General features: G+C 67.2%; 42 protein-coding genes (1 of these 42 cut by a window edge). 28 read left to right on the top strand and 14 right to left on the bottom strand.

What is annotated here, in order from left to right; genetic code table 11:
* Window positions 1–143: 143 nt before the first annotated feature.
* Window positions 144–1,703 (bottom strand): AMP-binding protein, encoded by a 1,560-nt coding sequence (locus DAT37_RS19225; protein ID WP_109526186.1) that lies wholly within the window; start codon window positions 1,701–1,703, stop codon window positions 144–146.
* 80 nt (window positions 1,704–1,783) lie between these two features.
* Between DAT37_RS19225 and DAT37_RS19220 the strand changes: the two genes are divergently transcribed.
* Both DAT37_RS19220 and DAT37_RS19215 read left to right on the top strand, forming a co-directional pair.
* Window positions 1,784–2,500 (top strand): enoyl-CoA hydratase/isomerase family protein, encoded by a 717-nt coding sequence (locus tag DAT37_RS19220; RefSeq protein WP_109526185.1) that lies wholly within the window; start codon window positions 1,784–1,786, stop codon window positions 2,498–2,500.
* Window positions 2,501–2,866: 366 nt separating this feature from the next.
* A complete protein-coding gene (locus tag DAT37_RS19215) occupies window positions 2,867–3,379 on the top strand; it encodes a hypothetical protein (protein ID WP_109526197.1) in 513 nt (170 codons plus the stop codon).
* A gap of 22 nt (window positions 3,380–3,401) precedes the next feature.
* On the opposite strand, the gene DAT37_RS19210 is transcribed toward DAT37_RS19215, so the two are convergent.
* Window positions 3,402–4,010, bottom strand: coding sequence for a TetR/AcrR family transcriptional regulator (locus tag DAT37_RS19210; protein ID WP_109526184.1), 609 nt, complete (start codon window positions 4,008–4,010; stop codon window positions 3,402–3,404).
* 821 nt (window positions 4,011–4,831) lie between these two features.
* Between DAT37_RS19210 and DAT37_RS19205 the strand changes: the two genes are divergently transcribed.
* From DAT37_RS19205 to DAT37_RS19140, 14 genes are all read left to right on the top strand, one after another.
* Complete coding sequence (locus DAT37_RS19205) at window positions 4,832–5,734, top strand: MlaE family ABC transporter permease (protein WP_109526183.1); 903 nt, start codon at window positions 4,832–4,834, stop codon at window positions 5,732–5,734.
* Entirely contained in the window at window positions 5,734–6,588 is an 855-nt protein-coding gene (locus tag DAT37_RS19200) for an ABC transporter permease (protein WP_109526182.1), read from the top strand. The genes DAT37_RS19205 and DAT37_RS19200 overlap by 1 nt, the downstream gene beginning before the upstream one ends.
* 6 nt (window positions 6,589–6,594) lie before the next feature.
* On the top strand, window positions 6,595–7,860 hold the full coding sequence (locus tag DAT37_RS19195; RefSeq protein WP_109526181.1) for an MlaD family protein: 1,266 nt from the start codon (window positions 6,595–6,597) through the stop codon (window positions 7,858–7,860).
* Window positions 7,857–8,900 (top strand): MCE family protein, encoded by a 1,044-nt coding sequence (locus DAT37_RS19190; protein WP_109526180.1) that lies wholly within the window; start codon window positions 7,857–7,859, stop codon window positions 8,898–8,900. Before DAT37_RS19195 ends, DAT37_RS19190 begins: the two co-directional genes overlap by 4 nt.
* Window positions 8,900–9,955, top strand: a complete 1,056-nt coding sequence (locus DAT37_RS19185; protein ID WP_109526179.1) for an MCE family protein — start codon at window positions 8,900–8,902, stop codon at window positions 9,953–9,955. The genes DAT37_RS19190 and DAT37_RS19185 overlap by 1 nt, the downstream gene beginning before the upstream one ends.
* Entirely contained in the window at window positions 9,952–11,058 is a 1,107-nt protein-coding gene (locus DAT37_RS19180) for an MCE family protein (protein ID WP_109526178.1), read from the top strand. Before DAT37_RS19185 ends, DAT37_RS19180 begins: the two co-directional genes overlap by 4 nt.
* Window positions 11,055–12,155, top strand: coding sequence for an MlaD family protein (locus DAT37_RS19175; RefSeq protein WP_109526177.1), 1,101 nt, complete (start codon window positions 11,055–11,057; stop codon window positions 12,153–12,155). The genes DAT37_RS19180 and DAT37_RS19175 overlap by 4 nt, the downstream gene beginning before the upstream one ends.
* Window positions 12,155–13,462 (top strand): MlaD family protein, encoded by a 1,308-nt coding sequence (locus DAT37_RS19170; protein ID WP_109526176.1) that lies wholly within the window; start codon window positions 12,155–12,157, stop codon window positions 13,460–13,462. The genes DAT37_RS19175 and DAT37_RS19170 overlap by 1 nt, the downstream gene beginning before the upstream one ends.
* Window positions 13,463–13,508: 46 nt before the next feature.
* Entirely contained in the window at window positions 13,509–14,204 is a 696-nt protein-coding gene (locus DAT37_RS19165; RefSeq protein ID WP_232839854.1) for a hypothetical protein, read from the top strand.
* Between the two features lie 114 nt (window positions 14,205–14,318).
* Window positions 14,319–15,596, top strand: coding sequence for a cytochrome P450 (locus DAT37_RS19160; protein ID WP_109526175.1), 1,278 nt, complete (start codon window positions 14,319–14,321; stop codon window positions 15,594–15,596).
* A gap of 71 nt (window positions 15,597–15,667) precedes the next feature.
* Entirely contained in the window at window positions 15,668–16,507 is an 840-nt protein-coding gene (locus DAT37_RS19155; protein ID WP_109526174.1) for a mycofactocin-coupled SDR family oxidoreductase, read from the top strand.
* A gap of 136 nt (window positions 16,508–16,643) precedes the next feature.
* A complete protein-coding gene (locus DAT37_RS19150; protein ID WP_109526173.1) occupies window positions 16,644–17,528 on the top strand; it encodes an LLM class flavin-dependent oxidoreductase in 885 nt (294 codons plus the stop codon).
* Window positions 17,525–18,427, top strand: coding sequence for an acyl-CoA thioesterase (locus DAT37_RS19145; protein WP_109526172.1), 903 nt, complete (start codon window positions 17,525–17,527; stop codon window positions 18,425–18,427). Before DAT37_RS19150 ends, DAT37_RS19145 begins: the two co-directional genes overlap by 4 nt.
* 24 nt (window positions 18,428–18,451) lie before the next feature.
* Window positions 18,452–18,868 (top strand): DUF427 domain-containing protein, encoded by a 417-nt coding sequence (locus DAT37_RS19140; RefSeq protein ID WP_109526171.1) that lies wholly within the window; start codon window positions 18,452–18,454, stop codon window positions 18,866–18,868.
* Between the two features lie 91 nt (window positions 18,869–18,959).
* Here the strand turns inward: DAT37_RS19140 and katG are convergent, their stop codons facing one another.
* Both katG and DAT37_RS19130 read right to left on the bottom strand, forming a co-directional pair.
* Window positions 18,960–21,188 (bottom strand): catalase/peroxidase HPI, encoded by a 2,229-nt coding sequence (katG, locus tag DAT37_RS19135; protein WP_109526170.1) that lies wholly within the window; start codon window positions 21,186–21,188, stop codon window positions 18,960–18,962.
* A 38-nt stretch (window positions 21,189–21,226) separates the two neighbouring features.
* On the bottom strand, window positions 21,227–21,664 hold the full coding sequence (locus tag DAT37_RS19130; protein ID WP_109526169.1) for a Fur family transcriptional regulator: 438 nt from the start codon (window positions 21,662–21,664) through the stop codon (window positions 21,227–21,229).
* 288 nt (window positions 21,665–21,952) lie between these two features.
* Here DAT37_RS19130 and DAT37_RS19125 point away from each other — a divergent pair, with 288 nt between their 5' ends.
* Complete coding sequence (locus DAT37_RS19125; protein WP_109526168.1) at window positions 21,953–22,810, top strand: DUF1206 domain-containing protein; 858 nt, start codon at window positions 21,953–21,955, stop codon at window positions 22,808–22,810.
* 35 nt (window positions 22,811–22,845) lie between these two features.
* On the opposite strand, the gene DAT37_RS19120 is transcribed toward DAT37_RS19125, so the two are convergent.
* From DAT37_RS19120 to DAT37_RS19110, 3 genes are all read right to left on the bottom strand, one after another.
* Window positions 22,846–23,754 carry an alpha/beta fold hydrolase gene (locus DAT37_RS19120; RefSeq protein ID WP_157978553.1) on the bottom strand — a complete coding sequence of 303 codons (909 nt, stop codon included), beginning with the start codon at window positions 23,752–23,754 and terminating at the stop codon, window positions 22,846–22,848.
* A 119-nt stretch (window positions 23,755–23,873) separates the two neighbouring features.
* Window positions 23,874–25,241, bottom strand: a complete 1,368-nt coding sequence (locus tag DAT37_RS19115) for an NtaA/DmoA family FMN-dependent monooxygenase (protein WP_109526166.1) — start codon at window positions 25,239–25,241, stop codon at window positions 23,874–23,876.
* Between the two features lie 11 nt (window positions 25,242–25,252).
* Window positions 25,253–26,467 (bottom strand): LLM class flavin-dependent oxidoreductase, encoded by a 1,215-nt coding sequence (locus DAT37_RS19110; RefSeq protein ID WP_109526165.1) that lies wholly within the window; start codon window positions 26,465–26,467, stop codon window positions 25,253–25,255.
* Window positions 26,468–26,832: 365 nt separating this feature from the next.
* On the opposite strand from DAT37_RS19110, the gene DAT37_RS19105 reads away from it, so the two are divergent.
* Together DAT37_RS19105 and DAT37_RS19100 are read left to right on the top strand one after the other, a co-directional pair.
* Complete coding sequence (locus DAT37_RS19105) at window positions 26,833–27,561, top strand: GNAT family N-acetyltransferase (protein WP_109526164.1); 729 nt, start codon at window positions 26,833–26,835, stop codon at window positions 27,559–27,561.
* 235 nt (window positions 27,562–27,796) lie between these two features.
* A complete protein-coding gene (locus tag DAT37_RS19100; protein WP_198654344.1) occupies window positions 27,797–29,587 on the top strand; it encodes an alpha/beta fold hydrolase in 1,791 nt (596 codons plus the stop codon).
* 51 nt (window positions 29,588–29,638) lie between these two features.
* On the opposite strand, the gene DAT37_RS19095 is transcribed toward DAT37_RS19100, so the two are convergent.
* Together DAT37_RS19095 and DAT37_RS19090 are read right to left on the bottom strand one after the other, a co-directional pair.
* The gene (locus tag DAT37_RS19095; protein ID WP_109526195.1) at window positions 29,639–31,462 is read right to left on the bottom strand and encodes an alkyl/aryl-sulfatase; all 1,824 of its coding nucleotides are present in this window, start codon (window positions 31,460–31,462) and stop codon (window positions 29,639–29,641) included.
* A gap of 133 nt (window positions 31,463–31,595) precedes the next feature.
* Window positions 31,596–32,147 carry a DUF7144 family membrane protein gene (locus tag DAT37_RS19090; protein WP_109526162.1) on the bottom strand — a complete coding sequence of 184 codons (552 nt, stop codon included), beginning with the start codon at window positions 32,145–32,147 and terminating at the stop codon, window positions 31,596–31,598.
* 150 nt (window positions 32,148–32,297) lie between these two features.
* On the opposite strand from DAT37_RS19090, the gene DAT37_RS19085 reads away from it, so the two are divergent.
* Together DAT37_RS19085 and DAT37_RS19080 are read left to right on the top strand one after the other, a co-directional pair.
* A complete protein-coding gene (locus DAT37_RS19085) occupies window positions 32,298–32,720 on the top strand; it encodes a DUF7144 family membrane protein (RefSeq protein WP_109526161.1) in 423 nt (140 codons plus the stop codon).
* Window positions 32,721–32,747: 27 nt separating this feature from the next.
* Entirely contained in the window at window positions 32,748–34,445 is a 1,698-nt protein-coding gene (locus DAT37_RS19080; protein WP_109526160.1) for a SulP family inorganic anion transporter, read from the top strand.
* Between the two features lie 22 nt (window positions 34,446–34,467).
* On the opposite strand, the gene DAT37_RS19075 is transcribed toward DAT37_RS19080, so the two are convergent.
* Window positions 34,468–34,800, bottom strand: a complete 333-nt coding sequence (locus DAT37_RS19075; RefSeq protein ID WP_109526159.1) for a histone-like nucleoid-structuring protein Lsr2 — start codon at window positions 34,798–34,800, stop codon at window positions 34,468–34,470.
* A gap of 175 nt (window positions 34,801–34,975) precedes the next feature.
* On the opposite strand from DAT37_RS19075, the gene DAT37_RS19070 reads away from it, so the two are divergent.
* On the top strand, window positions 34,976–35,644 hold the full coding sequence (locus DAT37_RS19070) for an isochorismatase family protein (RefSeq protein WP_109526158.1): 669 nt from the start codon (window positions 34,976–34,978) through the stop codon (window positions 35,642–35,644).
* 18 nt (window positions 35,645–35,662) lie between these two features.
* On the opposite strand, the gene DAT37_RS19065 is transcribed toward DAT37_RS19070, so the two are convergent.
* On the bottom strand, window positions 35,663–36,382 hold the full coding sequence (locus DAT37_RS19065) for a hypothetical protein (protein WP_109526194.1): 720 nt from the start codon (window positions 36,380–36,382) through the stop codon (window positions 35,663–35,665).
* A gap of 27 nt (window positions 36,383–36,409) precedes the next feature.
* Here DAT37_RS19065 and DAT37_RS19060 point away from each other — a divergent pair, with 27 nt between their 5' ends.
* Entirely contained in the window at window positions 36,410–39,637 is a 3,228-nt protein-coding gene (locus DAT37_RS19060; RefSeq protein WP_198654343.1) for a BTAD domain-containing putative transcriptional regulator, read from the top strand.
* A 163-nt stretch (window positions 39,638–39,800) separates the two neighbouring features.
* Entirely contained in the window at window positions 39,801–40,817 is a 1,017-nt protein-coding gene (locus DAT37_RS19055) for an ABC transporter substrate-binding protein (RefSeq protein ID WP_232839853.1), read from the top strand.
* Between the two features lie 57 nt (window positions 40,818–40,874).
* Here the strand turns inward: DAT37_RS19055 and DAT37_RS19050 are convergent, their stop codons facing one another.
* The 3 genes from DAT37_RS19050 to DAT37_RS19040 all read right to left on the bottom strand — a co-directional run bounded on the left by DAT37_RS19050 (window position 40,875) and on the right by DAT37_RS19040 (window position 42,807).
* Window positions 40,875–41,411 carry a hypothetical protein gene (locus DAT37_RS19050; RefSeq protein WP_109526156.1) on the bottom strand — a complete coding sequence of 179 codons (537 nt, stop codon included), beginning with the start codon at window positions 41,409–41,411 and terminating at the stop codon, window positions 40,875–40,877.
* A 68-nt stretch (window positions 41,412–41,479) separates the two neighbouring features.
* Window positions 41,480–42,226 carry a maleate cis-trans isomerase family protein gene (locus DAT37_RS19045; RefSeq protein WP_109526155.1) on the bottom strand — a complete coding sequence of 249 codons (747 nt, stop codon included), beginning with the start codon at window positions 42,224–42,226 and terminating at the stop codon, window positions 41,480–41,482.
* Window positions 42,223–42,807: a TetR-like C-terminal domain-containing protein gene (locus DAT37_RS19040; protein WP_109526154.1), complete on the bottom strand. Its 585-nt coding sequence runs from the start codon at window positions 42,805–42,807 to the stop codon at window positions 42,223–42,225. Before DAT37_RS19040 ends, DAT37_RS19045 begins: the two co-directional genes overlap by 4 nt.
* 85 nt (window positions 42,808–42,892) lie before the next feature.
* Here DAT37_RS19040 and DAT37_RS19035 point away from each other — a divergent pair, with 85 nt between their 5' ends.
* From DAT37_RS19035 to DAT37_RS19020, 4 genes are all read left to right on the top strand, one after another.
* Window positions 42,893–43,786, top strand: coding sequence for a DUF4437 domain-containing protein (locus DAT37_RS19035; RefSeq protein ID WP_109526153.1), 894 nt, complete (start codon window positions 42,893–42,895; stop codon window positions 43,784–43,786).
* 174 nt (window positions 43,787–43,960) lie between these two features.
* The gene (locus DAT37_RS19030) at window positions 43,961–45,424 is read left to right on the top strand and encodes a dihydroorotase (protein WP_109526152.1); all 1,464 of its coding nucleotides are present in this window, start codon (window positions 43,961–43,963) and stop codon (window positions 45,422–45,424) included.
* Between the two features lie 57 nt (window positions 45,425–45,481).
* The gene (locus DAT37_RS19025) at window positions 45,482–46,948 is read left to right on the top strand and encodes an MFS transporter (RefSeq protein ID WP_232839852.1); all 1,467 of its coding nucleotides are present in this window, start codon (window positions 45,482–45,484) and stop codon (window positions 46,946–46,948) included.
* A gap of 201 nt (window positions 46,949–47,149) precedes the next feature.
* A protein-coding gene (locus tag DAT37_RS19020) for a YfbM family protein (RefSeq protein WP_109526150.1) crosses the window boundary here: on the top strand, window positions 47,150–47,384 show its start. It continues 236 nt past the right edge of the window; the window shows 235 of its 471 coding nt (coding positions 1–235); the start codon lies at window positions 47,150–47,152; the stop codon falls past the right edge of the window.

The raw sequence follows: 47,384 nt of genomic DNA, 5'->3' as shown, positions 1-47,384 counted from the left end.
CGCACCCTCGTACTGCTTGGGCAGATGCCTGGTCAACGCGTCCTTGGTCTCGTAGAGATGGTTGTCCGCGTCGAACAGTTGATACGGCAGATCGACCTTGCTCATGGAATCCTCCTTGTCACTTTATGAGAATCGTATTCTCTTCATGAATGTATAGCAATGCCCGCGGCCCGGGTCTGCGCCAGATCCCGGCGGACGATGAACTTCTGGACCTTGCCGCTGGGGGTGCGGGGGAAATCGGCGACGACGTGCACTTCCTCCGGCCACTTCTGTTTGGCCATTCCGGCGTCGGCGAAGCACTCCCGTACCTGGTCCAGGCCGGGCGCCTGGACTCCGGGGTGCAAGCGCAGCACCGCCGCGGTGCGCTCGCCGAGGCGGTCGTCGGGAACCGCGACGGCGACCGCCTCGGCGACTCCCGGCAGTGTGAGCAAGACCTCTTCGACCTCGAGGGCGCTGACGTTCTCGCCGCCGCGGATGATCACATCGGATTTGCGATCGGTGATGGTCAGGTAGCCGTCCTCGTCGAGTACGCCGATATCGCCGGTGTGGTACCAGCCGTCCTCGTCGAACATCTTCGCGGTGAGCTCGGGATCGGTGTACCCCAGGCACAGATCCGGTCCGCGGCTGAGGATCTCGCCGTCCTCGGCCAGTCGCATCTCCACACCGGGCATGGTGTTGCCGTCGGTGAACAGGCGTTTGTGCTCGGGTGCGGTGTAGAGCGAACCGGTGATCGACGGATGTTCGGTGCTGCCGTAGGACCGGTAGACGGTGATGCCGATACCGGCCAAGCGGGTGGTGAGGGCAGCGGGCACCGACGCGCCGCCCATTCCGGCGTAGCGCATGAAGGGCAGATGCGCGTCGGTGTAGTCCGGATGGTCGAGCAGGCTGGTGACGTAGTAGGGCACGCCGCCGCCCACCGTCAGTCCGTCGGAGAGCATGAGCTCGAGCACCTTGCCCGGATCCCACACATCGGTGAGGTTGATCGCGATGTTGTTCAGTACCGGGATGAGCAGCGCGTTGACCATGCCGATGAAATGGCCGACCGGCGCCGCGGTGATCTGATTGCCGAGCTCGGGGGGATACCACGCCGCCAGTTGGCGGGTCTCGCAACCGAGGGTGCGATGACTGTGCACGACCCCCTTCGGTGAGCTGGTGGTGCCGGAGGTGAACGCGATCAGCGCCGGGCTGTCGGGGTCGACCGCCAGCGTTCCCGCCATCGGCTCGGGGTCGAGCAGTTCCTCGAAATTTCCGCCGACGACACCGACGATCGGAATGTCCTCGCGCAGATCCGCGCAGGTGTCGGGAAGACCCAGCAGTTCGGTGACGACGAAGACCTTGGGGCGCACCGATTCCAGGATGTAGGTGAGTTCTTTTCGTCCGTAGAAGTGCACGATCGGTACCACCGTGGCGCCGAGGAAGGCCGACGCCCAGAACACTGTCGCGGCCTCGACCCAGTTCGGCAGCTGGAACGCGACGACGTCACCCGGTTCGACTCCGCGCTTGCGCAGGCCTGCCGCGAGCCTGCGGGCGTCGTGCTCGACCTCGCCGTAGGTGCCCGACCACGGCCGCTTCGCCGAATGGATCCGGAACTGGGTGTCCGGTGCGGCGGCCAGGCCCGCCGCGAGTAGATCGCCGAGCGACTCGGAGGTCCACCAACCCTCTTCCTGGTAACGAGTGACCAGGTCGACGGGGATCTTGCGCATCGTCGAGCTCCTCGGAATCGCCTGTACGTATATTGTTCTCCTGACAAGAGAATCATATTTCCTCATAGGAGAACAAGAAGATGGTCGAGCTAGAGCTGGACGAGGGATTGGCGGTCATCACCATCAATCGCCCCGAGGCCCGCAACGCGATCGCGCCCGCCACGATGGACGAGCTGGAGAAGGCGATCGACGCCGCAGGTGAGGCTCGCGCTCTGGTGCTCACGGGTGGGGGAGACAAGGCCTTCGTCTCCGGCGGCGACCTCAAGGAACTCGCCAAGTTGCGGACCGAGGAACAGGCCGCCGAGATGGCGTGGCGCATGCGCGGGATCTGCGATCGGCTCGCGGCCTTCCCCGGCCCGGTGATCGCGGCGCTCAACGGGCACGCGCTCGGTGGTGGCGCCGAGGTCTCGGTCGCCGCCGACATCCGCATCGCCGCGCACGACATCAAGATCGGCTTCAACCAGGTCTCGCTGGCGATCATGCCCGCGTGGGGCGGCGCGGAACGGCTGTCGCGGCTGGTCGGACCGGGCCGGGCGATCATGCTCGCCGGTTCCGGAGAGATCCTCGATGCCGCCTCGGCCGAGCGTCTCGGGCTGATCGACCGTGTTCTTCCGCGTCAGGAGTTCGACAAGGGGTGGCGCGCCCTGGCGAAGTCGCTCGCGACCATTCCGGCGGGTGAAGTCAAACGGGTGGTCAGAGGTGTTTCCGAACAGGAAGCTGTACAGGCGTTCGCACGGTTGTGGGTGTCGGATGAGCACTGGGCGGCAGCGGATCGAGTAATGAACCGCGCCAAGTGATTTCGGTGCCCCGCAACGGAGGAACTACGTAGTTGGGCGTGGGTCGCAATAGGGCGTTTGCGCAGGAAGTGAGGGTCTTCCGCAACCGGACATGTGATATAGATCACATATTCTCTAGGTGTGAGGCCGGTATCACATTTCGGAGAACCGCCTTACTGTGTGAGCGGTAGATCTCCCTGTGGGAAGCCCGATGATTGTCATTCAGCCCAGACGCATCGGCCCTGACCCGGGGAGATCCGCCGCGATCTTCACGTTCGACAAGCGGGATGGGAAACCATGGCTGTACGATCCGTCGACTCCGTCAACCAGGGCGTTCGGGACCTTCATTCGGTGGCTCGCTGGCGCGCGCACGCGCGCCGACACCCACTGCGTTATCGCTTGGCGGTTGTCGCGCCCAGCGCCGTCGACGTGATCCGTCACGCCGGCGGCTGGCTGTTCGACCGCACGACCGCGGGCTGGGAGGTGACGGTACTGGTGACCGATCACAGCGATGTGCGCCCGCTGCGGATTCTGGGTGCCACCGTCCTGGATCTGGAACAGTCACTGGCCACCTCGGTGCACGACACGTGGCCCAACGCGGTCGCGGTGGCGTCGGAGACCTACATGTCGGACAGTCGGGTTCGTGAAGGCGTGCTGGACTGTTTCGACCGCGGCCTCATGGAGGTCGCGATGTGGGGCGATGTGATCCCGCCCGAACTGGAACATCGCGCGGGCACCGCGCACCATCGCGTGAGCGTGGCCGCGCGTGCCTTCAAGGCGTGTGCGTTGAACGCGGCGGGCCACCCCGCCGAATCGGTCGAGTCGACCGAGGCCTTCCGGGTCGGCGAGATCCCGCCGCCCATCTACCGCTCGGACGCCGATCTGGTTCCCGCCACCTGATCTTCGATCGTGCGAAAGCCGGTCAGGATATCTCCTGGCCGGCCTTCGCGTGCCCGCCCTCGAGTCTGTCGATCTCCCTCTCGACGAGCGCGAGGGCTTCGGCATGTCCGCCCGACATCCCGAGCGCGCGTTCGATCACCACGACCCGCGAAATGCTCGTGATCAGGACCGCCATGGCCGCGGCCGGGAATCTCTCGGTATCGAATCCGTATTCGCCCAACAGTTCCTCCAGCGCGTTCGCCTGGATGGTGCGGAATTTCTCCGCGTATTCGGCGACGGCCGCTCGGATGGCTGGGCGATGGTTGGACAGTCCGACGAATTCCATCGTTAATCGGACTGCGGTCGGGTCGGTGCTGAATTCCCATAGTGCGTGGAGCGGTTTGTCCGTTTTCATCATCTCGGCCTGCAGTTCGAGACCTTCATCCGCATTTCTTCGGAAAATATCCAGCAACAGCTCGTCCATCGAGCGGAAGTAATAATGCACCAACTGCGGTTTGAGGCCCGCCCGCTCGGCGACCTTACGCGAGGTCACCGCCGCCCATCCTTCCTCGAGGAGAAGTTGCTGGGCCGCCTCGATGAGGACCTGGCGATTCTTGGCATCGGGTGCACCGATCCTTCGGGGCGATGGCATTCGCCGTCCTCCTTATTCGAAAACCCGTGGTGGGGTCAATTCATAGCCCAGTGCGAGCCTCGTCGTCTATTGACTGACTGAGTCACCTCATGCTATGCATATGCACAGCATCGATGCTGAGCAGTCGCTCGGCATCCGGTGGCCGATCGTAGCCCGGATCGTCCGCCGGTGGGTGTCGAATACTTCACTAGCACATATCTTGTGGTCAGGAGGGGCATTATGGGTCACGACGGTGTGGTCCGCCCGTGGATGGCCGTGCGCCGATCGGCTGATCCCAGGCTGGACGCGCGCGCGATATCCGGCCGGGGGCGGCACGTACCGACGGGGAGGCGGTCCGTTCCGGTGTGACGGCGGGAGTCCTCCCGACGGCGCCCGGCCGAGCGAAGCGGCGGCGGAATCGATAGCGCCCAGGCGTCGATCCGTCGTCGGATCCGGCGGTCGTCGCGTGTGCTGGATGCCCTATATCCACCTATCTCCTTTTTATTACGACTTAATTCGGACCGGCGGGAAAACGTCAGCTGATTCCGTGTTCCGCTATTGACTCGCGATGTGACTGCAAGCACAATGTCTTATCGACGACGCACGCCGACGAGTTTTATCGGAGAAATCCAGGAGTCGGGTCGAGAAGTGGACTCGGCAACGATTCGAGGAAATCCGGCAAGGGGATTTCCCTCGCCCCGAGGCGTGCGCGTCGCAGAGTTGCCCGAATAATCGGGCGACTTCGTTCAGAAGGCGAACCATCGCCTGAAACACATGTTCTTACAGATCGTTCGTCGGCGGTGGGATGCTGCCCGCCGGACCTGAGAGTTTCGAGATCGAAGATGACTCACCAAGAATCCGATGTGCGCGAGAGCGCCGTCGGCGTGGACGGTGGCGTCGACCAGGATCCACCGCCCAGGCGGGCGACTCGGGAAATCACCGGATGGTCGCGCGGATACCTCCGGCGTCACCCCGTCACCGCACTGGAAACGGTGGGTGGACAGTTCGTTCTCGGCGTGCGCGCCGTCCAGTACCTGTGCGTCGACATCGTCACCGGGCGCTTCGCCTTCGCCGAATTCATCAGGCAGTCGGCGTTCATGGCCTCGGCCGCGGTGCTGCCGACGATCTTCGTCGCGCTGCCGATCGGTGTCACCCTGTCCATCCAGTTCGGCCTGCTGGCCGGACAGGTCGGCGCGACCTCGCTGGCGGGCGCCGCGAGTGGCCTCGCGGTGATCCGCCAGGGCGCGCCGATGGTCGCCGCGCTGCTGATGGCCTCCGCCGTCGGCTCGGCGGTGTGCGCGGACCTCGGGTCGCGCAAGATCCGCGACGAGATCGACGCACTGGAGGTCATGGGGGTATCGGTGGTGCGGCGCCTGGTCGTGCCGCGCCTGGCCGCCGCCATCCTGGTCGGTGTCTCGCTGACCGGCATCGTCTGCTTCGTCGGCTTCCTCGCCGGTTATCTGTTCAACGTGTTCGTCCAGAACGGCGCGCCCGGCAGTTTCGTGGCGACCTTCGCGTCGTTCGCGACGGTGACCGATCTCTGGCTGACGCTGTTCAAGGCCGTCATCTACGGCGCCATCGTCGCCGTCGTCGCCTGTGAGAAGGGGTTGTCCACCAAGGGCGGCCCGGCAGGCGTGGCGAATTCGGTCAACTCGACCGTGGTCTCCTCGATCCTGCTGTTGATGACGATCAACGTGGTCGTCACCCAACTGGCGATGATCCTGCTCCCGAGGCAGGGCCTCTGATGGCCGCGACCTACTACCCGCCCGGGACTTATGCGCTTATGCGCACCGCCCGGAATCTGGGCACCGCGATCATGCGTCTCGGGCACATGCTGACCTTCCTGATACGCGCGGTGGCCTCGATTCCGGTGATGCTGCGCCAGTACCGCAAGGAATTCCTGCGCATCCTGTCCGATGTGACCTGGGGCAACGGCTCGATCGTCGTCGGCGGCGGCACCGCGGGTGTCATCATCGTGCTCGGCGCGGCGGGCGGGGCGATCGTCGGGCTGGAGGGGTACAACGCACTGCATCTGCTCGGGATGGAACCGACCATCGGATTGATCGCCTCGACGGCGTCCACCCGTGAACTGGCCCCGATCATGGCGTCGCTGGCGTTCGCGGCACAGGCGGGTTGCCGCTTCACCGCGCAGCTGGGCGCGATGGGCATCGCCGAGGAGATCGACGCGATGGAATCGATGGGTATCCGCTCGATCCCGTATCTGGTCTCGACCAGATTGCTCGCCTCGGTGCTGGCGATGGTTCCGCTGTACCTGGTGTGCCTGGCGGTGAACTACATCGCGGTGCAGGTGGTCGTGAACGTGTCGGGTGGACTGTCCGCCGGTACCTACCAGCACTATTTCCAGTTGGTTCTCAACGGTCCCGACATCGTGTACTCGCTGATCAAGGCGATCGTCTTCGTCGTTCTCACCACCACGATCCAGTGCTACTACGGCTTCTACGCCGCCGGTGGCCCCCAGGGGGTCGGCATCGCCGCCGGGCGCGCCATGCGCGCCGCGATCTCGCTGATGATCGTGGTCAATCTACTGCTGACCATCGCCCTGTGGGGTATCGGCGCCAGCGCACGGCTGGGGGGATAGGAACCGATGTCGGTACTGTTCGAAAAAGACGGGCGCGGACCTTCGCCGCTGGCTTTGTTGCTGCGCGGCGTGGTGCTCCTGGTCGCCGCCGTGCTGGTGGTGTCGTTGCTGCTGATCAAATCGACGGGCGCCTTCGACGACAAGGTCGAGGTCACCGCGATGCTCGATCAACTCGGTGACGGCCTGCCCCCGCGTTCGGATGTCAAGTTCCGCGGCCTACTGGTCGGCACCGTCGCATCGGTCGAACCGGCGACCAACGGCGGCCGCAATCGGGTTCTGTTGCAGATGGATCCGGCGTCGCTGGGCAGAATTCCGCGTTCGGTCACCGCGCGGGTCGTGCCGAGCAACGTGTTCGCGGTGTCCTCGATCCAACTGGTGGACAACGGTCCCGCCCCCGCGCTCACCGCGAGCGCCGAAATCGCCCAGGACAAGAGCCTTTCCACGATCCAACTCCAGACCGCGCTGACCAAACTGCGCGAGATCATCGCCAGTACCGCGCGTCTCGGCACGAGCAATACCGTCGGCGTACTCGCCGCGGTCGCCGAGGCCACCGACCGGCGCGGCGCCGATATCGTGGCCGCGGGCACTCAACTGGACCGCATCACCAAGGAATTCGACGCACTGCTCACACCCGACGGCAGTACTCCGACGCTGACCCTCATGGCCGACGCGGTGCGCGGCCTGAACGCCTCCGCGCCCGATCTGCTCGACGCGCTGCACCACGCGGTGACACCGATGCGAGTACTCGCCGAACAGGACGAACAGCTCGTCTCGCTGATCTCCGCGGGGAACAACACCCTGGCGTCGGTCAACGGAACCCTGGACCGGAGAACCGACCAGATCGTCACTGTGACAGAGCAGATGGGGCCGGTCCTCGACGTGTTCGCCAAGGGTTCGCCGTCCTTCACGCCGATCGTGACGACGATCAGGAAGATGTCGGACAAGTGGTACCAGGAGTTCTGGAACTCCGACAGCCCGCGCGGCCGTGGCAAGTTCCAGTTCCGCTTCACCCCGCACACCCTCTACACCCGTGCGGATTGTCCGCGGTACGGCGATATGGCCGGTCCGAGTTGCGCGACCGCGCCCGACGTCATTCCACAACAGGAGTTGCCGGCGACCATGGACCCGAGGAACTTCACGGCGCCGCCCGATCTGCCCGCCGACCTCCAGGAATTCCTGCGCCGCGCGCTCACCGGTGAGGCGAACGGAGCCGAGTCGATTCTCGGCTCGCTGCTGGCCGACGGTCCGCTGTTCACCGGGGGTGCGCGATGAACCTGCGCAAACCGCTGATCGGGGTCAGCCTGTTCGTCGTTGTCTCCTTCCTGCTGATCTGGATCACCTACGTCACCCTCGACCGCGGCATCAACAGCGAAACCCATTCCTATTCGGCGGTTTTCACCGATGTGACCGGTTTGCGGGCCGGTGACGACGTGCGGATGGCCGGCGTGCGGGTCGGGCGCGTCGACAAGATCGAGTTGGACGGCGACAAGGCGAAGGTGAGTTTCCGCGTCGAGGTCGATCAGAAGCTCTACGGCAATACCAAGGCGTCGGTGACGTACCAGAACGTCATCGGTCAGCGGTATCTCGGATTGTCGCTGGCCGACTACCACGCGCCGCAGCAGTTGCGCCCCGGCGACCAGATCGGGTTGGACCACACCGAACCGTCGTTCGATATCTCCGCGCTGCTCAACGGTTTCGAGCCGCTGTTCGGTGGGCTCGATCCCAAACAGGTCGACAATGTCACCGAGGCGTTGATCCGGGCGCTGCAGGGCGACAACACCTCCCTGGTACTGCTCATCGAACAGGTGTCCTCGCTGGCCCAATCGCTGGCGGGACCGGATCAGGTACTCGGTTCGGTGATCACCAATCTCAACCATGTGGTCGGGGATCTCGCGGTGCACAGCGACGAGGTGAGTTCGCTCATCACCAGCTCCCGCTCGATCGTCGAGGGGTTGTCGAAACATCGCGAGGAACTGATGGGAACGCTCACCGATGTGAGCGGTATGACCACCCGCATGGCCGAGGTAGTCGGCGGCATTCAACCCGATCTCGACGAATTGCTCTACCGTGAACCGGGTTTCACCCGCCATTTCATGGAGAACAAGAGCGAGTTCGCCTACCTCGGGTTCAATCTGCCCGCCCTGATGAAGGGGCTGGCACGGGTCAGCCAGCAGGGCGCGTTCCTCGACACCTACCTGTGCGATATCAACGCCACGTTCCTGCCTTCGCTGTCCGAACTCGTTCCCACCATCGTCGGCATGGCATCGGCCACCGGCAAACCGCAATATTCTCCGACCTGTCAGGTGAATTGATGAGTCCGAAAGATCTCGCGCGTCGATCCGCCGTGGTGCTGCGTCGACCACTGGAAGAACATCGCAAGGTGGTGCTGGGCTCGGTGGCGCTGGTGTTGCTGGCCGCGATGCTCTTCGGCGCGGTGGGATTCACCCGACTCGGTGTGGGCACCGAGGAATACGAGGTGGAATTCGCCCAGGCCGCCGGGCTCAGCCCCGGTGACTCCGTCACGGTCGCGGGCGTTCCGGTCGGCACCGTCACATCCCAGCGGCTGGCGGGCGACCACGTCGTCGTGCGGCTGACGGTCGAGAATTCGGTCGCGCTCGGCGCGGAGACCAGGGCGTCGATCAAACTCACCACCCTGCTGGGCGCGCGCTACGTCGAATTGCGTCCCGGTGGCACCGGATCGGTTCCGGATCGTCGGATCACGTTGAGCCACAGCGCCGTTCCCTACGACCTCCAGGAAGCGCTGGACAACGCGACCGTCACCTTCGACCAGATCGACGCGGGCCAGATCGGCCGATCGCTCGACACCCTCGCGACCCAGCTCGAGGGCGTGCCGTCGGTACTGCCCGGTCTGCTCGGCAATATGCGGTCGCTGGCCACGATCGTCGGCGACCGGCGCGGCGAACTGACCGCGCTGCTCGCGGGCACGGAACGTCTGACCACGGTGGTCTCCGAACAGCAGTCCGATCTCGGGCAGATCATGACCCAGGGGCGCGACCTGCTCACCGAGGTCGTCGCCCGGCGCGACGCGATCCTGCGGCTGATGGAGGGCACCCGGCAGCTCACCGGCCAGATCCGCGACCTGGTCGGCACCGACAGGGCCCAGGTCGACGAACTCCTCACCGGGTTGAACGGCCTGCTCGACACCCTGTCGCGCAACGACGAACTGCTGCGCAACCTGCTCGAGGTCCTGCCGGTTCCGATCCGCAATTTCACCAATGCCTCCGGTACCGGCAAAGAGGTCGACTTCACCTCGTTGGCGGGGCCGATGATCGACAGCTGGATGTGCGCGATCAGCAGCCGCGCCACGCAGGCCAACCTCCAGCCCTATCGCGAGGACTGCCGATGAACGTCAGAAGTGTGCTGAGTCGGGTCGCGGTCGTCGCGGCGATCGGCGCGATCGCCGGTTGCTCCGGCAGTGTCGCCGGACTCGGCGATTCCACGAAAACCGTTGTCGCCGACTTCGACAACGCCGCGGGACTCTATGTCGGCAATTCGGTGGCCGTCCTCGGCATGCCGGTGGGCAAGGTCACCGCGATCGAGCCGCACGGTCCCGTCGTCGAGGTCACGATGGAGATCGACGACGACATCGCCATTCCCGCGGGCGCCCGGGCGGTCACGGTGTCCACCTCGGTGCTGACCGACCGGCACGTCGAATTCACTCCGGCCTACCAGGGCGGTCCCGCGCTGGCCGACGGGGCCCGAATCGGGGTCGACCGGACGAAGACACCGGTCGAATTCGATCGCCTGCTCGGCGCGGGGGAGCGGATGGCCGGTGAGCTGTCCGCCGAGAATCCCTCCGACGGCCCGATCGCGCAGTTGCTCGCGGTATCGGCGACCATCGCCAGCGGCAGCGGCCCGCAGATGCGCGAGACGATGGACGAACTGGCCACGGCGTTGCGGATGGGCGACGACGGTGGCGCACAGGTGCGCGAATCGATCACCCGCATCGTCGAACAGCTGTCGGTGCTGGTCCGCGCGGCCTCCGACAACGACGCGGTGATCCGGGAATTCGGTACCGCCACCGGCCAATTGGGTGATGTGCTGGCCCAGCTCGATATCGGTTCGGGTTCGACCGGCGCGCAGATCAACGACATCATGGCGCAGACGACGGCCCTGCTTACCGACAACGCCGACGAACTGCGCGCGACGCTGTCCAACGCGAGCACGGTGACCAAGGCGCTGGCCGACTACCGGACCCAGCTGGCCGAATTCATCGACGTGACGCCACTGCTGCTGAACAACGCCTACAACGCGATCGACTTCGAGCATCGAGGGGTGCGGGTGCACGCGATGCTGGACAAGGTCTTCTTCGACGGCCAGCTCATCAAAGAGGTCTGCAACATCCTGGGATTGCGCCAACTCGGCTGTGCCACGGGAACTCTCCAGGATTTCGGGCCGGACTTCGGTCTCACCGACATGCTGACCGCGATGTCGAGGATGGGGCAATGAGCACACGCGACAGACGCGCTCGCGTGATCGCCCTGGCGGCGCTGGCGCTGGCCACGAGCACGGCCTGTTCGGTGGGTCTGGGTGATCTGCCGCTGCCGGCGCCGGGCGGCGGCAGCAACAGCTACACGATTCACGCCGACTTCGCCAACGCGCTGAATCTGCCCGCCAAGGCGAAGGTTCGGCTGTCGGGAGCCGAGGTCGGCGAGGTCTCGGCGATGGCGGTGCGCGACTACAACGCGATCGTCACGATGAGTATCGAGAAGGGGGTCCGGTTGCCGCTGGGCACCCGCGCCGAACTGCGGACCGCGACCCCGCTGGGTGATGTGTTCGTCTCGCTCACCGCACCCACCGACGCCACCGACGCGACCCCGATCCTGCGCGACGGCGACAGTATCGCGCGCGACGCGACCGCCGCGGCCGCGACCATCGAGGAGCTGCTCACGACTGCGTCACTGCTGGTCAACGGCGGAGCCATTCGCAACCTGACCAATATCGTCAACGGCCTGGGGCGCGCGGTCGGGGATCGAGGCGATCACGTCGCAGCCCTGATCGAACAATCCACCCGGGTGGTGCAGGCGCTGGCCGCCCGTTCGGAGGACATCCGCACGACCTTGGCCGAGATCGACCGGCTCACGGCCCGATTGCACGAACAGGCGGGCACCATCGACGATCTGGTCTTCGCGACCGGTCCGGCCTTGGCGGTGGTCAAGGACAACGCGGATCAGGCGCTGGCCCTGGTGCGGCGGGTGGACGAGATCAGCGGTCAGCTGATGCGGTTCCCCGGCTTGAACGGCAGCGAGGGCATGGTCGCCGATATCAACCGGATCGCGGCCGAACTCAACGCCGCCGCGACCGATCCCCACGCGAGCGTGGCCGCCATGAACGCGATGCTGGGTCCGGTCATCGCGATCACCAACGGCACCGCCGCCAGTGTGGACGCCGACGGACAGGATCTGGCGATCGGCGCGCTCCCGGATGTGAACCACAGCGGCGATCCGCTCAGCCGGATTCCCGACGGCTCGGACTGGCAGGCGTTCGTCGGCACCTTGACCTACACCCTGCTCAAGTTGCAGGCACAGATCACCGGGGGCCGATGATGAGTACCTCCACTCGCTCGGGCGGGTCCGGCGTGAACGCTGTCGAACTGCTCGCCCGCGCCACGGTGACGACCGTTCGCGTGGCCAGGCAACGGCGCAACGCGCTGTCGGCCGTCGCGCTGGTTCTGCTGATCGTGGTCGGCAGCGGCTACCTCGTCTTCGGGGCGCTCGGCGCCGATCCGACGGCGACGACGATGAAGGTCCGCGTCCATCTGGCCGATTCCGGCGGTCTGCTGTCCGGGCGCGAAGTCAGCCTGCGCGGTGTCCCGATCGGCAAGGTCGAATCGGTGGAATTGAGCGATACCGGGATCGTCGCGGTCGCGGAGGTGGACGCCGACACTCGCGTGCCCGCCGACAGCGAGGTCCGGGTCGCGGGCCTGTCGATGGCGGGCGAGCAGTATCTCGACTTCCGCCCGACCCACGACAACGCCCCGTACCTGAGCGACGGCGCCGAGATCGCGGTGGGACAGACCTCGACGCCGACACCGATGTGGAAGACGCTCTCGTCGCTGGATACCGCTCTGGCGCAGGTGAATCCGGCCGATCTGGAAGCCATCGTCGAGGAACTGGGCGTGAGCCCGGAGGGACCGGGCAAACTCGCCGATATCGTCGACGGCGGCGTCTTCCTCATCTCGACCCTGGATTCGGTGCTCCCGCAGACGGTGAGCCTGCTGAAGGACAGCAAAACGCTGCTGGCCACCATCGATGACTTCGGGCCCGGCCTGCGCACCTTCGCTCAGAACGCCGAGAGCGTCATGAGCGGAGTCGAGGCGAAGACCGGCGGATACGTCGAACTGCTCGGGGCGGCCCCCGGCACCCTGCGCGCGTTCGACGCGGTGCTGGCGCAGAACTCCGGGACCGGCGCCGACCTGCTGGCGAATCTGGCGGTGGTCGCCGATGTCACCGGTAAACGCGTTCCCGCCTTCCAGGAGTTCTTCTTCCCCACCGAGCGCGCCGGTTCCACGTTGGACGGAATCATGGTGGCGTTCCACGACGGCGGGATCTGGGGTCTGGTGAACCTCTACCCGCGCTACGTCTGCGATTACGACCTGCCCCGGCAGGCCCCGTCGCGGCCGGATTTCCCGGAGCCGTACCTGTACACGTACTGCCCGAACAACGACCCCTCGGTGCTGATCCGTGGCGCGCGCAACGCGCCGCGTCCGCCGGGGGAGGAGATTCCCGGCGCTCCGCCGCCGGGAGAGCCCGCCGACAAGCGGACGGCGCCGTCGCCGACCGGTCCGGAATCACTTCCGCTGACCTTCGGCGGTCCATCACTGCCGCCCGCCCCACCCGCGCCGAAGCGATGAGGCGAAGGCAGTCCATGCAAGGAATAACCACACGCGAGGAAACACTATGAGCGACAACGACACCGGCAGCTCCGTCGCGACGAAGGAGAAGTCCGAGGGCGCGGCTGCCGAGACCGAGGCGACCGTTCAGGACAGCGAGGCGGCCGCCGCCACGGTGGTGCTGGACAAGCCCGCCGCCGCGAAGGTTCAGGCCGCCGAGCCCGCCGAGCCGCCGACCGAGGCCGATGCGTTGCCGCCCACAGCCGGTAAGTTCTCACGGCTGCCCCTCGTGATTCGTATCCTGGTTCCGCTCGTCTCCCTGATCGCCATCGTGGCGCTGGTCGCGGCCGGTGTGCTCGGCTGGAAACTGAAGCAGGAGCGCGATATCGACGCGGCGGGGGAGGCGGGACTGGCTGCGGCTCGCACCTACGCTGTCACCCTGACCAGCGTCGACTCGAGCAAACTCGACGGTGATTTCGCGGCGGTCCTGGACGGATCGACCGGCGAGTTCCGGGATATGTACACCCGTTCCAGCGGACAGCTGCGCCAGCTGCTGCTGGAGAACAAGGCGACCGGCAAAGGCACTGTGCTGGACGCCGCCATCAAGTCGGCGACCGAGACCAAGGTCGAGGTTCTGCTGTTCATCGATCAGACGGTCACCAATTCCGCGTCGGCCGATCCGCGAGTGGATCGCAGCCGCGTCGTGATGACGATGGAACTGGTCGACGGCCGCTGGCTGGCCAGTCGCGTCTACCTGCCCTGATTCGCACCGAATCGGCTGGTAGCGCGGTTGCGCACTCATGAGAATGAGATTCCCACAACTGAATAATGATGTTATCCTTCCACTGGTTGCTTCGATGTTTCAGGAGTTCCGCACATGACTGATTTCGATACGGTCGATTACTTCACCGACCAATCCCTGGTCCCGGATCCGCACCCGTATTTCGATCACATGCGGGCGAAGTGCCCCGTCACGCAGGAGCCGACATTCGGCGTGTACGCCGTGACGGGTTACGAGGAAGCGGCCGAAGTCCTGAAGAACTCCGCCGAGTTCTCCTCGGCGATCGCGGTGGGCGGTCCGTTCCCGCCCCTGCCGTTCGCGATCGAGGGTGAGGACATCACCGACCTGATCGAGCAGCATCGCAGTCAGCTGCCGATGTACGAGCACATGGTCACGATGGACCCACCGAATCACACCTATGCGCGCTCCCTACTCAACCGGCTACTGACTCCGGCCCGGTTGAAGGAGAACGAGGACTTCATGTGGCGGTTGGCCGACCGCCAGATCGATGAATTCATCGCGCAGGGGAAGTGCGAATTCCTCGCCTCCTACGCCAAGCCGTTCTCCCTGCTCGTCGTCGCCGATATGCTCGGCGTCCCGGAGGAGGACCACGAGGCGTTCCGCATCGTGCTCGGCGCCCCGCGCCCGGGCGCCCAGGTCGGCGCGCTGGACAACGAGATCGTGGCGAGCAACCCGCTGGAGTGGCTCGACGAGAAGTTCAGCGCCTACATCAGTGACCGGCGCGAGAACCCGCGCGACGACGTGCTCACCTCGCTGGCGCTGGCGAAATATCCGGACGGCTCCACCCCCGAGGTCATCGACGTCGTGCGCTCGGCGACGTTCTTGTTCGCCGCCGGTCAGGAGACCACGGCGAAACTGCTGAGCGCGTCGCTGCGGGTACTGGGCGACCACCCCGAGGTGCAGGCGCAGTTGCGTGCCGACCGCACCTTGATCCCCGCCTTCATCGAAGAGACCCTGCGCATGGATTCGCCGGTCAAGAGTGGTTTCCGGCTCGCCAAGCGGGCGACGTCCATCGGTGAGACCGAGATTCCGGTCGGCGCGACCGTCATGGTCTGCCCCGGTGCGGCCAACCGTGATCCGCGCCGGTTCGACAACCCGCACGAATTCCGTCTCGACCGGGCGAACTTCCGTGAGCACATGGCCTTCGGACGTGGCGTGCACTCCTGCCCCGGCGGCCCGCTGGCCCGCGTGGAAGGCCGGGTCTCCATCGAGCGGATCCTGGATCGGCTCGGCGACATCGGCATCGACGAGGAGAAGCACGGTCCCGCCGGTGCGCGCGACTACACCTACGAGCCCACGTTCATCCTGCGTGGACTCAGCGACCTGAACATCACATTCACCGCCAATTCCTGACATCACCAACGAATTTCCCGTAGCGGTTCACGTGAACCGCTACGAACACGACGACGAATAGAGGTAGAGATATGAGCGGACGCGTAGAGGGCAAGGTCGCCTTCATCACGGGTGCGGCGCGTGGTCAGGGTCGTAGTCATGCGGTGCGTCTGGCGCAGGAGGGCGCGGACATCATCGCGGTGGATGTGTGTGCCTCGGTCAGCGGTACGGATTTGATTCCGGCGTCGACGCCGGAGGATCTGGCCGAGACCGCCGAACTGGTGAAGGCGCAGGGCCGCCGGATCGTGACCGCCGAGGTCGACGTACGTGATTTCGACGCGCTGTCGGCGGCTGTCGCCGGTGGTGTCGAAGAGCTGGGTGGGCTCGACGTCATCGTGGCCAATGCCGGTATCGGTAATGGCGGTCAGACGCTGGATCAGTTGAGTGAGGCCGATTGGTCCTCGATGATCGATATCAATCTGGCCGGTGTGTGGAAGTCGGTGAAGGCCGGTGTGCCGCATCTGCTGTCGGCGGGTAAGGGTGGTTCGATCATCCTGACCAGCTCGGTGGGCGGGATCAAGGCCTACCCGAACACGGGTCATTACATCGCGGCCAAGCACGGTGTGGTGGGTTTGATGAAGACCTTCGCGGTCGAACTGGGTCAGCATTCGATCCGGGTGAACTCGGTGCATCCGACCAACGTGAACACCCCCATGTTCATGAACGAGGGCACCATGAAGTTGTTCCGTCCTGATCTGGAGAGCCCAGGTCCGGAGGACATGTTGCCGGTGGCGCAGTTCATGCATGTGTTGCCGATCGGGTGGGTGGAGCCGGTCGATATCAGCAACGCGGTGCTGTTCCTGGCGTCGGACGAGGCTCGTTACATCACGGGTTTGCAGATGACGGTGGACGCGGGCAGCACCCTCAAGTAAGAGCAGTACGCACTATCTCGACGTTTTCCGGGGCGCGCAGCGCGTCCCGGAATTCGTTCGTTCACAGGCATATTCGTGAAACGGTCGGCCGGATGCCCGGTCACGCCGCTTCTCCGGAAGGGAATGGAGGCACACTGTGCGATTCGGACTGTGTGTGCCGTGTCTCGGTGAATTCGCCGATCCGCGGCGGGTCGCCGAATTGGCCCGGCGCGCCGAGGAATCGGGCTGGGACGGCCTCTACGTGTGGGACCACGTCGTCTTCCCGTTCGGAGCCGTCGAAGTGGCCGACCCGTGGGTGCTGCTGACCCTGGTCGCCGCCGCTACCGAGCGAATCTCCTTCGGCCCGTTGGTGACTCCGATCGCGCGGCGCCGGGCCGGGACGCTGGCCCGGCAGACGACCTCGCTGGATCGACTCTCGAACGGCCGCCTCGTCCTCGGTGCGGGACTCGGGTTCCCGCTGGAGGCCGAATACGGCACCTGGGGTGAATCGATCGAGCCCCGCGAAGTCGCGGCCCGCCTCGACGAGGGCCTGGATCTGCTCGCCGCGCTGTGGTCCGGCGAGCGGGTCGATTTCACCGGCCGGCACCTCACCGCCACCGATGTCACCTTCCTGCCGACTCCGGTCCAGCGGCCCCGCCCACCGATCTGGATCGGCGGCAACTGGCCCAGCCGCGCGCCCCTGCGCCGGGCGGCGCGCTGGGACGGTTTCGCCCCGATGATCATCGGACCCGACGGTTCGTTCGCGCCGACCCCCGAGATCGTCGGCGAGATGACGCGGATCATCGGCGCGCATCGGGAGAGTTCGACACCGTTCGATATGGTCGTGACAGGCCGGACTCCGGCCGACCGGTCCGCGGAAACCGTCGACAGGGTCGCCGCGGTCGCCGCGGCGGGCGCCACCTGGTGGCTGGAGGGTTTCCATCCCGGACCGGGCGAGTACGAGCAGGCGTTACGCCGAGTGGAGTCCGGCCCGCCGCGCGAGTTCGCGGCCACCGGGCCCAGTGAGGAGCAGTCAGCATGACCGAAACGGCGCGAGAGCACGCAATCGTGACCGACGACGGTCCCGACCTCGAATCGTCGGTCCAGCGCATGCTCGATATCTTCGACGTGCGGCCCGCGGGCGAGAACAGCTTCACCGGCACCAGCGACGGCGGTTCCCGCAAAGTGGTCGACGGCACCCAACTGCTGGCCCAATCGATCGTGGCCGCCGCGAAACTGCTGCCGGGCAAGTCGATTCGCTCGGCGCACGTCGTCTTCGCGCGTGCCGCCGACGCCGATCTGCCCGTCGAATTCGCCGTCGACATCACCCACGAGGGCCGATCCATCGCCTGCGCGGAAGTGGTGGTGCACCAGGGTGCGCGCCGCTGCGCGTCGGTGACGATCCTGGCCGACGTTCCGTCGGCGGATGTGATCCGCCACCACGTGCCGCGTCCCGCCGTCGCCGGTCCCGCGGAAGCGATCGAGGCGTGGATGCCGATGACGGGGCGTCAACTGCGCATCGTCGATGTCGCCGACGTGAACGATCCGGACGAGGTCGGCCCGCCCGAGCTGCACGCCTGGCTGCATTACGACCCGATCCCCGACCGCGACGATCTCGCCAAGGCTCTGCTCGCGCATTTCACCGGCCACCTGTCGGTGTCGACGACCATGCGCGCGCACGCCGGGGTCGGCACCAGCCAAGCCCACCACACCATCTCGACCGCCGTGATGAGCGTGACGGTCAGCTTCCACGAACCACTCGGGTGGGACGGCTGGTTGCTCTACTCCCACGAGAGCACCCAGGTGGGTTCGGGAATGTCCTACGTCCGCGGCCTCGTGCACACCGAGGACGGCAGGCTGATCGCCTCGTTCACCCAGGAGGCGCTCATCCGCCCGCTCGCCGGTGACGTCTCCGCCATTCCCGCCTCGGCGCGGCTCTGAGCACCGTACGGAAAGGACCATCCGATGAGTTCGCCATCGCTACAGCCCTCCGCCTTCGATGAGCGACCGGACTACCGCGTCGACATCCATCGACGCCGCAACCTGGTCACCGCCCACCTCGGCGACCGGCTCATCGCCGAGACCACCCGCCCGCTGCTCGTCGACGAACAGGACCACGGCCTGGTCTTCTACTTCCCCCGCGAGGACGTGAGAGTCGAACTGCGCCGGGACGAGTCGGTATCGACGCGCTGTCCCTTCAAGGGTCAGGCCAGCTACTGGCGTTTCGACGGCGACGGTGAAACCCCGCTGTGCTGGAGCTACGACGACCCCATCCTCCAGGTCGCGCGCCTACAGAACCACGTCGCCTTCTACCAGGACACCCTCCACATCCGCCTCGGCGTCGCCACCCCCGCCGTCGTCGGCTATCCCCCCAAGAGCTGACCCGGCGGGCGGGTACTCCCGCGCCACGCGTTCGCGCCGAAGAACCACGACAACCCGTGCGCACCACGCGCACGGGTTGTCGTGTGTCGGATCAGGCCAGGTCGTACCGGTCGAGTTCGGAGACCTTCACCCACGCGCTGACGAAGTCGCGGACGAACTTCTCCTTCGCGTCGTCGGTGGCGTAGACCTCGGCCAGCGCACGCAGTTGCGAGTTGGAGCCGAAGACCAGGTCGGCTCGGCTGCCGGTCCACTTGACCGTGCCGGAGGCGTCACGGGCCTCGAAGGTTTCGGCGTCCTCGGAACTGCCCGAGACCGGCGACCAGGTGATGTCGAGATCGAGCAGGTTGACGAAGAAGTCGTTGGTCAACGTCTCCGGGGTGTCGGTGAGAACGCCCAGCGTGGACTGCTGGTAGTTCGCGCCCAGCACCCGCAGGCCGCCGATCAGGACCGTCAGCTCGGGCCCGCTCAGGGTGAGCAGGTTCGCCTTGTCGACCAGCAGGTATTCGGCGGGCAGCCGGTTACCCTTGCCGAGGTAGTTGCGGAAACCGTCGGCGGCGGGCTCGAGCGCGGAGAACGACTCCACGTCGGTCTGCTCCTGGGTGGCATCGGCGCGGCCCGGGGTGAACGGCACCTCGATCTCGAATCCCGCACTCGCGGCGGCCTTCTCGACCGCGGCCGCGCCACCGAGGACGACGATGTCGGCGAAGGAGATCCTGGTGCCGCCCGACTGCGCGGCGTTGAACGCCTCCTGGACGCCCTCGAGCGTGCGGATCACCTGGGCGAGCTCGTCGGGTTCGTTGACCTCCCAGCCGATCTGCGGCTGCAACCGGATCCGGCCGCCGTTCGCGCCGCCGCGCTTGTCGCTGCCGCGGAACGACGACGCCGCGGCCCACGCGGTCGAGACCAGTTGCGACACGGTCAGACCGGAGGACAGGATCTGGTTCTTGAGTGCCGCGATGTCATCGGCCCCGACGAGGTCGTGGGTCACCGCGGGGATCGGATCCTGCCACAGCAGGGTCTCCTGCGGGACGAGCGGGCCGAGGTAACGCACCACCGGACCCATATCGCGGTGGGTGAGCTTGTACCAGGCCTTGGCGAACTCGTCGGCGAACTCCTGCGGATGGTCGAGCCACCGGCGGGTGATCCGCTCGTAGATCGGGTCGAAACGCAACGCGAGGTCGGTGGTCAGCATGACCGGCGTGTGGGTCTGGGTCGCATCGTGGGCGTCGGGCACGGTGCCCGCTCCCGCGCCGTCCTTGGGGATCCACTGCCACGCGCCCGCGGGGCTCTTGGTCTTCTCCCACTCGTAGCCGTAGAGCGTCTCGATGAAACTGTTGTCCCAGGCCTTCGGGGTGGGCGTCCACGCGCCCTCCAGACCACTGGTGATGGCGTCCTTGCCGACGCCGGTGCCGAAACCGCTGCGCCAGCCCAGCCCCTGCTCCTCGAGCGGCGCGGCCTCGGGCTCGGGACCGACCAGGTCGGCCGGACCGGCGCCGTGGGTCTTGCCGAAGGTGTGCCCGCCCGCGATCAGCGCGGCGGTCTCGACGTCGTTCATCGCCATCCGGTGGAACGTCTCGCGGATGTCGATCGCGGCGGCGAGCGGATCCGGATTGCCGTTGGGCCCTTCGGGATTGACGTAGATCAGGCCCATCTGGACCGCGGCGAGCGGTGCTTCGAGATCGCGGTCGCCGGAGTAGCGTTCGTCACCGAGCCAGGTGTGCTCGGGACCCCAGTAGACATCTTCCTCGGGCTCCCACTGGTCGACCCGGCCGCCACCGAAACCGAAGGTCGTGAAACCCATGTCCTCGAGCGCGACATTGCCCGAGTAGACGAACAGGTCGGCCCACGACAGTTTGCTGCCGTACTTCTTCTTGACCGGCCACAGCAGACGCCGTGCCTTGTCCAGGCTGGCGTTGTCCGGCCAGCTGTTCAGCGGCGCGAACCGCTGCATGCCCGCGCCCGCGCCGCCCCTGCCGTCCTTGATGCGGTAGGTGCCTGCCGCGTGCCAGGCCAACCGGATGAACAACGGACCGTAGTGGCCGTAGTCGGCGGGCCACCACGGCTGCGAGGTGGTCATGACATCGATGATGTCCTGCTTCACCGCGGCGAGATCGAGGGTCTTGAACGCGGCGGCGTAGTCGAAATCCTCGCCCATCGGATTCGCGACGGCCGGATTCTTCTGCAGGATCTTGAGGTTGAGCTGGTTGGGCCACCAGTCGCGATTTCCGCCGCCCTCGGTGGGGTGCGCGCGCAGGCCGGAGATCACCGGGCAGCCGGGCTCGGTGTTGGCTTCCGCTATCGGCGGATGTTCCTCGGGCATGGCAATTCCTTCCGAAAAAGGGTGTGATCAGGCTGTGATCACATCCGTGATGTGGTGCAGCCGGGGCACAGGCCCCAGTAGATGACTTCGGCCTCGTCGAGCTGGAAACCCTCGAAGCTGTTGTCGTCGGCGGCGTTCAGGCAGGGTGTGTCGCCGACGGCGCGGTCGACGTCGACGATGAGCCCGCAGGAACGACAGATCAGGTGGTGGTGGTTGTCGCCGACCCGCGACTCGTAGCGGGCCGATGAGCCGGACGGCTGTATCCGTCGCACGAGTCCGGCGGCGGTCAGGGCGTGCAGCACGTCGTACACGGCTTGCCGGGACACCCCGGTCAGCGCCGTGCGGACGACTCCGTAGATCGTGTCCGTATCCGCGTGCGGGTGCGTGCGCACCGCGTCCAGCACCGCGATCCTCGGCTGGGTCACACGCAGGGCAGCCGCTCGCAACTGCTCTGGGTAATCCGGCGTCGTGGACACCCTGACACTATGACTCGCTTTTCTGGAATGAGTCAAGAGTTTGTCCGATTCAATTTTCGGAGAGAAGGGGATACCCGGTCCTCGCCGGTTCATCCATCGGTGCGACGCCCGATCGGATCGTATCGAAACACCGCGTGCCTGTTCGGGTTTCGAGGTGAGGTTCCCGGGTATTCGCCGATCGTTCACGTCGATGGGACCGGAGCGAGCGGAGAGACCGCTGTCTCATCGACAGCCCCACGTGGGGTGTGGTGTGCCTCCCGGCACCGCTACCTGTCAGAGGAAAGCGATATGAGTCGAATCACAGCATCCACGGCACCGTCGACGGCGTCGTCATCGCGAGCCGGTGTGTCCGCGACGGCCGGACGGTTGACCCGCAACAGCGCCTTCGAACGCTTCGCCCGCGCGGGGTTCATCATGACCGGGATCGTCCACCTTCTCGTGGGCTACATCGCCATCAGGCTCGCGTTCGGCGGCGAGGGCAATTCCGCGGACCAGTCCGGCGCCATGGCCGAACTCGCGGAGAAGCCGGGCGGTGGGGTCGTGCTGTGGGTGGGAGCTGTCGCGTTCGCGGCGCTCGGGCTGTGGCGACTGATCGAATCGGTCGTCGGCAGCTCGTCGAAGCCTCGTCCCGACAGCACGAAATCGCTGGTCTTCCACCGCGGCAAGGCGTTCGGCGAGGCGGTGCTGTACTTCGTCTTCACCGTCTCCGCGATCTCGTTCGCGCGTGGCAGCGGTAAATCCAGCGGCGAGCAGAACTCCGGGCTCACCGCCCGGATGATGCAGAGCACCTCCGGCACGATCGCCCTCGTCCTGATCGCCTTGGCCATCATCGCGATCGGCGGCTACTACCTGTACAAGGGCGCCACCCAGCGCTTCGTGAAGGATCTCGAGGGAAGCGTCGGCTCGGTGACGCGCAAACTCGGCACCGTCGGATATATCGCGAAGGGCACCGCGATCGCCGGCATCGGTGTGCTCGTGATCGTCGCCACCACCCGATCGGAGCCGGACGAGGCGTCGGGGCTCGACGGGGCGTTGAAAACCCTGGGCGCGCAGCCCTACGGTGTCTTCCTGCTCGTCGTCGCGGGCCTGGGCATCATCACCTATGGCGTCTACAACTTCGTCAGGGCCCGGCACGCGAAGATGTGAGTGTTCCGTTCCAGCACGACAGCGGCGATGGCGCGTCACCGAACCGGTGGCGCGCCTCGCGTCGTCGGCATCGCCTGTTCTCCGGTCGTCGGCCCGCTGCGAGCACCATCGATACGAGAGAGGATCATCGACGCCAGCGCTTCGGCGGCCTGCTCCGGAATCCAGTGCCCGATGCCGGTGAGCGGCACGAATTCATAGTGACCGGTGAGGAAGTCGCCACATCGTTGCGCGGCCTCCCTCGTGACCGCCATATCCTCCTCGCCCCACACGAAGGTCGTGGGCACCGAGACCGCGGGCACCCGTTCCCAATCCGACCCCTTCGCGCGATACCAGTTCAGCGCCGCCGTCATCGCTCCCGGCTCCGACAGCACCGCGATGTGCCGATCCGCGAGCGCGGCGGGCACCGCGTCGCCGAAAGCCAGCCGCAATGCCGCCCCGCCCTCGGCGAGCAGGAGTGCCGCGTCGATGCTGCCGTCGTCTATCGAGGTCATGTACTGCGACAGTTCGCGTTGTCGCGGGTCGTGTTCCATCGAATGGGCGAACGCCGCGGGATGCGGGACCGAGACCGCGGTCAGCGACGCGACGAGTTCGGGATACTCGGCCGCGACGGCCCAGGCCACGACGGCGCCCCAATCGTGTCCGACCAGGTGTACCCGCTCGGCGGGCAGCGTCGCGCACAGTCCGAGCACGTCGTCGACCAATTCGCCGAGGCGGTACGCGTCCACCTCGGAAGGACGCGCGGTCGGCGAATACCCCCGTTGATCCGGGGCAGCCGAAGCGACGCCCCCCGCCGCGAGCCGTCGCGCCACGTCGGTCCACGAGGCCGCGCTCTGCGGGAACCCGTGGAGCAACAGGGCGTAGGCCGACGCGTTGTCCGCGGGTGTCTCGTAGACGGTGAATCGGTGCTTCCCGGCCTGCCGCAGTGTCGGCGTCGTCGCTGTCACGCCCACAGGTTAATGTCACCCGGGCCGAAATGTATACACCTGTCCGGATAACTGTATGGCTAATGGTCGGTCGCGGCTCCGTGCGTCGGAGAATTCGATACCCGGAGCCGCCGCCGAACTCAGGCGTCGGACGAGACGGTGACCGTCGAGCCGACCCGGGGGAGTCCGAGGTTGTCGCGCAGGGTTGTCCCTTCGTAGTCGGCGCGCAGGACGCCACGATCCTGGAGCAGCGGCACCACCTGGTCGACGAATTCGTCCAATCCGGTGGGCACCAGATGCGATCCGAGAATGAAACCGTCGGAACCGTCGTTCTGGACGAACGCGTCGATCTTCTCGGCCACCTGGGCCGCGGTGCCGACCAGCGGACCGCGCTCGAACTGGTCGATGACCACCTCGCGCAGGGTGAGCTTCTTCGTCTCGGCGACCTGGCGCAGTCGCTCGACCGTCGCGAATCGGTCCTGGTGGACGAAGGCGCGACCCCGGATGATCGGCGGGGCTTCGGGATCGGGGTCGATATCGGGGACCGGGCCCTCCGGGTCGTAGCCGGACAGGTCGCGATTCCAGATCTGTTCCAGCAGGATCAGCGCGGTCTGGCCGGTGACCTGCTCGTTGCGGACGGCGTGGTACTTCTCGACGGCGTCGGCCTCGGTGTCGCCGAGGACGAAACTGGCCGAGGGCAGGATCTTGATGTCGTCGGCGGCGCGTCCGGCGGCGACGGCGCGCGCCTTGATGTCGCGGTAGAAGTCCGCGGCCTCGGGCAGCTTGCCGTACGGGGAGAAGATGGCGTCGGCGTTGGCCGCGGCGAAATCGCGCCCCTGCGGCGAGACGCCGGCCTGCAGGATCACCGGCCTGCCCTGCGGACTGCGCGGCACCGTGAACCGGCCGGAGATGTCGAACTGGCTGCCGCGGAAGGCGAATGCCCCGGCATCGGCGCGGGCCAGGAACCGGCCCGAATCCTTGTCGGCGACGATATCGTCGGCGTCCCACGAATCCCACAGGGCGCGAACAGCCTCGAGCGTCTCCTCGGCGCGCACGTAGCGGTCGGCCGGATCGAGGAAGCCGCCGCGACGGAAGTTCTGGCCGGTGAACGCGTCGAAGGAGGTCACCACGTTCCAGGCGGCCCGCCCGCCGGACAGGTGGTCCAGGCTCGCGAGCTGGCGGGCCAGCTCGTACGGCTCGTTGAAGGTGGCGTTGATGGTGCCCGCGAGTCCGAGATGTTCGGTGACCGCGGCGATCGAGGCGAGCACCGTGAAGGTGTCGGGCCTGCCGATGATGTCCTGGTCGAAGATCTCGCCCGCGCGTTCGCGCAGGATGAGTCCCTCGGCCAGGAAGAAGAAATCGAATTTGCCGCGTTCGGCGGTCTTGGCGGTGTGTTCGAAACTGCTGAAATCGATCTGGCTGCCCGCCTCGGGATGCCACCAGGCGGTGTGATGGTTGACGCCGCCGAGGTAGGCGCCGAGGATGACCTGCTTACGTGGGGTGCTCACGGTGACCTCGCTCAGACAGTCGTGTAACGGTTGGGGGCGGTGGCGGACAGGCCGAGCAGCGAACGCAGCGACCCGTCCGGGTAGTCGGCGCGGAACGCGCCGCGCCGCTGGAGGACGGGGACGAGTCGGTCGGTGATGGCGGTCAGGTCGTCGACGGCGACGCCGGGGCGCAACCGGAATCCGTCCGCGCCCTGTGCGCTCCACTCGAGCAGGAGGTCGGCGAGATCGTCCGCGCTTCCGGTGAAAATCGCGGCGTCGGAGGAGAACTCACCTCCGGAGAGTTCGTCCAGACGAGCCAGGCGCTGTGCTCCCGATTCGTCGTCGGTGTCGAGGAAGACGACCAGATCGGGGTAGACCCGCAGCGGTTCGCCGCCGCGTTCGGCCCGCGCCGAGGCCGCCGCGACCTGTTCCAGGATGTGGCCGGGCCCGGCCGCGCGTCCCGGGGTCACGAACACCACATCCGCGACGCGCGCGGCGAATTCGTAGACCAGCGGGGAATGGGCCAACGCCGTCACCACCGGCTGCCCCTGGGGCGGACGCGGGGTGATGGAGGGGCCGCGCACGCTGAAGAAGCGGCCTTCGAAGTCGATGTAGTGCAATTTGTCGCGGTCGATGAAGCGCCGGGTCGACACCTCGCGGATCTCGGCGTCGTCCTCCCAGCTGTCCCACAGCCGGCGCACCACCTCGACGGCGTCCACGGCTTCATCGAACAGATCGTGCACGTGGGCCGGATAGACACCCGAACGCAGCGCTTCGCCCAGTTCGGCGGCGCTGAGATCGGGCACGGTACGTCGCCCGAAATGCGCGGCCTCCTGCGCGGTACCCGACACCCGTACCTGCCAGCCCGCTCGGCCGAGCGAGGTGTAGTCGAGCGTGGCCAGCGCTGTGGAGACGTGGAACGGTTCGGTGTGGGTGGTGGTCACCGTGGGTATCAGGCCGATCCGGCGCGTGACCGGCGCGACGCGCGCCGCGATCAGGTGGGCGTCGATCCTGGCCCGTACACGGTCGACGGCATCGTCGGCCGGGGTGTGCGGTGGTCCGGGAATCGTCAGTGTGTCCTCGATGGTCACGAAGTCGAGCAGTCCGCGTTCGGCGGTGGTGACCAGATCGGTCCAATAGCCGGGACCGAACAATTCGGCGGGACGTGAGTTCGGCGCTCGCCAGGCGGCCGGATGCCAGCCTGCTCCGTCGAGCGCGACGCCGATATGGAGTGGGTTCGGTGCCATCGTCTCCCGTTTCTGTGCTGCGTGAAGGCTGTGTCACTCAACGCGCGAATCCGCGCCTCCCGGGATCCGCTCTCGCGGCCGCTGCCGGGCGGTCCGCGTCATCGCACGCGTCGTCGTGTCGCGCCGACCCGTTCCGCCTGGCCTTTTGTCGGACGAAGACACCGGCGCGGTTCTCGTCGACGAGGCTGTCAACCGTTGAAATCAGGTCGATCGCGGGGAAATACGTTGTCCCCGAGCAGAATCGGATCGTAGCCTCCTGAGATGGGTGCTCGCCGCTGCCACGGATCGCGATGAGCGCAACCGGTGCCCCGTGTTCCTCCGGTCGACTAGCTTCGTAGGTTCGGGCGACGACGTGGAGGAGTGCGGTGACCACTGAGCGGACCATCCACCTCGAGACCACCGGGCACCCGCTCGACGATCCCGTCGGGGCTTCGCTCCGCGGCGCGCACCGCCGATTCGCCGAGCGAGCGGGCCGGATCATCCGCTACGACCCGCAGGTCGCCGGATTCATCGCCCATCCGCCGGCGCCCGAGGCTGAGGACTGGGCCGATCTGGCCGGATTCCTCGGACCGGACGGCACCGCGGGCCTGCGCGGCGAGAGCTACGCGCTGCCGTCGGATTGGACCGTCCTCCAGGAACTCGACTCGCTACAGATGGACGGCACCGCCCTGCGCGTAGCCCACGATCCCGAACTCGAGGTGCTCACCGCCGACGACGTTCCGGCGATGCTCGAATTGATCGCCCGTACCGAACCGGGTCCGTTCTTCCCACGGACGATAGAGATGGGCGTTTACCTGGGCCTGCGGATCGACGGCAGGCTGGTGGCGATGGCGGGAGAACGACTGCGCCCACCGGGCTGGACCGAGATCAGCGCTGTGTGCACCCTCGCCGAATTCCGCGGCAGGGGTTTCGCCTCGCGCCTGATCCGTGCCGTGGGCGCGGGCATCGGGGAACGCGGCGAGCGGCCGTTCCTGCACACCCTCGCCTCGAATGTCACCGCGATACGCCTGTACGAGAGCCTGGGATTCAAGGTGCGCGCCCGCGCGAAACTGACGATCGTCCGGCCGCCGGTGCCCGCGCCCGGCGTGAATTGATCCACCGCGGATCACGCGCGCGCCGTCGGTTTCATATCCCCCGATTTCCGTAATTCGAGTCGGTTCGGCAATTCTCCGGAATCATCGAAATTGTTCTGGCGAAAGCCATTCGAGATCGTTATACGCCCACGATCGAAACAGCGGGCGGTCCTTTCTCGACCATGTCAGGCTTTCGAGTGGCGCACGTTGACGAAGACCGAAAAAAAACATTGGCACGTCACGGAAGGAGATAGTTTTGGCACAAGAGGATTCCCGCATCGGAATCACCGCCGAACAGGTCGCTCGTATCTCCGAACACGGCATGTGGGACCCCGACGGTTCGGTCCGGCCCGAGGCGGTGCGCATGGCCGCGACCCTGGTCGACGCGGTCCGGGCGCGCAGTGCCGAAGGGCGGGTGCCCGACGAACTCGGCGACGTCGTGGAGCGGGCACTGAACATGGTCGTCCCGACATTCCACCGCATTCCCGGCGCGAACGGTGTCGGGCTCTCGGCGCACATGTTGCAGCAGATCACCACCCGGCCGTGTCCGCTGGTCGTCATCCCCGCCGGATGGACGCCGGTCGGCTGGCCGCTGTTCGAGTACGGCTACCTCACCCTCGCGCTGAAGGGCTACCACGTGGTGGCCTACACCCCGCGCGGCATCGGCTGGACCACCTTCCCCGGGACGAACAAGCCGTGGATCGGCACCTCGGAGGGCACGGTCGACGTCGCGGGTCCGCTGGACCGCGAAGACGGACGCAAGGTGCTCGATTTCGCGATCGAGGCCCTCGCGCCCAGCCGGGTCGCGTTCTTCGGCGAGTCCTACGGTTCCGGCATCAGCCAGCTGGTCGCCGCCGAGGACGACCGGGTCGACGCGGTCGTCGCGTTGAGCACCTGGGGCAATCTGGCGACCAGCCTCTACGACAACGGAACCCGTCACACCAGGACCGTCGCCGCGCTGCTCGATCTCACCGGTGGCGACCGCGCGGACAAATTCGACGCCGACACCCTCGAGATCCTCACCAGGTTCGAAGAGGGCGGCGATATGGATCCCGTCGTCGAATGGGGCGAGGAACGCTCGCCGGAGAACTACGTCGGCGGCGCGGGTCCGGTGCCGACCTTCTTCTGCAACACCTGGCACGAGGGCCTCTTCCCGCCGAATCAGATGCTGCGAACCTTCCAGAAGTTGACCGGCCCCAAGCATCTGAGCATGTGGATCGGCGATCACGCGGTGCCGGAGGGGCCGGGCCTGATCGCTCCCTCCCTCACCCCGAACGTGGCCCTGCGTGAGGCCTACGCCTGGCTCGACCACTACCTCATGGACGAGGACAACGGCGTCGACACCTGGCCGGAGGTCACCAACCAGGTCATGTTCACCTACGTGACGACTCCGGCGGGCGACAACGGCGACCACGTCATCATCGAACCGGCCCGCCGCGAACAGAAGCGGTCCTGGTCGGCGGTCACCACCGATACCGAGACGCTGATCCTGACCGGTGCGCACGGCAGCGGTGACGGCGCGCTGCTCCCCGAGGCCACCGCCGACACCACCGGGTGGCGGCGCAGTTTCTCGGTGGGCAAGGAACCCGAGATCGTCGCCATGGACGCGATTCTCAGCACCGGGCAGCGGGAGTGGGAGGGCAATCCTAAGGCCTACCGGGTCGACGAGATCGACCGCGGTCACGCCCTGGTGTGGTCGACCGAACCGTTCGCCTCCTCCCGGCGCATCCGGGGTATCCCGAGGGTTCGGCTCGGCATCGACAGCACCGAATCCGCGGCGACGGTGATCGTGTATCTGCTCGATGTCGACGCCGACGGGGTGGGCCGGATGATCACCCACGAACCGATGACGGTCTCCTCGGGGCTGCCCGCCACCCCCGTGTGGGAAATGCAGGCCGCGGCCTACGACATGTCTCCGGGTCACCGCCTGATGGCGGTCGTGGACAGCATGGACCCGCACTACTCGACCGACAACATCCTCGACGCGACGATCACCGTCGGATCCTTCGACGGCGCAGCGTGTTTCGTGGAGATTCCGCTCGGCTGACACGCTCGTGGCCCGGATCCGTCGAGGATCCGGGCCACGGTGCGTTTGTTGTCAGGGAACGACGATCGGGAACTGCGGGTCGGGTGTATCCAGCAGGTCCACCAGCGTTTTCAACACCGCCGGATCACCGTCGACGCCGATGCCGTCGAGTCCCTTGCCCACCAGCAGTTCGAGTAGTTGCTCCTTGGTGAGGTGCAGCGTCAGATCGGCCGCGCCCCGCAGCGGAGCCGCGGTGGTGTGCGCGCGGTGGGTGAGCGCGCCGTTGGACAGGGTGAGCCGGATGACCTTGCCCTCGTCGAGGAGATCCCAATCCATGGTCAGCGGCGAATCCGCCGCGCGCGGACCGTCGATGCGGACGGCGAGGGAATCGATGATCATGTCGACGGGCAGGGCCGCCATCATCTCGGGGCCGGTGGTGTTGATATCGGTCGGTGTCGTGCCGTGGCGCAGTTCGTGGGCGCCGACCAGGTAGAAGTTCCGCCACGTCCCGTTCTCGGCCCCGCTGCCGAGGCGCTGGTACACATCGGCCAGTGCGCGCTTGGCGTCGTCGTTGCCGGGTTCGGCGAAAACCGCGTGGTTGAGCAGCGTCGCGGCGAACCGCAGATCACCGTCGTCGGCGTAGGCGCGGCCCTTGGCGACGATGGCGTCGATCCCGCCGTAGTCGGCGACGTAGCGCTGCGCCTGCGGAACCGGGGGATGCTCCCACAGATGCGCGGGATTGCCGTCGAACCACCCCATGTAGCGCTGATAGATGGCCTTGATGTTGTGGCTGGCCGATCCGTAGTACCCGCGGTTGGCCCACAGGCTCTCCAGCGCGGACGGGAAGGTGAGTTCCTCGGCGATCTCCGAACCCGTCAGGCCCCTGTTGGTCAGGCGCAGCGTCTGATCGTGCATGTAGGCGTACATGTCGCGCTGTCCGGCGAGCCATGCCGTCCAGTTGTCCCGCCCCCAGGTCGGCCAGTGGTGCGAGGCGAACGCGACATCGGCCTCGTCCGCGAACATTCCGATCGTCTCGTCGAGATACTCCGCCCACACGCGTGAATCACGCACGAGCGCGCCGCGCAGCGTGACGATGTTGTGCATGTTGTGGGTGGCGTTCTCGGCCATGCACAGCGCGCGGCGATCGGGGAAGAGGAAGTTCATCTCGGCGGGCGCTTCGGTGCCGGGGGTCAACTGGAAGACGATGCGGACCCCGTCGATCACTTCCTCCTGCCCGGTGTGGGTGATGTCCACGGTCGGCGGGACCAGGCCGACGGATCCCAGGGAGGTGGTCATGCCGAGACCACAGCCGATCTGTCCGTCGGGACCCTTCCCCAGCCCGGCTCCGTACATGAACACCGCGCGCCGGGTCATCGCGTTGCCCGCGTAGACGTTCTCGCTCACGGCGTGTTCGAGGAATCCCTCGGGGGCGAGGACCGGCACCGCGACGTGTCCCGGTGGGATGACACCGCGGACGCCGCCGAAATGGTCGGCGTGCGAGTGGGTGTAGATGACGCCGGTCACCGGCCGGTCGCCGCGATTCTCCCGGTACAGGGCCAGCGCCGCGGCCGCGGTCTCCGCCGAGATCAGCGGATCGATGACGATGACGCCTTTGTCGCCCTCGATCACCGTCATATTGGACAGATCCAGGTTGCGCACCTGATAGATACCTTCGGCGACCTCGAACAGACCCTGTTTGTTGCACAATTGGCCCTGCCGCCAGAGGCTGGGATTCGCGGTCGGGGGGCATTCACCGTCGAGGAAATCGTAGGCCTGTCCGTCCCAGATAACCCGGCCGTCGGCGGCCTTGATCACCGCCGGTTCCAGTGCCGCGATCAATCCGCGCGTGGCGTTGTCGAAATCGGTCGTATCGTCGAAGTTCAGCGATGTGCTCATATATTTCCTCGTTTCCGAATATGTCGACTTCTCGCGGACGAATACGCCGATGTCGGCCACGGTAGGGAATCGGCGGGTCCGGCGTATCACCCCCGGTGGGTGATACGCCGGACGGCGGAATTCGAGGAGCGGTTCACATATCTGCCGGATGCCAGACGGCCATGGCCCAGATGGCGGCCACCTTCACCGTGATCACCACGGCCGCCCAGCCGGGATAGTGCGGCAGCCACGCGAAATCGGCGACGATCGACGCCATCGCGCAGATCACCGCGCCGATCCGCGCCCAGGTCCGCCCGACGACCGAGCCCACACCACAGATGATCAGCGCGAGACCGAGACCGAGGTGGATCCACCCCATCGCGCCCGCGCCGAGTCGGTAGACGGCGGCGATATCGGCGAGCACCACGTGGTTGCCCGCGAAGCAGATCACGCCGAGCAGGATCGACATCGTGCCCGCCGCGATCAGGAACACCGCCCACGCGATGGCCGCGACCGAGGCCGCGGCCTGCCGCGAGGACAGCCCGGCCTCCTCGACGTAGGTCACCGGCGGCACCGAGGCCACGGACGGGCGCGGCGTGCTCGGCATGGCGTGGTGGCCGCGGTAAATTCGCTGTCGCGGAGGCGAATTCATCCCCGAATAGCGCACCGGGCTCATACATCCCGGGCACAGTTTCTCGTTGACCATTACGGCATCGTCGGGCTTCCCCGCGCGCGGCGCCTCATCCGATTCGGGTGAGCGCCGTCGCCACCGATCGCTCACCCCGAGCGGGTGAGGCGCCCCCGTGGGTGTCGCGGGCATAGTCGCCGTCGAACCCGTGCTCGGAAGGAGTCGGAGATGACCGCACCGGACAATCACCACGGACGGCAGGGCCTCGCCGCCGGTACCTCCATCGGCGCCGCGATCCTGCTGATGGTGCTCGGCATCGTGTCACTGCTGCAAGGTATTTCGGCCGTCGCCGAGGACGAGGTGTTCGTCACGGGCATCGACTACATCTACGAATTCGACCTCACCACGTGGGGCTGGATCCACATCGTGCTCGGCGTGCTCATCATCGTCTGCGCGTTGGCGCTGGTCACGGGCACCGCCTGGGGTCGCGGCGCGGCGATCGGATTCGCGTCGCTGTCGATCCTGGCCAACTTCCTGTGGCTGCCGTACTACCCGCTGTGGTCGGTGCTGCTCATCGTGCTCGACGTCGTCGTCATCTGGGCCGTGGTCACCTGGCATCCCCGGCGCCGAGGTGACGTGCGCGGTCGGTGACCGAACCAGCGAACGGGCGGTGTGAGGATGGCACGCTGGACGGTGTTCGAATCGCTCGCCGGATACCGCAGGCAGTGGCTGCGCCCCGATATTCTCGCGGGCCTGACGGTATGGGCCGTTCTCGTTCCCGAAGGACTCGCCTACGCCTCGATCGCCGGGGTGCCGCCGGTCGTCGGTCTCTACGCCGCGGTTCCGTCGCTGGTGCTGTACGCGCTCGCCGGCAGTTCACGTCACCTCGTCGTCGGCCCGATGTCGGCGACCGCCGCGCTGTCGGCCGCCATCATCACCCCGATCGCCGGGGCAGACGGCGGCCGCTACATCGCCCTGTCGGCCGGACTGGCCATCGCCACCGGTCTGCTCGGTCTGGTGGCGGGCGCGATCCGATTGGGTTTCGTCGCCGCCTTCATCTCCGAACCGGTTCTCGAGGGTTTCATCGTCGGTCTGGCGCTGACCATCATCATCGGCCAGGTGCCGAAACTGCTCGGCATCGACAAGACCGCCGGTGATTTCTTCGACCAGCTGTGGGGGGTGCTGACCGGGCTCGGCGACCTGCACTGGCAGACCGCCCTCGTCGGATTCCTGAGTCTCGCCGTGGTCATCGGCCTGAAACGCTGGCTGCCGCTGGTACCGGGATCGCTGCTCGCGGTGCTGCTCGGCATCGCGGCGGTGTCGGTTCTCGGTCTGGACGACCGGGGCGTCGACATCGTCGGCCACATCGATGCCGGGCTGCCCTCGGTCGGATTGCCCGACGGTGTGGCCTTCGGCGACTACCTCGATCTGCTCGGGCCCGCGGCGGGGGTGCTGCTGATCGGTTTCGCCGAGGGCCTGGGAGCCGCGAAGACCTATGCGGCCAAACAGGGTTACCAGGTCGACCCCAACCGGGAACTCGTCGGGCTCGGCGCGGCCGATCTGGGCGCGGGACTCGCTTCGGGCATGGTCGTCAACGGCAGTCTGTCCAAAACCGCGGTCAACGGTTCCGCCGGTGCGAAGACACAGGTCAGTGGCCTCGTGGTGGCGGGTCTCACGGTGTTGACTCTGCTGTTCCTCACCGGCCTGTTCGAGAAACTGCCCGAGGCGACGCTGGCCGGTGTGGTGATCGCCGCGGTGATCGAGCTGGTCGACTTCCCCGCGCTGCGACGGCTGTACCGGGTGTGGACGGTGCGACTCGGCGGGATCTACGGCAAGGCGGCCCGTACCGATTTCACCGCCGCGGCGGCGGCCATGATCGGCGTCCTCGTATTCGACACGCTGCCCGGTCTGTTGATCGGCATCGGGATATCGATCCTGCTACTGGTCTATCGCAGTTCCCGGCCGCATATCGTGCCCGTGGTCCGCAGCGGCACCCTGTGGCTGGACGCCGACCGTCATCCCGACCTGCCACGCCGACCGGACCTGCTGGTGGTGCGGGTGGAGTCGGGGCTGTACTTCGCCAACGCCGACTACGTCCGCGACCGCGTCGAACAGTTGTGCACCGACCGGACCCGATTGGTCGTGCTCGATGCCGAAACCTCGCCGACCATCGACGTGACCGCCGCGATGATGCTCTCCGACCTGCGCGACAGTCTCGGCCGCCGCAGGATCGACTTCCGCATCGCCCGCTACATCGGACAGTTCGGCGACGAGTTGGGGACCGCGATCCCACAGGACATGGCGATCGCCGTCTTCGCGACCGTCACCGACGCCGTCGCGGACCTACCGGAGACCCCGGCCTCCTCCGACGGCTGAACCGCTCGCGGCGACGACCCGGCTACGCGTTCGACTTCTGATAGGCCTCGACGACCTCCGCCGAGATCCGGCCACGGCTCGAGACCTCCATGCCGTTGTTGCGCGCCCATTCGCGAATGGTCTGGGCCTGCTCGCGATCGGTGGCCTGGCCGGAGCCGTTCTCGCCGCGCGGCACCCGGCCCGCCTTGCGGGCGTGGGGCGTCCACTGTTCGAAGATGCCGCGTAGTCGCGCGCCGTTGAGTACCGACAGGTCCATCTCGTAGTCCACGCCGTCCACGGCGAAACGCACGGTCTCCTGAGCCTCGGACTTGCCGTCGTAATCATCGACCAGCTCAACGGTGACCTTGCGCGCCATTCCATATTCCTTCGATGATCGACCCGAACGATGAGACGTCATCGTAGCCCGAATGTCGTCTTCGCTCCTGCGGAGCGTCCGTAACCCGATCGGTTCCGGGGGGAAACATGCCGTGCATATCTTCGAGGTCATCGCCTATCCGATTCATCACCTCACCGAGAGGGAGTGATCCGCCATGCCGGTTCCCGACGACCTCGCCGCCGACTACGCCACCGCCGGATTCGGCGGCGAGCTCACCCCGGGCACGAGGCCCGCGCTGATTCTCGTCGACCCCGCCCGCGCTTATGTCGACCCCGGCTGCTCGCTCTACGCCGGGGTCGACGAACCGGTCCGTGCGATGCGCGTCCTGCTCGCCGCCGCGCGCGGGGCCGGAATTCCGGTCGTGGTCACCGAGGTACGGCTGCGCGCCGACGGCGCCGACGCGGGCCATTTCTTCCGCAAATCCGGTGGTCTCGTCGCGTTCTGCGAAGGCAGTCCGTTCGCCGATTTCATCGAGGGACTGGCCCCGAACGCGAACGAATTCCGGGTGACCAAGAGCTATCCCAGCGCGTTCTTCGGCACCACCCTGCATTCCTATCTCACCGCCCAGCGTGTCGACACGGCGCTGATCGCGGGGCTGTCCACCAGCGGATGCGTCCGCGCGACCGCGTTGGACGCGTTGCAGCACGGATTCGTGCCCATCGTCGTCGAAGACGCGGTCGGTGATCGGGACCGGCGCGTGCACAAGGCGAATCTGTTCGATATCGCGCACAAGATCGGCGAGGTGTGGGCGCTGGATCGCGCCGTGGAGTATCTCGGCGGTCTCGGCTCGGATACCGACGCCGTTCTCACCGGCACGGGATGAGAACGGCGGTCACGGTTGTCACGGCCGCGCGGCCCACCGGCGCAAGCCGCGCGGTCTGCGCATCATCAGGACACCGAGTGCGGCCACGGCGATACCGCGCGGCGCTTCGTAGATGAACCCGGACAGTCCGGCCGTCGCGGGAATGGGCAGGAAGAAGCCGACCATGCCGAGCAGGGTCAGCACCGCGATCCAGCGCGGCACCGCGCGATTGCGCAGCAGGCTCGCGCCGAGCAGACCCATTCCGGCCAGCATCACCAGTCCGCCGATGGTGTTGAACAGCATGAACGCGGTCGAGTCGATCATATTGTCGTTGTCGGCGATCAGATGCGCGGTGTCCGGATCGGACGCGAACGGGTAGGCGACGAACAATTCGACGGTCAGGTGTCCGGTGGCGGTGACGATATTGCCGACCAGGTAGGTGAGCGTGCCGAGGAAACCGGCCGGGCCGAGCCGAGGCCGCAGCCACGCGTACATACCGGGCAGGCCGAGTACGAGCAGCACGGTGCCGAGACCGAGCAGGGTCTGCGCGATCGGCGTGCCGGGGCTGGTCAGTGCCTCGACGGAATGGCCCTTACCCGCGACGATCGGATGCAGGGTGCCGCCCGCGATGCACAGTGCGCCGCCGATGGTCAGCGCGGCGCCGCACATTCGCAGTACAGTTTCGCCGGACGGGCTGCCCGTGCGGGCCCGGTCGTCGGTGGTGGTCGGTGTCGGCAGGAGTTCGTTCGTGGTTGTCATGAGCCGAGGATCGGCGAGGGCGCTGGTGTGACGCTGGTGCGTGCCTTGTCGGGCGACGTCGCTCGTGTCCGGCCCGCGATCGCGGTGCTCGGGCCGCTGGAGGTGAGCGGCCCCGACGGTGTCCGGATCGCGGTTCCGGCGCGGAAACACGCGGAACTGCTCGTCATCCTGGCCGCCGAGCGCACCACGCGCAGCGCCGGGTATCTGTGCGAACTGCTGTGGCGCGGAAGTCCGCCCGACAGCGCGCTGGTCACGTTGCAGGGCTATGTCTCGCGGTTGCGCCGGGCGTTGAAACCGCTGCCCGACTTGCGCATCGACACCGACACCCACGGTTATGTGCTGCGATGTGACGGATCGGGCACCGACCTCGACCTGCTCGATGTGTGGTCGCGCGACGCGCGGGCCGCCGTCGCGGACGGCGATATCGGGCGCGCGGTCGAACTGCTCGACCGGGCACTGGGCCTGTGGCGCGGTGACGCACTGTCCGATGTCGACGATGTCGCGGAACTGGCGCCCGAACGCGCCCGGCTCGACGAGTTGCGGTCCGAACTCGTCGAACTGTGCGCGGAGGCCCTGATCGTGCTCGGCCGCGCCAGGCATGCGGTGACGTTGCTCGCCGACGAACGCGAGCGGCATCCGTTCCGGGAAGGCACGGCCCGACTGCTCGCGCTCGCGCTGCGCGACTGCGGCCGGATCTCCGAAGCGCTCGATGTGCTGGTGCGGCTGCGCCGTTCGCTGCGCGCGGAGTTCGGACTCGATCCCGGTGCCGACACCGTCCGGGTGGAGACCGAGATCCGCACGGCCTCGGCCGCTCCGACGGTCGAGGCGGTCTCGACGCTGTACGGCCGTGCCGACGTCGCGGGTGTTCTCGATCGCGCGTGGCGGCGGTCCCGGCAGGGGCTGACCGTGGTGACGGTGCGCGGCGCACCGGGGATCGGCAAGACCGCCGTGGTCGAGGACGCGGTGCGCCGCCACGGCGGCACGGCCTATTTCACCGCCGCCGTCGGCGGTTTCGGCGCCCAGCCGCTGGCGACCCTGACACCGTGGCTGGACCAGGCGGCACTGTCGGGCCGTGTGGTTCCCGATATCCCGACCCCGCGCGTGCTCGCGGCCCTGTTCGCCGATATCACCCGCGAGACCGGCCGGATGGTCGCGGTCATCGACGACGTGCAGTGGGCCGATCCGGATTCCGTGCGGATGATCGCCGCCGCGATGCGGGTGCTGCGCGCCCACCCGATCCTGCTCCTGCTCACGGTCCGTGGCGACGCGTTGCCCGCCGAGACGGCCGCCGCGGTGCAGTCTCTGCGCGCCGCGGGCACGCATGTCACCGTCGACCTCGCGCCGCTGTCCGACACGGCCGTCGCCGAATTCGTCCGCGCCGAACTAGGCGATGTCGGTGCCGCCGCGCGCACCGATATCGTGCGCGCGAGCCTCGGTAGTCCGTTCATCGCGGCGCAACTGTGCGATCTGGTGCGCGCCGGTCGCCCCGTCCACGGAACCGGCGCGGTCACCGCGATCACCGAGGCGAAACTGGGCGCCGTCACCGAATCCGCGCGCGACCTCGCCGAACTGCTCGCCGTACTCGGCGTTCGCGCCTCCCTCGGACTCGCCGCGGCCGCCGACGGCACAGCGCGTTTCGATGAAGCAGTGGCCGAACTCGTTGCCGCGCAGATCGTCTCGGTGACCGACAACACGATCGGCTTCGGGCACGAACTGGTGCGCGACACGGTCGTATCCGGGCTCGGCGCGGTCAGGAAGGCGTCGCTGCACCGGCGGATCGCCGACACACTCGCGCTGTCACGCCCCGACGACACCGCGTCCGCCGCGCTGCACCGCAGTGCCGCCGCCCTCGATTCGATCGACCGCGCCGCCGCGCTGGCATGTGCCACGGCGGCGCGGGACGCGCTACGCCGCGATGCGGTCAGCGATTGCGCCGATTTCGCGGCGCGCGGCATCCGGCACGCCGAACCGGGCGACGCCGAACTCCTCGTCGAACTCGACTGCCTCGCCGGACAGGCGCACCACCGGCTCGGCCACTACGACTCCGCCGCCGAATCCTTCGATCGCGCGGGCAGACGTTGCGCCGAACGCGACGACCGCACCGCGCTGGCACGCACGGCGCTGCTCGCCGCGCCGCGCGGGGTCGCCGGCTACTTCTCCGGATACGGTGTGGTGCATACCGGTTCGTCGGCGCTGCGGGCGCGAGCACTGGCCCATCGGCAGGATCTGGACGCCGATCTCGTCGCCGAGGTGGAGGCGATCGAAGCGGCGGACCGCGCGATCCACGGCACCGCGGGTGACCTCGAGGTGCTGGCCGACGCGCGTGCGCGCAGCGCGCCGGGACGCCGGTCGTGGCGGCAGGTGCGCTTGGCCGAGTTCATCTGCACCTGGGAGCCGACCACGGTCGCCGAGCGTCGGGTGATCGCCGAGGAATTGGAGCAGCTCGCGGGCCACGATCGCGAAGCGCTGGCGACGGCGATCCATCTGCGCCGCGTCTGCGCGCTCGAGTCGGGGGATATGCGGTTGGTCCGGCGGCTCTCGGCCGAATTCACCCGGCTCGCCGCCGACGGTGGTACCGATCTCGCGGCGACCCAGTTGTGGTGGCAGGTGATGCTGGCCGTGCTGCGTGGCGACTACGAGCAGTCGCGCACGCTGATGACGACCTTCGCCGACGGACTCGGCGCCGTCGACGGTCCGGCCCGGCTGCTCGCCGAGGCATCGCTGCTGACCAGCAGTTCGATCGAACTGTGGCATCGGGGCCGCCTGCGCGAGGCGCTGGCCGAAGCCGATCGCATGGCCGAGGATTTCGACGAGGATTTCGCCATCGTCGTCGCGATGGCCGCCGCCGAGATCGGTGATCACGAGCGCGCCATGCGATTGATCGAGCAGGTCGTCGCCCTGCCGGGGCGGTTGCACGGGCCGCGCCTGGTCGTCCGGGTGCCGTTGCTGCTCGAGGCGCTGCTCGTGGTCGGTCAGCACGCCCCGGACCGTCGTGACCGCGTGGTCGAATTCGCCGCCGTGTTGGCACCGCTGACCGCGGGATGGGGCGAGACGTTGATCGTGCAGTGGCCCGGCCTCGTCTGCCTCGGACCGTCGGGCCTCTACCGCGGCACCGCCCGGGGCATGCTCGGTCGCGCGGGTGCGCGCGCGGAGGTGGTCGCCGCGATGAACCGCGCGCGTGCGCTCGGTGCGCGGCCCTACGAGTCGCGGGCGCGGGATCGGCTGGCGCGCTGGCCCTTCGCCGACAGCGAATAGCGTAACCCGGGTCCGAAAACCTCACGTCGACGAACCTCGCGCGGTGAGGTCGCGCGTGGTTCGAATCGGACCGATGCCAACCCTGTACCTGGGCGAACGCGTGCCCCAGGCTCTCGGTACCGCGACGCGAGAACGCGCCGCCGAGAGTCCGAGGAGAGTTCGAGTGAGAGCGCACAGCAGGTTCCTGATACCCGCGGTCGTCACCGCCGTCGCGGCGATGCTGCTGACCGCGTGCGGCGGCGGGAGTGAGGTCCGCGAGTCCGGCGGTGTGCCGGTGCTGCGGTATCAAGGCTGGGCCTCGCAGGTCGTCATTCCCGAACTGGCCGAGGATCTCGGGTACTTCGAGAACAAGGTGAAGCTCGAATGGCAGGGCAACACCATCAGCGGACCGCAGGACATCCAGTCGGCGGCGACCGGTCAGGTCGATTTCGGTGGCGCGTTCGGGGGCGCGGTGGCCAAACTCGGTCAGGCGGGCGCTCCGATCACCGCGGTGATCAACTACTACGGTTCCGACGAGAAGACCTTCACCGGCTTCTACGTGCCCGAGAACAGCCCGATCAAGACGCCGAAAGACCTGCTCGGCAAGAAGATCGGAGTCAACACCCTGGGCGGCCAGGCCGAGGCCGACGTCCACGATGTGCTGAAGAAGAGCGGGCTCGACGAGGAGCAGATCAAGTCGGTGCAGCTGGTGGTGCTGCCGCCGCCCAACACCGAGGACGCGGTGCGGCGCGGGCAGGTCGATGTCGCGGGTCTGTCGGGACAGTTCCAGCAGCGCGCCGTCGCGAACGGCGGACTGCGCGCCGTGTTCACCGATTACGAACTGTTCGGTGCGTTCAACGGCGGCCAGTACGTCTTCCGCAACGACTTCATCGGCAAGAGTCCGAAGAGTGTCGAGGCATTCGTCGGTGGTGTCGCCAAGGCGATCGAATGGCTGCGCGCGACCCCGCGCGAGGAGGTCATCGCGCGGTTCACTCAGATCATCGAGAAGCGCAAGCGCGCGGGTGAGGACACCTCGTCGGTGAAGTACTGGCTGTCGGTCGGCGTTCCCGCCGTCAACGGCGTCATCGCCGACGCCGATCTCCTGCGGTGGGAGAGCTGGCTGCGCGACACCGGCGCCATCACCGGCCCGTTCGATCCGGCCAAGCTCTACACGAACAAATTCAATCCGAATGTGAAGTAGTGACTCGGCGGTCGGATCCGGCACCCATCGGAGGGGACCGGATCCGACCGCCGCGGTTCAGGGGCGATTCTTGCCCGCGGCGATCCATCGGCCGGTGGACGGCACCGCGGCCAGTACCAGAGTCGTCACGAAGAACGTGCACAGGGCGAGGGCGAAGTAGTTCAGCTCCTCGCGAAAACCGAAGGCGCTGAGCGATACTCCGAGTGTCGACGAGATGATCACCAGAATCCGTCCCGCCGTCAGGCGCGCGAACAGCAGCACGCCGCCGAGTAGGAACAGCAGCGCGAGGAAGCCGCTCACCACCGCCAACGCCAGGAAGATGACGACGATCAGCCCGCCGAAATCGGGGAGATCGCTGCTGCCGCTGTGGTCGTCGTTGCCGACATCGACCACCACGACCAGCGACCAGACGGCGATGGCAGCCGCGATGACTCCGGCGACCATCGCCAGCGACGCCGCGATGGCAGCGGTGACCCGGCTCGGCGCGCGATGCTCCACAGGCAGCGCGTACCCCGGATATCCGTAGGGCGGTCCGGGCGGCAGGTAGTGCTGTGGCCCGTTGTCACCACCGTCGTACCCGTATCTGTCGTTCACCGTCGACCTCCCCTTCTCGGCTGACGGCCACCCTACCGGGCCGCCCCGACGCCCCGGCCGCGCGGAATTCAGTGTTCCCGCAACAGCATCCCCGCCCCTTCGGCGATCCGGTCGTGGAATCCGTGCTCGCGCAGGGCGTGCCACAGCGTCGCGGCATTGATGGCGATGACCGGCTTGCCGAGTTCGGCCTCCAGCCGGTCGGCCTGCGCGACGAAGGACAGGTTGGTGCCGACCTGGACGACGGCGTCGGCGTCGGCACTGTCGATCTCGGTGACGACCTCGGCGATCCGTGCCGCGTCCACCCGGGCGATGGCCTGGGCGGTCGGGCACCGCAAACCCGTGATCGCGGTGACTTCGAATCCCGCCTCGGTGAAGAACCGGGCGACTTCCCGGTCCGCGATCGGCTGATAGGGCGAGAACACCGCGATCCGCCGACATCCCAGTTCGCGCAACGCCGCCCGGCAGGCCGAGGCGCCGGTGGTCACCGGCAGTCCGGTGCGTTCCCGCAGCCTGCGTTCGAACGATTCGTTGCCCGCGACACCGCCCCAGAACGTCTCCGCCGACATCCCCATGACCATGCGGTCGGGTTCGGCGGTGAGCACATCGCGGACGGCGGTGTCGATGGAACCGCGGATCTGACCGAGCAGGGCGGTGAAATCCTCGTCGTCGCCCATGACCGGATTCGGGATGTACATCGAACCGGCGCGGTAGCTGACACCGTCCAGGCCCGCGCGCCAATAGTCGTGTTCCACCACGGTATTCGTGCTCGGCACGATCACTCCGAATACCGCTCGCGTGCCTACCGCGTTGGTCATGGGCCGGTCTCCTCGAGATGTCGGGCGGATGTCGGGATCAGGGCGCGCTCGACGGCGCGGTGCGCGCGTTCGCGGTCGATCGGGTGGTCGAGCAGCAGGGCGTCGACCAGCAGCGGCGACACGATCGTGGTGGCGGCTTCCTCGATATCGGCGTCGTCGAGTACACCGTGCGCGTGGAAGGCGGCGTGGAACGGGGCGAACAGGTCGCCGACGTAGCGGCGGCGCAGTTCCGCGCAGGAGGGATCGGTCGCCGACGCGGTGACCAGCGCGCGCAGGAAGGCTCCGACGGGCTTGTCGCGCAGGCGATCACACAGTCCGTCCACTTCGGCGTGCAGATCGGCGGCGAGGTCGCCGGTCGGCCGGACCGGGGGATGGGGGGCGACGGCGATGAGCGCGGCCAGGAAATCCCTCGGTGTCGGCCAGTGCCGGTAGACGGTGGTCCTGGCCACCCCGGTGACAGTGTGCAGCCGCGCCGGAGTCAGGGCGACCGCGCCCTCGGTGAGGAGCAGTTCGAGGGCGGCGGTGAGCACGATCTCCTCGGTGTCGGCGGAAGGGCCGGTGGGGCGGCCGGGTCTGGTCACGAAATTAACGATACAGCTTGTATCCGAAAATAATAATTGCTACGTTCCGTATCGGAAAAGCAACGCAGTCCGCGAGGAGAACGTCATGCGACCCCATGTCGAACTGATCGACGAAAAAGACCTGATCTGGCACAACGCCGAGTTCCAGCACGCCGAAGGCACCGCCGAACAGCGCAACCTCAGCTACGACGAGGAAGACGGTTCGGCCTCGCTCAAAGTCCGATTCACCAGCGACTGGTCTCGGCCCGCCGGTGTGCACCACGCCGAGACCGAATGGTTCGTGCTGTCGGGCAGCGTCACGATCGGTGACACCGAACTCGGGCCGGAGGGTTTCTGGAACGCGCCGATCGGTGTGCTGACACCGCCGATCACCGTCACCGACGGCACCGAGATCCTGCTGTTCCGCGAAGGCGGCGACTGGCATTTCGACCCCGCCGAACGCGATCGTGAATTCGTCCGCCCCGACCAGGAACTCGTCGTCCTGCATACCTCGGAGATGCCGTGGATCGACGTGAAGGACGGCAGTCCGATGCGTTTCGATCTCGGGGGAACGCCGGTGCCCGGCCTGTACATCAAGCTGCTGCACCGTGACGTGACGACCGGGTTCTACAGCCGTCTGATCAAGGCCAAACCCGGCTGGCGGGAAGTGCCGCTGGCCCATCACCCGTGCAGCGAGGAGGCGTACTGCCTCGACGGCGGATTCGACTACAACTACGGAAAGATGTGGCCCGGCGCGTATTTCTGGCGTCCGCCGCTGATCCGCCACGGAGATTTCACCGCCGACGCCGAGCGCGGGTGCACCTGGCTGGTGCGGTCGGACGCCGATCTCGTGGACTGGTACACCGACAACGCTCGCGTGGTCATGTCGGGCGATGCCACCAATTGGGGTCCGGGATATCCGCAGAGCGCCGCGCCCAAGTTGGTCGAACCGGTGCGTTCGCGTTCGATCGGCGCGTGGGCCGACGCCACCCGTCAGTAGTGCGGCCGGGCCGTGCGGCTCGACATATGCGGCGGCGGCAGCGATGTGGCTGCCGTCCCGAATAGTTTCCCAGTGCGAAACATTCCGATGACATAAGACATTGACCAACTGCTCATTCGACTGAAACGATCATGTTGCGGAAATAGAGTTTCGCAGAGAGAAACGGAGTGCAAGGTGTCGCAGACCGATCTGGTGATTCGAAACGCCCGCGTGGTGCGCCCGGGCGACCCCACCACCGACGCTCCGGAGCCCGTCGACATAGCGGTAGCCGGCGGCCGGATCAGTGCCGTCGGCGAGAATCTCCCGTCGACGAACGGGGCACGGGTCTTCGACGCCGAGGGATTGCTCGCGTTTCCCGGAGTCGTGGACGCCCACCAGCACTGGGGGATCTACCGTGATCTGGCCGAGGACGCCGACAGCGAGAGCCGCGCGTGCGCGCAGGGCGGGGTCACCACCTCGCTCACCTATATGCGGACCGGGCGCTACTACCTGGACCGGGGTGGTCCCTACCGGGACTTCGTGCCGATCGCGCTCGAGGCGATGGCGGGGCGCTCCTTCGTCGACTACGCCCTGCACCTGGCCCCGATGACCGCCGAACATATCGATGAGATCCCCTCGCTGGTCGAGGAATTCGGCATCACCTCGTTCAAGATCTTCATGTTCTACGGCGGCCACGGCCTCCACGGGCGCTCCGACGACCAGGCCGAATTCCTGATGATCGGCCCCGGCGAACGCTACGACCTCGCGCATTTCGAATTCGTCATGCGCGCACTCGCACGGGCCCGCGCCCGCTTCGGCGACCGGATCTCGCTGTCGCTGCACTGCGAGACCGCCGAGATCATGGCCGCCTACACCGAAATGGTCGAACGCGAAGGTGTACTCACCGGGCTGCGCGCCTACAGCGCGTCGCGACCGCCGCATTCGGAAGGTCTGGCGATCACCATGGCCTCCTACCTCGCCCACGAGACCGGACTCGCCGGCATCAATCTGCTGCACCTGACCTCGGCCGAGGCCGTCGATTCCGCGCTGCGGATGGCGTCGGCCTTTCCCGACGTGGATTTCCGGCGCGAGGTGACCATCGGTCACCTGCTCGCCGACGTCGACACCGCGCACGGCATCGGCGGCAAGGTCAACCCGCCGCTGCGTGAACGCGCCGATGTCGAGGCGCTGTGGCGGCATCTGCTCGCGGGGGAGATCGACTGGGTCGTCAGCGATCACGCGTGCTGCCGCGACGAACAGAAATTCGGCGACGACCGCGAGGACGTGTTCGCGGCCCGATCCGGTTTCGGCGGCGCGGAATACCTGCTGCCCGGCCTGGTCGGCGAGGGCCGCAAACGCGGACTCGCGCTCTCGCGGATCGCGCAACTCACCTCGTGGACTCCCGCGCAACGCTACGGCCTGACCACCAAGGGCGATATCGCCGTCGGATTCGACGCCGATATCGCGCTCGTCGACCCCGACGCGCAATGGACCGTGCGGGCGGGCGATTCCGACTCCGCCCAGGAATACACACCCTTCGAGGGATTCGACATGAGCGCCAGGGTGACCGATGTGTTCCTGCGCGGACATCACATCTGCCGTGCGGGCCGGGTCGTCGGCGAACCGCACGGCGTCTACCTGCGTCGCTACCGGGCCTGACCCGTGCGGGCAGTCGGTCCGGGGGCGCCTGCCACCGCCCGCCCCTGGCGTGTCTTCGTGGCGACCAGCATCGGCGTCGTCGCGGTGTTCCTCAATATCAGCGGGCTGAGCGTGGCCTTGCCGACTATCGCGCGCGAGCTGGGAGCCGATGCCGCACAGGCCAATTGGATCCTGCTCAGCTATCTGCTCGTCACCACGGCGCTGATCCTGGTGTTCGGCAGACTCGCCGACATCATCGGCCGCCACCGCCTGTACCTGGCGGGCCTGGCGCTGTTCACCCTGGCCACCGGCCTGTGCGCGCTGTCGGTGTCACCGCAGATGCTGATCGTGGCGCGGATATTGCAGGGTATGGGCGCGGCGGCCTGCGTCACCAACAACACCGCGCTGCTCACCGACACCTTTCCCGCCGCCGACCTCGGCCGGGCGCTCGGCTGGAACGTCACCATCGCGGCGACCGCGCAGGTCGCGGGTCCGGTCGTCGGCGGCGCGGCCACCGCGCTGCTCGGCTGGCGCGGACTCTTCCTGGTCTGCGCGCCGATCGGGCTGCTCGCCCTGGTGATGTCGCTGCTGTTCATTCCGCGCCCGGACCGAACTCGCAGGCGGCGTGAACGTTTCGACCTCGCGGGCGCGGCCCTGTCCACACTCGCGCTGACCGCGACCGTGCTGGCACTGACCACGACGGCAGAGGCCGACCCCCGCCTGGTGCGGGTGTGCGGAATCGCGGCGGTGGCTCTTCTCGTGGTGTTCGTCGTCGTCCAGCGGCGGCGCGAACATCCACTGATCGATGTCGGGCTCTTCCGGCTTCCGACGATCGCCGTCGCCATGACGGCCGTGATCGCCAACGCCGTCGCCACCAACGCGGTGGTCGTGCTCGTCTCGCTCTACGGGCAGGCGGGCGGATTGACACCCGTGCGGGCCGGAGTCATGGTCGCGCCCGTCGCGCTCGGCACCGTGGTCGCCGCCGCACTGACCGCCGCCCTGACCACGCGCTACAGCCCGAGAATCCTCACCGCGACGGGTATGGCCGCCAGTCTGATCGGCCTGGTCGGTCTGGCGGCCACCATGACCGACGACGCGAATTCGCTCTGGGCGGTGACACCGTTCCTGTTCGTCATCGGCGCGGGCAACGGATTGTTCATGACACCGAGCACCAACGCCCTGATGCTCGCCGCCCCCACCGCCCGCCGCGGCATCGCCAACGGCCTGCGCTCGACTTCGCAGAACCTGGGCACCCTGGTCAGTTCCGCCCTCGCCCTTGCCCTGGGCACCGCGGGTCTGAGCGAATCCGCGCGCCGCGCCGCCATCGACGGAACCCTCGGCGCGATCGGGCCGGTGGACCTCGCGCATTTCGTCGCCAATCTCCGCACCGCCACAGCGGTGTTCGCCGCCGTCGCCGCGCTCGGCATCGCCCTGTGCTGGTTCCTTCCCGCCCGGCGTCCGAACCTCGATGCGGTGGCGGACGGTGCGGTCACCGACGATTCCGCGGACCGGGCGTCCGGGGAACGCGCGCACAACATTCGATGATTCCGAAGACCGGCGGCGACCTGATCGCGGCGAGTCGCAGACGTGCGGTGGTGTGCTCCGGGGCGCGGCGTGGCGCGGGCGCGGGTCGACAGGGAGTCGGGTCCGGTCCAGCCGTCCGTGGTGTTCGGAAATTCTGTCGGTCACGGGCGATACCGTGCGGGCGTATATCGGCTCGAGCACGGAGATCGGAAGTGTCGTCGCATGGGTATGGTCGTATCGTTCACCGCGGTGACGGAAGCGCAACTCGCGCGACTGGTCGCGGAACCGGAGTCGGCGTGGGAACTGCTGCACGAGAGCGACTCCGGTGAGTGCGAACTCAGCGGATACATCGACAAGGCATGGGCCGGACTGGACTATCTGTTCACGCGGGCCGGGGTCGGCATCGATCTGTTCTTCGACGGGGAAGCGCTCGGCGCGGACGGGGAGCTCTTCGCGT

Source organism: Nocardia aurea (assembly GCF_003123685.1).
GTDB classification, from domain to species: domain Bacteria; phylum Actinomycetota; class Actinomycetes; order Mycobacteriales; family Mycobacteriaceae; genus Nocardia; species Nocardia aurea.
Note: the sequence above shows the minus strand (reverse complement) of the source record. Positions and strands in the feature narration are given on the sequence as shown.

Bases quoted from the DNA above. Each gene is read 5' to 3' on its own strand.
- DAT37_RS19205 (WP_109526183.1), top strand. From the start codon at position 4,832: ATGACTCACCAAGAATCCGATGTGCGCGAGAGCGCCGTCGGCGTGGAC.
- DAT37_RS19075 (WP_109526159.1), bottom strand. From the start codon at position 34,800: ATGGCGCGCAAGGTCACCGTTGAGCTGGTCGATGATTACGACGGCAAG.
- DAT37_RS19225 (WP_109526186.1), bottom strand. From the start codon at position 1,703: ATGCGCAAGATCCCCGTCGACCTGGTCACTCGTTACCAGGAAGAGGGT.
- DAT37_RS19035 (WP_109526153.1), top strand. From the start codon at position 42,893: ATGCGACCCCATGTCGAACTGATCGACGAAAAAGACCTGATCTGGCAC.
- DAT37_RS19185 (WP_109526179.1), top strand. From the start codon at position 8,900: ATGAGTCCGAAAGATCTCGCGCGTCGATCCGCCGTGGTGCTGCGTCGA.
- DAT37_RS19145 (WP_109526172.1), top strand. From the start codon at position 17,525: ATGACCGAAACGGCGCGAGAGCACGCAATCGTGACCGACGACGGTCCC.
- DAT37_RS19160 (WP_109526175.1), top strand. From the start codon at position 14,319: ATGACTGATTTCGATACGGTCGATTACTTCACCGACCAATCCCTGGTC.
- DAT37_RS19110 (WP_109526165.1), bottom strand. From the start codon at position 26,467: ATGGCACCGAACCCACTCCATATCGGCGTCGCGCTCGACGGAGCAGGC.
- DAT37_RS19140 (WP_109526171.1), top strand. From the start codon at position 18,452: ATGAGTTCGCCATCGCTACAGCCCTCCGCCTTCGATGAGCGACCGGAC.
- DAT37_RS19220 (WP_109526185.1), top strand. From the start codon at position 1,784: ATGGTCGAGCTAGAGCTGGACGAGGGATTGGCGGTCATCACCATCAAT.
- DAT37_RS19175 (WP_109526177.1), top strand. From the start codon at position 11,055: ATGAGCACACGCGACAGACGCGCTCGCGTGATCGCCCTGGCGGCGCTG.
- DAT37_RS19165 (WP_232839854.1), top strand. From the start codon at position 13,509: ATGAGCGACAACGACACCGGCAGCTCCGTCGCGACGAAGGAGAAGTCC.
- DAT37_RS19090 (WP_109526162.1), bottom strand. From the start codon at position 32,147: ATGGTCAACGAGAAACTGTGCCCGGGATGTATGAGCCCGGTGCGCTAT.
- DAT37_RS19085 (WP_109526161.1), top strand. From the start codon at position 32,298: ATGACCGCACCGGACAATCACCACGGACGGCAGGGCCTCGCCGCCGGT.
- katG (WP_109526170.1), bottom strand. From the start codon at position 21,188: ATGCCCGAGGAACATCCGCCGATAGCGGAAGCCAACACCGAGCCCGGC.
- DAT37_RS19155 (WP_109526174.1), top strand. From the start codon at position 15,668: ATGAGCGGACGCGTAGAGGGCAAGGTCGCCTTCATCACGGGTGCGGCG.
- DAT37_RS19045 (WP_109526155.1), bottom strand. From the start codon at position 42,226: ATGACCAACGCGGTAGGCACGCGAGCGGTATTCGGAGTGATCGTGCCG.
- DAT37_RS19180 (WP_109526178.1), top strand. From the start codon at position 9,952: ATGAACGTCAGAAGTGTGCTGAGTCGGGTCGCGGTCGTCGCGGCGATC.
- DAT37_RS19190 (WP_109526180.1), top strand. From the start codon at position 7,857: ATGAACCTGCGCAAACCGCTGATCGGGGTCAGCCTGTTCGTCGTTGTC.
- DAT37_RS19125 (WP_109526168.1), top strand. From the start codon at position 21,953: ATGAGTCGAATCACAGCATCCACGGCACCGTCGACGGCGTCGTCATCG.
- DAT37_RS19200 (WP_109526182.1), top strand. From the start codon at position 5,734: ATGGCCGCGACCTACTACCCGCCCGGGACTTATGCGCTTATGCGCACC.
- DAT37_RS19065 (WP_109526194.1), bottom strand. From the start codon at position 36,382: ATGACAACCACGAACGAACTCCTGCCGACACCGACCACCACCGACGAC.
- DAT37_RS19195 (WP_109526181.1), top strand. From the start codon at position 6,595: ATGTCGGTACTGTTCGAAAAAGACGGGCGCGGACCTTCGCCGCTGGCT.
- DAT37_RS19170 (WP_109526176.1), top strand. From the start codon at position 12,155: ATGAGTACCTCCACTCGCTCGGGCGGGTCCGGCGTGAACGCTGTCGAA.
- DAT37_RS19080 (WP_109526160.1), top strand. From the start codon at position 32,748: ATGGCACGCTGGACGGTGTTCGAATCGCTCGCCGGATACCGCAGGCAG.
- DAT37_RS19210 (WP_109526184.1), bottom strand. From the start codon at position 4,010: ATGCCATCGCCCCGAAGGATCGGTGCACCCGATGCCAAGAATCGCCAG.
- DAT37_RS19095 (WP_109526195.1), bottom strand. From the start codon at position 31,462: ATGAGCACATCGCTGAACTTCGACGATACGACCGATTTCGACAACGCC.
- DAT37_RS19070 (WP_109526158.1), top strand. From the start codon at position 34,976: ATGCCGGTTCCCGACGACCTCGCCGCCGACTACGCCACCGCCGGATTC.